55 protein-coding genes and 2 tRNA genes (1 of these 57 only partly in view) are annotated in these 57,371 nt (G+C 60.8%); 41 read left to right on the forward strand and 16 right to left on the reverse strand.

Going from position 1 to position 57,371, the window contains the following annotated elements; all coding sequences use genetic code 11:
* The first annotated feature begins 8 nt into the window (after positions 1-8).
* Together greA and G4G28_RS09620 are read left to right on the forward strand one after the other, a co-directional pair.
* Entirely contained in the window at positions 9-488 is a 480-nt protein-coding gene (greA, locus tag G4G28_RS09615) for a transcription elongation factor GreA (RefSeq protein ID WP_182988096.1), read from the forward strand.
* A 69-nt stretch (positions 489-557) separates the two neighbouring features.
* Positions 558-944 carry a DUF4149 domain-containing protein gene (locus tag G4G28_RS09620; RefSeq protein ID WP_229507987.1) on the forward strand — a complete coding sequence of 129 codons (387 nt, stop codon included), beginning with the start codon at positions 558-560 and terminating at the stop codon, positions 942-944.
* A gap of 186 nt (positions 945-1,130) precedes the next feature.
* Here G4G28_RS09620 and yhbY read toward each other — a convergent pair whose 3' ends face one another.
* The gene (gene yhbY, locus G4G28_RS09625) at positions 1,131-1,601 is read right to left on the reverse strand and encodes a ribosome assembly RNA-binding protein YhbY (protein WP_182988098.1); all 471 of its coding nucleotides are present in this window, start codon (positions 1,599-1,601) and stop codon (positions 1,131-1,133) included.
* A gap of 41 nt (positions 1,602-1,642) precedes the next feature.
* On the opposite strand from yhbY, the gene G4G28_RS09630 reads away from it, so the two are divergent.
* From G4G28_RS09630 to G4G28_RS09685, 12 genes are all read left to right on the forward strand, one after another.
* Positions 1,643-2,329 carry an RlmE family RNA methyltransferase gene (locus G4G28_RS09630; RefSeq protein WP_182988099.1) on the forward strand — a complete coding sequence of 229 codons (687 nt, stop codon included), beginning with the start codon at positions 1,643-1,645 and terminating at the stop codon, positions 2,327-2,329.
* A gap of 316 nt (positions 2,330-2,645) precedes the next feature.
* The gene (ftsH, locus tag G4G28_RS09635) at positions 2,646-4,532 is read left to right on the forward strand and encodes an ATP-dependent zinc metalloprotease FtsH (RefSeq protein ID WP_182988100.1); all 1,887 of its coding nucleotides are present in this window, start codon (positions 2,646-2,648) and stop codon (positions 4,530-4,532) included.
* Positions 4,533-4,606: 74 nt separating this feature from the next.
* A complete protein-coding gene (gene folP / locus G4G28_RS09640; protein WP_182988101.1) occupies positions 4,607-5,440 on the forward strand; it encodes a dihydropteroate synthase in 834 nt (277 codons plus the stop codon).
* Between the two features lie 22 nt (positions 5,441-5,462).
* Positions 5,463-6,800, forward strand: coding sequence for a phosphoglucosamine mutase (gene glmM, locus G4G28_RS09645; RefSeq protein WP_182988102.1), 1,338 nt, complete (start codon positions 5,463-5,465; stop codon positions 6,798-6,800).
* A 258-nt stretch (positions 6,801-7,058) separates the two neighbouring features.
* Positions 7,059-7,135, forward strand: a tRNA-Pro gene (locus G4G28_RS09650).
* A 67-nt stretch (positions 7,136-7,202) separates the two neighbouring features.
* A tRNA-Arg gene (locus G4G28_RS09655) sits at positions 7,203-7,279 on the forward strand.
* A 434-nt stretch (positions 7,280-7,713) separates the two neighbouring features.
* Positions 7,714-8,625, forward strand: a complete 912-nt coding sequence (locus G4G28_RS09660; protein WP_182988103.1) for a hypothetical protein — start codon at positions 7,714-7,716, stop codon at positions 8,623-8,625.
* A gap of 135 nt (positions 8,626-8,760) precedes the next feature.
* On the forward strand, positions 8,761-8,973 hold the full coding sequence (locus G4G28_RS09665; RefSeq protein ID WP_182988104.1) for a DNA-binding protein: 213 nt from the start codon (positions 8,761-8,763) through the stop codon (positions 8,971-8,973).
* Positions 8,970-9,437 (forward strand): hypothetical protein, encoded by a 468-nt coding sequence (locus tag G4G28_RS09670; protein ID WP_182988105.1) that lies wholly within the window; start codon positions 8,970-8,972, stop codon positions 9,435-9,437. The genes G4G28_RS09665 and G4G28_RS09670 overlap by 4 nt, the downstream gene beginning before the upstream one ends.
* Before the next feature lie 6 nt (positions 9,438-9,443).
* Complete coding sequence (locus tag G4G28_RS09675) at positions 9,444-12,155, forward strand: hypothetical protein (RefSeq protein ID WP_182988106.1); 2,712 nt, start codon at positions 9,444-9,446, stop codon at positions 12,153-12,155.
* Positions 12,156-12,366: 211 nt separating this feature from the next.
* Positions 12,367-12,759: a hypothetical protein gene (locus G4G28_RS09680; RefSeq protein ID WP_182988107.1), complete on the forward strand. Its 393-nt coding sequence runs from the start codon at positions 12,367-12,369 to the stop codon at positions 12,757-12,759.
* A 71-nt stretch (positions 12,760-12,830) separates the two neighbouring features.
* Positions 12,831-13,367, forward strand: coding sequence for a hypothetical protein (locus G4G28_RS09685; protein ID WP_182988108.1), 537 nt, complete (start codon positions 12,831-12,833; stop codon positions 13,365-13,367).
* A gap of 86 nt (positions 13,368-13,453) precedes the next feature.
* On the opposite strand, the gene G4G28_RS09690 is transcribed toward G4G28_RS09685, so the two are convergent.
* The 3 genes from G4G28_RS09690 to G4G28_RS09700 are packed head-to-tail and all read right to left on the reverse strand — an operon-like array spanning position 13,454 to position 15,948.
* Complete coding sequence (locus tag G4G28_RS09690; RefSeq protein WP_202033617.1) at positions 13,454-14,482, reverse strand: GIY-YIG nuclease family protein; 1,029 nt, start codon at positions 14,480-14,482, stop codon at positions 13,454-13,456.
* Positions 14,424-15,530: a protein kinase gene (locus G4G28_RS09695; RefSeq protein ID WP_182988109.1), complete on the reverse strand. Its 1,107-nt coding sequence runs from the start codon at positions 15,528-15,530 to the stop codon at positions 14,424-14,426. Before G4G28_RS09695 ends, G4G28_RS09690 begins: the two co-directional genes overlap by 59 nt.
* Position 15,531: 1 nt before the next feature.
* Positions 15,532-15,948: a DUF3010 family protein gene (locus G4G28_RS09700; RefSeq protein ID WP_182988110.1), complete on the reverse strand. Its 417-nt coding sequence runs from the start codon at positions 15,946-15,948 to the stop codon at positions 15,532-15,534.
* A gap of 200 nt (positions 15,949-16,148) precedes the next feature.
* Between G4G28_RS09700 and G4G28_RS09705 the strand changes: the two genes are divergently transcribed.
* Positions 16,149-16,745, forward strand: a complete 597-nt coding sequence (locus G4G28_RS09705) for a recombinase family protein (RefSeq protein ID WP_182988111.1) — start codon at positions 16,149-16,151, stop codon at positions 16,743-16,745.
* Positions 16,746-18,092: 1,347 nt separating this feature from the next.
* Here the strand turns inward: G4G28_RS09705 and G4G28_RS09710 are convergent.
* The 5 genes from G4G28_RS09710 to G4G28_RS09730 all read right to left on the reverse strand — a co-directional run bounded on the left by G4G28_RS09710 (position 18,093) and on the right by G4G28_RS09730 (position 20,895).
* The gene (locus G4G28_RS09710) at positions 18,093-18,794 is read right to left on the reverse strand and encodes an MBL fold metallo-hydrolase (protein WP_275944338.1); all 702 of its coding nucleotides are present in this window, start codon (positions 18,792-18,794) and stop codon (positions 18,093-18,095) included.
* Between the two features lie 32 nt (positions 18,795-18,826).
* Positions 18,827-19,618, reverse strand: a complete 792-nt coding sequence (locus G4G28_RS09715; protein WP_182988112.1) for a sulfite exporter TauE/SafE family protein — start codon at positions 19,616-19,618, stop codon at positions 18,827-18,829.
* Positions 19,619-19,685: 67 nt separating this feature from the next.
* Complete coding sequence (locus tag G4G28_RS09720; protein ID WP_182988113.1) at positions 19,686-20,123, reverse strand: DUF6691 family protein; 438 nt, start codon at positions 20,121-20,123, stop codon at positions 19,686-19,688.
* 11 nt (positions 20,124-20,134) lie between these two features.
* Complete coding sequence (locus tag G4G28_RS09725) at positions 20,135-20,566, reverse strand: YeeE/YedE family protein (RefSeq protein ID WP_182988114.1); 432 nt, start codon at positions 20,564-20,566, stop codon at positions 20,135-20,137.
* Positions 20,563-20,895, reverse strand: coding sequence for a helix-turn-helix transcriptional regulator (locus G4G28_RS09730; protein WP_182988115.1), 333 nt, complete (start codon positions 20,893-20,895; stop codon positions 20,563-20,565). Before G4G28_RS09730 ends, G4G28_RS09725 begins: the two co-directional genes overlap by 4 nt.
* 101 nt (positions 20,896-20,996) lie before the next feature.
* Here G4G28_RS09730 and G4G28_RS09735 point away from each other — a divergent pair, with 101 nt between their 5' ends.
* The 3 genes from G4G28_RS09735 to G4G28_RS09745 all read left to right on the forward strand — a co-directional run bounded on the left by G4G28_RS09735 (position 20,997) and on the right by G4G28_RS09745 (position 22,596).
* The gene (locus G4G28_RS09735; RefSeq protein ID WP_182988116.1) at positions 20,997-21,365 is read left to right on the forward strand and encodes a TIGR01244 family sulfur transferase; all 369 of its coding nucleotides are present in this window, start codon (positions 20,997-20,999) and stop codon (positions 21,363-21,365) included.
* Positions 21,366-21,719: 354 nt separating this feature from the next.
* Positions 21,720-22,136 carry a hypothetical protein gene (locus G4G28_RS09740; protein ID WP_182988117.1) on the forward strand — a complete coding sequence of 139 codons (417 nt, stop codon included), beginning with the start codon at positions 21,720-21,722 and terminating at the stop codon, positions 22,134-22,136.
* Positions 22,137-22,146: 10 nt separating this feature from the next.
* A complete protein-coding gene (locus tag G4G28_RS09745) occupies positions 22,147-22,596 on the forward strand; it encodes a hypothetical protein (RefSeq protein WP_182988118.1) in 450 nt (149 codons plus the stop codon).
* 168 nt (positions 22,597-22,764) lie between these two features.
* Here G4G28_RS09745 and G4G28_RS09750 read toward each other — a convergent pair whose 3' ends face one another.
* The gene (locus G4G28_RS09750; RefSeq protein WP_229424953.1) at positions 22,765-23,691 is read right to left on the reverse strand and encodes an OBAP family protein; all 927 of its coding nucleotides are present in this window, start codon (positions 23,689-23,691) and stop codon (positions 22,765-22,767) included.
* 35 nt (positions 23,692-23,726) lie between these two features.
* Entirely contained in the window at positions 23,727-24,194 is a 468-nt protein-coding gene (locus G4G28_RS09755; protein ID WP_182988119.1) for an isoprenylcysteine carboxylmethyltransferase family protein, read from the reverse strand.
* Between the two features lie 805 nt (positions 24,195-24,999).
* Here G4G28_RS09755 and G4G28_RS09765 point away from each other — a divergent pair.
* The 3 genes from G4G28_RS09765 to G4G28_RS09775 all read left to right on the forward strand — a co-directional run bounded on the left by G4G28_RS09765 (position 25,000) and on the right by G4G28_RS09775 (position 26,433).
* Entirely contained in the window at positions 25,000-25,560 is a 561-nt protein-coding gene (locus G4G28_RS09765; protein ID WP_182988120.1) for a cation-translocating P-type ATPase, read from the forward strand.
* Between the two features lie 127 nt (positions 25,561-25,687).
* Complete coding sequence (locus G4G28_RS28970) at positions 25,688-26,248, forward strand: HAD-IC family P-type ATPase (RefSeq protein ID WP_182988121.1); 561 nt, start codon at positions 25,688-25,690, stop codon at positions 26,246-26,248.
* The gene (locus G4G28_RS09775) at positions 26,134-26,433 is read left to right on the forward strand and encodes a hypothetical protein (protein ID WP_182991916.1); all 300 of its coding nucleotides are present in this window, start codon (positions 26,134-26,136) and stop codon (positions 26,431-26,433) included. Before G4G28_RS28970 ends, G4G28_RS09775 begins: the two co-directional genes overlap by 115 nt.
* Before the next feature lie 214 nt (positions 26,434-26,647).
* On the opposite strand, the gene G4G28_RS09780 is transcribed toward G4G28_RS09775, so the two are convergent.
* The 3 genes from G4G28_RS09780 to G4G28_RS09790 form a co-directional block, all read right to left on the reverse strand.
* Entirely contained in the window at positions 26,648-28,129 is a 1,482-nt protein-coding gene (locus G4G28_RS09780) for a SulP family inorganic anion transporter (RefSeq protein WP_182988122.1), read from the reverse strand.
* A 416-nt stretch (positions 28,130-28,545) separates the two neighbouring features.
* Positions 28,546-29,862, reverse strand: coding sequence for an ATP-binding protein (locus G4G28_RS09785; protein WP_182988123.1), 1,317 nt, complete (start codon positions 29,860-29,862; stop codon positions 28,546-28,548).
* The gene (locus tag G4G28_RS09790; RefSeq protein ID WP_182991785.1) at positions 29,859-30,524 is read right to left on the reverse strand and encodes a response regulator; all 666 of its coding nucleotides are present in this window, start codon (positions 30,522-30,524) and stop codon (positions 29,859-29,861) included. The genes G4G28_RS09785 and G4G28_RS09790 overlap by 4 nt, the downstream gene beginning before the upstream one ends.
* Before the next feature lie 267 nt (positions 30,525-30,791).
* On the opposite strand from G4G28_RS09790, the gene G4G28_RS09795 reads away from it, so the two are divergent.
* The 4 genes from G4G28_RS09795 to G4G28_RS09810 all read left to right on the forward strand — a co-directional run bounded on the left by G4G28_RS09795 (position 30,792) and on the right by G4G28_RS09810 (position 35,119).
* Positions 30,792-31,616: a TlpA disulfide reductase family protein gene (locus G4G28_RS09795; RefSeq protein ID WP_182988124.1), complete on the forward strand. Its 825-nt coding sequence runs from the start codon at positions 30,792-30,794 to the stop codon at positions 31,614-31,616.
* 2 nt (positions 31,617-31,618) lie between these two features.
* Positions 31,619-33,373: a protein-disulfide reductase DsbD gene (gene dsbD, locus G4G28_RS09800; RefSeq protein WP_182991786.1), complete on the forward strand. Its 1,755-nt coding sequence runs from the start codon at positions 31,619-31,621 to the stop codon at positions 33,371-33,373.
* Positions 33,374-33,430: 57 nt separating this feature from the next.
* On the forward strand, positions 33,431-34,219 hold the full coding sequence (gene dsbG, locus G4G28_RS09805; RefSeq protein ID WP_182988125.1) for a thiol:disulfide interchange protein DsbG: 789 nt from the start codon (positions 33,431-33,433) through the stop codon (positions 34,217-34,219).
* Positions 34,220-34,369: 150 nt separating this feature from the next.
* Positions 34,370-35,119, forward strand: coding sequence for an MBL fold metallo-hydrolase (locus G4G28_RS09810; protein ID WP_182988126.1), 750 nt, complete (start codon positions 34,370-34,372; stop codon positions 35,117-35,119).
* Between the two features lie 68 nt (positions 35,120-35,187).
* Here the strand turns inward: G4G28_RS09810 and G4G28_RS09815 are convergent, their stop codons facing one another.
* Positions 35,188-35,631, reverse strand: coding sequence for a hypothetical protein (locus G4G28_RS09815; protein ID WP_182988127.1), 444 nt, complete (start codon positions 35,629-35,631; stop codon positions 35,188-35,190).
* Between the two features lie 152 nt (positions 35,632-35,783).
* Here G4G28_RS09815 and G4G28_RS09820 point away from each other — a divergent pair, with 152 nt between their 5' ends.
* Positions 35,784-36,098: a helix-turn-helix domain-containing protein gene (locus G4G28_RS09820; protein ID WP_182988128.1), complete on the forward strand. Its 315-nt coding sequence runs from the start codon at positions 35,784-35,786 to the stop codon at positions 36,096-36,098.
* Here G4G28_RS09820 and G4G28_RS09825 read toward each other — a convergent pair.
* Positions 36,067-37,398, reverse strand: coding sequence for an integrase family protein (locus tag G4G28_RS09825; RefSeq protein WP_182988129.1), 1,332 nt, complete (start codon positions 37,396-37,398; stop codon positions 36,067-36,069). The genes G4G28_RS09820 and G4G28_RS09825 overlap by 32 nt on opposite strands.
* A gap of 1,278 nt (positions 37,399-38,676) precedes the next feature.
* Here G4G28_RS09825 and G4G28_RS09830 point away from each other — a divergent pair.
* The 15 genes from G4G28_RS09830 to G4G28_RS09900 all read left to right on the forward strand — a co-directional run.
* A complete protein-coding gene (locus G4G28_RS09830) occupies positions 38,677-38,964 on the forward strand; it encodes a pilus assembly protein (protein ID WP_182988130.1) in 288 nt (95 codons plus the stop codon).
* Positions 38,965-39,063: 99 nt separating this feature from the next.
* Positions 39,064-40,431, forward strand: coding sequence for a Tad domain-containing protein (locus G4G28_RS09835; RefSeq protein WP_182988131.1), 1,368 nt, complete (start codon positions 39,064-39,066; stop codon positions 40,429-40,431).
* A gap of 92 nt (positions 40,432-40,523) precedes the next feature.
* Positions 40,524-41,330, forward strand: a complete 807-nt coding sequence (locus G4G28_RS09840) for a hypothetical protein (protein ID WP_182988132.1) — start codon at positions 40,524-40,526, stop codon at positions 41,328-41,330.
* Positions 41,327-42,157 (forward strand): hypothetical protein, encoded by an 831-nt coding sequence (locus G4G28_RS09845; protein ID WP_182988133.1) that lies wholly within the window; start codon positions 41,327-41,329, stop codon positions 42,155-42,157. The genes G4G28_RS09840 and G4G28_RS09845 overlap by 4 nt, the downstream gene beginning before the upstream one ends.
* A gap of 68 nt (positions 42,158-42,225) precedes the next feature.
* Entirely contained in the window at positions 42,226-42,939 is a 714-nt protein-coding gene (locus G4G28_RS09850; protein WP_182988134.1) for a hypothetical protein, read from the forward strand.
* The gene (locus G4G28_RS09855; protein ID WP_182988135.1) at positions 42,936-43,136 is read left to right on the forward strand and encodes a hypothetical protein; all 201 of its coding nucleotides are present in this window, start codon (positions 42,936-42,938) and stop codon (positions 43,134-43,136) included. Before G4G28_RS09850 ends, G4G28_RS09855 begins: the two co-directional genes overlap by 4 nt.
* 68 nt (positions 43,137-43,204) lie before the next feature.
* Positions 43,205-44,071 (forward strand): Flp pilus assembly protein CpaB, encoded by an 867-nt coding sequence (gene cpaB / locus G4G28_RS09860; protein WP_229424954.1) that lies wholly within the window; start codon positions 43,205-43,207, stop codon positions 44,069-44,071.
* Between the two features lie 378 nt (positions 44,072-44,449).
* A complete protein-coding gene (locus G4G28_RS09865) occupies positions 44,450-46,489 on the forward strand; it encodes a type II and III secretion system protein family protein (RefSeq protein WP_183108290.1) in 2,040 nt (679 codons plus the stop codon).
* A 10-nt stretch (positions 46,490-46,499) separates the two neighbouring features.
* Entirely contained in the window at positions 46,500-48,341 is a 1,842-nt protein-coding gene (locus G4G28_RS09870) for an ATPase, T2SS/T4P/T4SS family (protein WP_182988138.1), read from the forward strand.
* Complete coding sequence (locus G4G28_RS09875) at positions 48,338-49,204, forward strand: type II secretion system F family protein (protein WP_183108291.1); 867 nt, start codon at positions 48,338-48,340, stop codon at positions 49,202-49,204. The genes G4G28_RS09870 and G4G28_RS09875 overlap by 4 nt, the downstream gene beginning before the upstream one ends.
* Positions 49,205-49,211: 7 nt before the next feature.
* The gene (locus tag G4G28_RS09880; RefSeq protein ID WP_182988140.1) at positions 49,212-50,144 is read left to right on the forward strand and encodes a type II secretion system F family protein; all 933 of its coding nucleotides are present in this window, start codon (positions 49,212-49,214) and stop codon (positions 50,142-50,144) included.
* Position 50,145: 1 nt separating this feature from the next.
* Entirely contained in the window at positions 50,146-50,526 is a 381-nt protein-coding gene (locus G4G28_RS09885) for a DUF192 domain-containing protein (RefSeq protein WP_183108292.1), read from the forward strand.
* A 4-nt stretch (positions 50,527-50,530) separates the two neighbouring features.
* The gene (locus tag G4G28_RS09890; RefSeq protein ID WP_183108293.1) at positions 50,531-51,415 is read left to right on the forward strand and encodes a TadE/TadG family type IV pilus assembly protein; all 885 of its coding nucleotides are present in this window, start codon (positions 50,531-50,533) and stop codon (positions 51,413-51,415) included.
* A gap of 100 nt (positions 51,416-51,515) precedes the next feature.
* Positions 51,516-56,789, forward strand: coding sequence for a DUF6765 family protein (locus G4G28_RS09895; RefSeq protein WP_183108294.1), 5,274 nt, complete (start codon positions 51,516-51,518; stop codon positions 56,787-56,789).
* Positions 56,734-57,371: the 5' portion of a right-handed parallel beta-helix repeat-containing protein gene (locus G4G28_RS09900; protein ID WP_182988143.1), read on the forward strand. 421 nt of this gene lie beyond the right edge of the window; the window shows 638 of its 1,059 coding nt (coding positions 1-638); the start codon lies at positions 56,734-56,736; the stop codon falls past the right edge of the window. Before G4G28_RS09895 ends, G4G28_RS09900 begins: the two co-directional genes overlap by 56 nt.

Consider the following 57,371-nt stretch of genomic DNA (forward strand, 5'->3'; position numbering starts at 1 on the left):
GAAAGACCATGAACACTACCGTCCCACTGACCAAATACGGCGCCGAACTGCTGAAGGAAGAGCTGCACCAGCTCAAGACGAAAGAGCGCCGCAGCGTCATCGATGCGATCGCCGAAGCACGTTCGCATGGTGACCTGTCGGAGAACGCGGAATACGACGCGGCCAAGGAGCGCCAGGCCTTCGTCGAAGGCCGCATCGCCGAACTCGAAGGCAAGTTGAGTGCCGCCCAGATCATCGACCCGGCCACGCTCGACGCCGAAGGCCGCGTGGTCTTCGCCTCCACCGTCGACCTCGAGGACCTGGAATCGGGCCAGAAGGTCAGCTACCAGATCGTCGGCCTGGACGAAGCCGACCTCAAACTGAACAAGGTGTCGGTCACCTCGCCAATCGCGCGTGCCCTGATCGGCAAGTACGCCGGCGACGTGGTGGAAGTGCAGGCGCCGTCCGGCCCGCGCGAATACGAAATCCTCGAAGTGCGCTACGTCTGATGGCGCAAACGGCCGGCCGCATCGCCGCCGCGCGCCTGCTGGTGGCCGCACTCTGGGCGGGCGCCCTGGGTGCTCGGCTATGTGGCCGCGCCGGCCGTGTTCTCGCTTGCCGGCGGCGCGCTGGCCGGTGACCTCGTCGGCGCTTTCCTGCGCCGCCTGGCCTGGATCTCGATGGCTTGTGCGGTGCTGATGCTGATCCTGGTACGGTTTTCGCCTGACCTGGATGGTGCGCGCAGGCGTTCCCTGAAGCTGCTGGTGCTGGCCATGCTGGCCTGTGCGCTGGTGATGTTCGTCGGCCTGCAGCCCGCGATGGCGTTCATGCGCGATGCGGCCGGGCCTGCGGGCATCCGCGCGTCGCCCATGTGGACACGTTTCGCGGTCATGCATGGCGTCTCGCAGCTGTTCCACCTGATCGAAAGCGTACTGGCGGCGATGCTGCTGCTGAAAAGCCGATAACGGTGGCGGTGGCAGGGTGGAGTCCTGACCCCACGCGGTGCGGCGGCTGAGCAGTATCGTAGGGTGGGCACTCGTGCCCACGCGGTGTCACCGCTGGAAACGCGATACAGCGTCCGAAGACACTGACCGCCGACAGGCCGGACGAAAAAAACCGGAGACACGCTCCGGCTTCTTGTGGAAGGGCGCTTATTTATTCAGCGCATTCTTCTTGGTGCTGGCCTGGCGCGGCTTGGCGCGCTTGATGTTGCCGCCGGCGGTCACGCGCTCGTTCCCCTTGATCATGACCTTGGTGACGCTCGGCTTCTTGGTGCCGCTGGCGCTGGCCTTGACGATGGTGACTTCGCGCATGCCCTTGCCGGCCTTGCTGCTGCGTTCCTTGACCACTTCCTTCTTCGGACGGTAGAGCACGAGCAGCTTGCCGATGTGCTGGACCGGCGCGGCGTCGAGTTCCGTGGAAATCTGTTCATACATGGCAACACGTGCCTCGCGGTCGTCGCCGAACACGCGCACCTTGATCAGGCCATGGGCGTCGAGGCTGGCCGCGATTTCCTTCATGACGGACTCGGTCAGGCCGGCTTCGCCGATCATGACGACAGGATTGAGCCCATGGGCTTCGGCGCGCAGCGCGCTGCGCTCGGCCGGAGTAAGTTTAAGCATAATAATTTTTGGATTACCTTTAAAAGCAGTATTCTACGCGAATGGCCAAGAACAAATTAAACAAAAACTGGTTGCACGACCATATTAACGACCCCTACGTCAAGCTGGCGCAGAAAGAAGGCTTCCGTGCACGGGCCGCCTTCAAGCTCAAAGAGATCGACGAAAGCGAAAAACTCATCAAGCCAGGCCAGGTCATCGTCGACCTCGGCTGCACCCCGGGCTCCTGGGCGCAATACACCCGGCGCAAGCTGTCGGGCAAGGAAGGCGGCGGCATCAGCGGCACGATCATCGGCCTCGACCTACTGCCGATGGAACCGATTGCCGACGTTCACTACATCCAGGGCGACTTCCGCGAAGACGCCGTGCTCGACCAGCTCGCTGTTGTTTTAGAGGGACGAAAAGCCGATCTCGTGCTGTCGGACATGGCCCCGAATCTGTCCGGTATTCCCACCGCGGACGCGGCGCGGATGGAACATTTGATCGATCTCGCCATTGAGTTTTCTCAAATGCATCTCAAGCTGCCCGGCGCATTGTTGGTCAAGTGCTTCAAGGATATGGGTTTTACGCAGATCGTTGAGAAGTTCCGCACTGAGTTCAAGACCGTCAAGCAAATCAAGCCCAAGGCAAGCCGGGACAAATCCTCGGAAATTTTCCTTCTCGGGCGTGGTCTGAAGAATCCAGTGGAATACAAATCCGGATCCGACCGGGATGCCGCCCTTGATATTTGAGATCGCAGCCACACATGCATCGGCGTAAGCCTCCCGCGGCGCGCGTCCACTGTCTTGTGGCGCGCCGAAATCTGTGGAAATAGTGGCAATATGGCATTATGACGGGCTGTGCGCTGCACAGCCGGCATGTTGCGAGTAAAATCGCGGTTAGAATCGCGAGAAAGAGCGCCTGGCAAAACCGTCAGCTCAGCGCATGCCCCGAAAACAGCACGAGGGCAGGGCTGGACGGCGTAACGCGGCAATGAAGGTTTTGCCAGGCGCTCCACATCGGCAATCTCAAATTGGTATTGGTGCGGATCGCATCGGAGGAGTTTTCGTGAATAATATGTTTTCCAAATCCGCCATCTGGGTGGTGGTCGCACTGCTGTTGTTCATGCTGTTCAAGCAGTTCGACCATAGCAGCCCAGCCGGCGGCAGCAAGACCATCGCTTATTCCGAGCTGCTCGACGATGTGAAGGCCCGCCGCATCAAGGACGTCGTGATCGAAGGCCTGAACATCACCGCGACCCGCACCGACGACACCAAGGTGCGCGCCACCTCGACCGTGCTCGACCGCGGCCTGGTGGGCGACCTGCGCGACGCCGGCATACGCTTCGACGTGAAGCCGCCGGAAGAGCCTGGTTTCCTGCAGCAAGTCTTCATTTCCTGGTTCCCGATGCTGCTCCTGATCGGCGTCTGGGTGTTCTTCATGCGCCAGATGCAGGGTGGCGGCAAGGGCGGCGCGTTCTCCTTCGGCAAGTCGAAGGCGCGCATGCTCGACGAAACCAACAACAGCGTCACCTTTGCCGACGTCGCCGGTTGCGACGAGGCGAAGGAAGAAGTCGGCGAGATCGTCGACTTCCTGAAAGACCCGACCAAGTTCCAGAAGCTCGGCGGCCGCATCCCGCGCGGCGTGCTGATGGTGGGTCCTCCGGGTACCGGTAAAACCCTGCTGGCGCGTGCCATTGCCGGCGAAGCGAAAGTGCCGTTCTTCTCGATCTCCGGTTCCGACTTCGTCGAGATGTTCGTCGGTGTCGGCGCATCCCGCGTGCGCGACATGTTCGAGAACGCGAAAAAGCACTCGCCCTGCATCATCTTCATCGACGAGATCGACGCGGTCGGCCGTCACCGTGGCGCCGGCATGGGCGGCGGCAACGACGAACGCGAACAGACGCTGAACCAGTTGCTGGTCGAGATGGATGGCTTCGAGGCCACCTCGGGCGTGATCGTCATCGCCGCCACCAACCGCGCCGACGTGCTCGACAAAGCGCTGCTGCGTCCGGGCCGTTTCGACCGCCAGGTGATGGTGGGCCTGCCGGACATCCGCGGCCGCGAGCAGATCCTGAACGTGCACATGCGCAAGGTGCCGATCGGCGCCGACGTCAAGGCCGACATCATCGCCCGCGGCACGCCTGGCTTCTCGGGCGCCGACCTGGCCAACCTGGTCAACGAGGCAGCCCTGTTCGCCGCGCGCCGCAACAAGCGCCTGGTCGAAATGAACGATTTCGAGGACGCCAAGGACAAGATCTACATGGGTCCGGAGCGCAAGTCCATGGTCATGCGCGAAGAAGAGCGCCGCAACACGGCTTATCATGAGTCGGGCCACGCCGTCATCGCCAAGCTGCTGCCGAAGGCCGATCCCGTGCACAAGGTCACGATCATGCCGCGCGGCTATGCCCTCGGCCTTACCTGGCAGCTGCCCGAGCACGATGCACTGTCCGGCTACAAGGACAAGATGCTGGAAGAAATTTCGATCCTGTTCGGTGGCCGCATCGCCGAAGAGATTTTCGTCGGCCAGATGTCGACCGGCGCATCGAACGACTTCGCCCGCGCCACCAAGCTGGCCCGCTCGATGGTGACCCGCTTCGGCATGTCCGAGAGCATGGGCGTGATGGTCTACGAGGACAGCGAGAACGAAGGTTTCTTCGGCGGCGCCACCAAGACCATCTCGGAAGCGACGCAGCAGAAGGTCGATGCGGAGATCCGCGCCATCCTCGACACGCAGTACGCGCTGGCGCGCCGCCTGCTGGAAGAGAACCGCGACAAGGTTGAAATGATGACCAAGGCGCTGCTCGACTGGGAAACCATCGATTCCGAGCAGATCAACGACATCATGGCCGGCCGCGAGCCGCGTCCGCCGAAGACGGGCCTGCTGACCAAGCGCACGCCTCCTGGCGACAATGGTTCCGGCGGCGTTGCCACCAACGCGACGGCACCGGCTTGATCGACTGAGCAGCATCCCCGCAAAAGGCATCCCCAAGATGCCTTTTGCGCGTTAACGACCCACATTTCTCCCCTATGCGTCAATTCTTCCAATGCGGCCGCTTCCGCTACGAGCTGGGGCAGCGCTCCCTCGTCATGGGCATCCTCAACGTCACACCTGATTCGTTTTCCGACGGCGGCCGCTACCACTCGCTCGAGTTCGCCATCTCGCGCGCCGAGGACATGGTGGCCGATGGCGTCGACCTGATCGACATCGGCGGCGAGTCCACCCGTCCGGGCTCGCCAAGCGTGCCGGTCGAGGAGGAGCTGGCGCGCGTCATGCCGGCCCTGTATGCGCTGCAGGAAGCAGGCAAGGCGCTGTCGGTCGATACCTGCAAGCCGCGGGTGATGCGCGAGGCCATCATTGCCGGTGCCGACATGATCAACGACATCAACGGTTTCCGCGCGCCCGGGGCGATCGAGGCCGTCGTCGACAGCGATTGCGGGCTGTGCGTGATGCACATGCAGGGCACGCCCCAGGACATGCAGGCCCAGCCGCATTACGAGGACGTGGTGCGCGAAGTCATCGGCTTCCTGCGCGAACGCGTCGATGCCTTGCTGGCTGCCGGCGTCGACCGCGAACGCATCTGCGTCGATCCCGGCCTGGGCTTCGGCAAGACGGTCGAACACAACTATGCCTTGCTGCGGAGCACAGGTCGCATCGCGGAGGAGCTCGGCTTGCCGGTGTTGATTGGCCTGTCGCGCAAATCGATGATCGGGGCCGTCACCGGACGCCCCGTCGAGCAGCGCTTGCCAGGAAGCATTGCAGGCGCGTTGGCTGCTTTCGCACATGGCGCTAAAATTGTACGAGTGCATGACGTTGCAGAGACGGTCGACGCGCTGAAGGTCTGGCGCGCGGCCACTGATTAATCCCCACAATAAGAGAAGAAGCATGGCACGCAAATATTTTGGTACGGATGGTGTTCGCGGCGAAGTCGGCGTTGCGCCGATCACGCCCGACTTCGTGATGCGCCTCGGCTACGCAGCCGGCAAGGTGCTGGCGAAGGACAACCCGACCGGTAGCCATCCGGTCGTCCTGATCGGCAAGGACACCCGTATTTCCGGCTACATGCTGGAAGCGGCCCTGGAAGCGGGCTTCTCCGCTGCCGGTGTCGACGTGATGCTGGCCGGCCCGATGCCGACCCCGGCGATCGCCTACCTGACCCGCGCACTGCGCCTGCAGGCCGGCGTGGTCATTTCGGCTTCGCACAATCCTTTCCAGGACAATGGCATCAAGTTCTTTTCCGAGCATGGCACCAAGCTGCCCGACAGCGTCGAGCTCTCCATCGAGGAAGCGATCGACCAGCCGATGGAATGCGTGTCGTCGGAAAAGCTCGGCCGTGCAACGCGCCTGCGCGACGCCCAGGGCCGCTACATCGAATTCTGCAAGGGCACCTTCCCGAACGAACTGGACCTGCGCGGCCTGAAGATGGTCGTCGACAGCGCCCACGGCGCCGCCTACAACATCGCGCCGCACGTGTTCCATGAACTCGGTGCCGAGGTCGTCTCGATCGGCGCCAGCCCGGACGGCTTCAATATCAACGCCGGCTTTGGCGCAACCGCGCCGAAAGCGCTGTCCGCTGCCGTGCTGGAAAACAAGGCCGACCTCGGCATCGCCCTCGACGGCGACGCCGACCGCCTGATCATGGTCGACGCCAAGGGCCGCGTCTACAACGGCGACGAGCTGCTCTACATCATGGTGCGCGACCGCATGACCACCGGTCCGGTTGCCGGCGCCGTCGGCACCCTGATGACCAACATGGCGCTCGAGGTGGCGTTCAAGGAGCTGGGCGTCGGCTTTGCCCGTGCCAAGGTCGGCGACCGCTACGTGCTCGAAGTCATGAAGGAGCGCGGCTGGATCTTCGGCGGCGAGGGCTCCGGCCACCTGTTGGCACTGGACAAGCACACCACCGGCGACGGCATCGTCTCGGCCCTGCAGGTGCTGTCGGCACTCAAGCGCAGCGGCAAGTCGCTGGAAGCCTGCTGCAGCGAACTGACGCTGTATCCGCAGACGCTGATCAACAAGCGCGTCGCCCCTGGCTTCGACTGGACGAAAGATGCCGCGATGGTGGCGGAGAAGGAAGCGGTCGAGCGCGAACTGGGCGACAACGGTCGCGTGCTGATCCGTGCCTCGGGCACCGAGCCCCTGATCCGCGTGATGGTGGAAGCCAAGCAGGCCGAAGTGGCCGAAAGCATGGCGCGCCGCATCGCGGACAAGCTGGGCGCCTGAACCGCGCCAGGCTGGGGGGGGCTGCGGCTGCGCTTGTGGCCCGGCTGCGCAGTTTCCGTGCCCGAGCGCGCTCCAGGGCGCTTGACGGCCCCAGCCCGCGGCTGTGACTGGGCTGCGGCCGTTCCCGCCCTCCGGATGCCTGATGCGACTCTGGAGCGACGATTGCGCCAGGGCCGGATGCCGACATGAGGGGGCACGGCGAATCCATTCCTATCCGGTTTGACGCGCCGCCCGCGAACGGGTATGATCAACACCATTCGGAGTGTAGCGCAGCCCGGTAGCGCACCTGGTTTGGGACCAGGGGGTCCAAGGTTCGAATCCTTGTACTCCGACCATCGCATTCAAACGGGCCGTCGACGACGGTCCGTTTTCATTTCGTCCATCGCTTTTGCCGGACTCTTCCTGCCCATAGCTCAGTTGGATAGAGCATCAGCCTTCTAAGCTGAGGGTCGCTGGTTCGAACCCAGCTGGGCAGGCCAATAAAATCAAGCACTTAGAAATGTCTGCTAGTGTTAATGGGCGTCCATTTGCTTGATTTTAAGTGCCGTGTACCCCATGTGTACTCCAGCGCTGCCATAGCTTAGTCTGACGTTATGAGGCATGGATGTGATGCAGTCGCCTGACTGTTCGACCATCGCTGAAAGGCGCGCAGCTTCACGATTTGATCTAGTGCGCTTCCCGCCGGCAGTCCGGCCTGTTACTCGGAATATAGCCTCTCTGTGCAGTCCTACCGTCGGCTGCTGCCAACGCTGGGCGGGCGTCGCTCTCGGCGCAAAACCGCCATGACCTGTCGAAAAGCCACGTACTGCGTATCCTTGGCAGTAATTGGCGAACAGGGGCGGTCCCCACTTGATGAAGTTGACGATGCCAGTCTTCACTGCTAGGGTGCTGGGCCAAAACGAGCGAGGTCGAGATGCATATTGGTGAAGTTTGTTCAATCGTTGAAGCAGTTCTAGTCCTGAGCACCCTGACCAAGCGCGCCTGGACCGAGGTCGAATTTACCCGTGCGGTAATTCGCCTTCGCCTTCCGATCTACGCGGTCGCACCATACAACGCGTCGATCGTGTCCAAGCGATATGTTGACGGTCATTTGGTCATTACTGCCGAACCTTCGATGACTGCCCGATACGTGACCCTGCTACAAGCTGAGATTGAGGAACTGGCCTATAGCCCTGGACCTCAGGTTGTCACGGATCGACCGGCTTGGCTCTGGGAAGACCAGCCGTACCAATCTTGGGATGACATCGTCGCGTTCCGCCAAGGCGATCATCGTGTGCTCGGTCATTGGGAAACCGATCAGGGGGAATGGATGGGGCAGTCGGAGGAATATTTCTTCTCCAAGCCGGTACAGGTCACCGCGAAGTCCACGTTGGTCGTGCCACGCCATACGATTGCGGAGTTGGTGCGGAACGAAGCGGTCGCTGACTTGCAAACGGCTACCGTGGACAGCGCCGACCCGCTTACTTCGCTTGTACTGGCGGAAAGCGGACAGGGAGCGATGCAAGGGATTCTAGCCAAGAATCCTGCGTCGTCGGTCATTCCCTTGGCGATCGTGGCTGAAGCCACGTCGCCCCTTGCCTCGCCAACAAATGGCGAAGCCACCTCGCCACCGCAGGCAAAGAAAACGAACACCTGGGATCAACATGATCTTCGCCGCTTGCTTGAAGAGAGCCTGATTGAAGGGAATACACATGCGGTCCTAGCAGAAAAATATGGCGTTTCGCGCCAGTTCATCGGCAAGCAGATCGCCACGGCAAAGGGCCTCTTTGGCGCGCGCAAACCATCCCCATTTGACGCCCTTGGGTCGAGGAGCCGCAAGAAATAGGTTGCATTGCCCAGTTGCACAAAACGGCCTGTAACCCGCATGGTTGCTAGGTTTGTTGGTTGCCGCAACCAGCCTGACTGGTTGCCATGCGTAGCTTTCGTTGTCGCAGTATCCGATCAACATTTAGGAACGACAATGAACGCCGATGCAAAAATCATCGCACTCGCCGAAGAGATGCGTAGCGCAATTAACACCAACGAAGCAGCCTTCCATCTGGGCCGCAGCCCACAAACCCTCCGCAAATGGGCGTGCTACGAAGACGGTCCGCTCCGTCCGATCCGCATCCACGGCCGCCTCGCATGGCCCGTCGCGCAGATCAAGGAATTGCTCAAAGGTGGCCGCGTATGATCGCGCTCAACTATACGGGCAGCAATGGCGCGGAAACGCCGGTCGTCCTGTGCGAAAAAAATCCGCGAACCGCTGCTAAGCACGCCGCTGCCTGCGGGAATGCGCACAAGGCATATCTGCGGACCGTTTACGGCTTTCAGCCGGAAGACGACGAGTACGGGGTGGTCCTCTCTGCAAGTGCACACGGCAGTATTATTGCTATCGAAATCCGGTTCTTCACGGGTTCGACGAAGACCTACAAGGGTATGTTCGAGCTGCCGCTCCATGTATTCAAAATCGACGGGATGCCAGTTACCTCGACCGCTGCGATCGAAAATTTCGTTGACCATGTGGTGTTCGTGACCGTCACCGGCCGCTACCAGTTCAACGGTATCAAACTGTCGAACGTGTTCGAAATTAACCTCGACCACAACATCGCCCCCGCGGAACCGAAGCGCTTGTCGCCAGCCAAAGCCGCGAAGTGAGACGACATGTTGACTAACAATGAAACCTCTGCGGTGATGGGGCGCATGTCGAGCGCACAGGATCAAGTACAGGCCGCCGTCGCCTGCAGCGCAGCGGTCACTGTGCTAACCAATGCCAACGGCAACCTGACGAAGACGTTTTTCCTCGATGAAAGCGGAACGATTCGCAAACAGGCCGCTGCCAAGCTCGTCTACGGCAGCTACCAGGTTCACGACGTAACCAACCTAGCAGAGCTGGATGCCATCCTCGACATGTTGGCGCCCACCCAAGCTGCGACGTACGGTCGCCCGGTGCTTGACCAAGGCGACGTCGTTGCCCAAAGCGTAACGAATCCGGCAGCGGGCGCAATCACGCGCACTCGCCAAAACTTCCAGTTCGGAGACAACGCTGGCATTCTCATGCTTGACTACGACCCGCCGAAAGGTGCGCCGGCGCTCTCGCAGGGGGAACTGCTGCAAATCGTCCGCAGTTGCTGTACACCCCTCTCGGGTGTGGCAATGCTGTGGCGCGCAAGCGCCTCGTCTGGCATCAATGGCGCGGGCGTCACCGGGCAGCGTATCTACCTGATCGTTAGCAAGGCCAGCGAAATCCCACGTATTGGTAAGCTGATCTTTGAACGCCTCTGGCTCGCCGGTTCCGGCTACTTCGCAGTCAGCAAATCGGGCCAGCTGTTGGAGCGCGGTCCCGTTGACGCATCGGTGTGGAAGCCAGAAGGTCTCGACTTCGCAGCACAGCCGGTGCTCGACAATGGCATCGTGCGTACTTGCTATGAGGGGACGATCACGGGTGCTGGCATCCTGGATGTGGCTGAGGTACACGAGTTGACTGAGGCCGAAGTCAACGACCTGAAGGAAATCAAGTCGACGGCTCGCGCCGCGATGGCGCCCCAGGTACAGGCCGCGAAGGCGCAATACATCACGGAAGTCGCGCCAGTGATTGGGGAGCGGCTGAGGAACCTGAGCTTGGATACTGACCAGGCTGCCATCAGCCTCATGCTCGAACGTGCGACGATGCAGCGCACCCTGATGGGTGACTTCCCGTTGATCACGGCCGAGGGCAAGCCAGTCACCGTGGGCGCCGTGATGGACAACCCGGAAAAGTGGCACGGTGCGCGGTTTGCGGACCCGCTGGAACCCGAGGTCGACGGCCGTGTTGCGTGGCTCAACCTGCGCAGCGGTGGCAATCCTTACCTGTACTCGCACCTCCATCATGGAACCTACTACCGCCTGGACCGCGCACCGGCCTTGATCGAAGTGTCTGCAGGCGAGTTGCCGCGCATGGTGGATTCGATGGCGCTGCTGCTGAAAAAGTCGGGTCAAATGTACGAACGCGCAGGCGTCATGGTGTATGTCAGCGACGAAGGCAAAATCGTGCAAGCTGTGGCGACCTGGATGAAAGTCTTCGTACATCGCCTGTGCCGCTTCGAGCAATACAACGTCAAAAAGCAGGAGATGGTCGTTGCTGAATGCCCGCAAGGCGTAGTCCAAGGCTTGCTGGCGAATGCAGCGCATACCCGTATGCCACGCCTAACTGCTGTGCGCGATGTCCCGACCATGGACGCGAATGGTCGTCTGATCGCAATGCCCGGTTACGACGAGCCATCTGGTCTGCTGCTCAGAAACGAGAAATTCGTTACCTGGCCGGCCGTCCGCTTGGCACCCTCGCAGAGCGATCTAAAAAATGCACTGCAAACCTTGTGGAAGCCGTTCGAGCAGTTTCCGTACGTCTCGGCTGCCGATAGATCCGTCGCCTTGGCAGCAGCGCTGACTGCTGCAGTTCGCTGCTGCTTGCGCACTGCTCCGGGATTCGGATTCAGCGCAACTGCGCCCGGCACCGGGAAGACGTTGCTGGCCCAGTGTATCGGCGTCCTGTATGACGGCACGGCGCCGGCGGTAAGCGCACCGATCACGCATGAAGAAGAGTGGGCTAAGAGTCTGTTCAGCTCGGCGTTGGCTGGCGCCGGTACCCTGCTGTTCGACAATGCGGAGCACGCGATCGAATCGGCAAGCCTGTGCGCTGTCACCACTGCTCCAGCAATCAAGGGCCGCGTCCTCGGCGAGTCGCGCGAAGCCGAAGCTGAGCACCGCTTATTGGTGCTGGCGACCGGGAATGGCCTGCAGCTGGTCGGCGACCTGAATCGTCGCTTCTTGACGTGCCGCCTGGATGCACAGGTCGAGGCGTCCAAGGTCGCTGGACGTCAGTTCGACCTGGAACCACTCGGCTACTGCCTCAAAAACCGTTTGCTGATGATCACGGCTGCGCTGACGCTGATCCAGGGCTATGTCGCCGCTGGCTTCCCGAAGGTGTGCGACGGACTCGCCTCGATGGACGACTGGAACAAGTTGGTTCGCTCGACCATTGTCTGGCTGAGCGAGCAGGGCCTCGCTGCAGGTTTCGTCGATCCCAAGGCTGCCTTATTGCGCGACAGCGCAAATGACCCTGAGGCTGCGGCGTTGGCCGTCGTGCTCGAGATGGCGAAAATGACGTTCGGACCAAACGCAAAGTTCACTGTCGCCGAGCTGGTCAAGCGCACAAGCACGACTGAGGGGTGGGGCGACCTGCTGAAAGACATTGCCGGTGATTACGGTGGTGTCGATGCGCGACGCCTCGGGAAGTGGTTGCTGAAGCGCGAGGGACGCATCATCAACTGCATGAGCCTCAAGCGTGCCGGCTTGAACCGTACGAAGACGGCGCTGTGGAGCATCAGCGAAGCCTAAGCAGTCACAGGTGCAGGGAGTGCAGGGAGCAGCAGGGTTGTTTTGACCTGAAGTGAAATCAGGTTGACTTAATTATCTGCGACCACAGGGCGGTGATCAGACTCAGCGCTCCCTGCAACACCTGCACCCCTGCGGAAAAAACGACGACTCGAATAAATCGCTTGGCGCCACAATAACTTTACATCAACTCAAATTTTCAGTTCCCATCAACATGAACACTATTAAATCTCCAGTCCACAATATGGCGCTCTTGCAGGAGCCGCGTCACCGCTGGCCGCTCAAGGCGGACTACCTGGACGTGCCGCGTGAAAAAGCGGTGGCTATTGTCGAGAGTTTCGTCACCCACTTCGGTTTCGGCTACTTGCGCGAGCGCGGCGCGTTCCGCTTCATGGCGCCAATCCTGCCCGCCCGGCTCGACGTGTTCGACCTGTACGAAGCGCTCAAAGCCGTGTTTGACACGGTCAACGGCTACAACTGGGGCGATACCGAATCACGTGCATTTAAAGAGAGACTGGAGGATGAGTTCGGCCCGTTGACCGGGCACATCGCCATCCGCCTCCAAGGCCGTTGCTTCGTAATCGCGGCCGAGAAGCCAAAGCATTAATCTGGTCGGTTTGCTGTACACGCGAATCCGGCATGCATGTGCCCGGTTCGCTTTTCTTTTAGGTGCCTCGAATGAAAACAACCAAAGCGCCCAGAGTGCCAGTCCTCGAAAATGCCTTCGAGGTCAACCTGCCGAAGTTGATGCGGGCGGCGAAGGCCACAGGGTCGTCTAGGCTCGTTCTTGACGATGGGGACGTGCGGACCGTCGCAGTGCTTACTGAGACGCGCCTGGCGGTCTTCCTAGGCGGTCGGCAGTGGGTGGTGAACATCGTGCCAGTTCAGTGCCTTCGAGACCGTGTGCGCCGTCTCATGACCTGCCCTCGCGCACACGAGGGGAATTTCCAGTCGCTTTACTTCCTAGGCAGCGAACTGGCCTGCCGGCACTGCCACGCACTGCGATACCGAACGAACATCGCCGCCAATGGGACCGACCGGGCACGGATCGCGCGATCAAAATTGCTGCTCAAGATGGGAGCAGAGCCGGGCGAGCTAGTTGCAGCACGTAAGCCTTTTAAGTGGCGCAAAAAACATCTCTTTTTGGTCTCGTGTGTTGAGCGCCTGACGTTTGTCCATTATCGAAACGTACGGGAATGGCTGAGGCGTACCTGACAGCCTGCACGGTTTTCTGCAGGCACAACGTGGGTAGCTTTTCTAAACTGTGCACGCCTTTTTCTTATTAATGTCGTGTCACGGCGTTATTTGGCTGCGAGGTCTTCAAGTTGCAGCTTTGATTGCTGTGTCTCGAATTGGGCGTAGGTCGTCCCATCCTCAAGTTTCCAGTATTCCCGCCCGTTGATCGAGTAGCCTGCCAGCACACCCGCAGCTTGTGACGGGCTTTTGAAAAGATGGTCTTGCGTCAGTCGCAATTTTGATTCTGACGGTGCCAGCGTGCCAGACTCGATCAAACTTTGACGCAGGACCGCCATACTGCCAGTCAGGCTTTTATAGGTCGTCGCGGTTGCGTCAGAACCCTCTAGAACAACCATGCCTTCGTCGGTGCGTACGCTGCGCGCGTGAATGCCAGCGACGCGCAAATGGAAGACAGCCGGGCTGTGAGGCTGCTGCTCTTGGACTACCGGTCCAATCTTCGCATCGCCTAGAGACTCGATAGTCGCGGGTGCATCGGGCAAATTTAATTGTTTTGGCTGCGAGACGAGATGTTCTAGAACCTTATGACCCAAGGCCCCGAGCAACATTTTCGCAGCCCCGAGAAACTCCTCCATAGCGTCGCGGTCGGACCTTGGAAGCGACGGTAGCTGAGGAGAGGCGAAATTTGTAATCTGATACCGACCGGCCTGCTTGGCCATTCCAACCAAGCGGGATTCCAAGTATCGGACATGCGCTTTTGTCAGGTTCTCATCTTTACTGGTGAACGCAACGACTTCAGTCCAGAAGTCTTTACCGAGCATGTGAGAGGACAGCCGATCAATGACAACCTCGGCCTCACCGATGTACACGGCATCGCTACCATCTTCGTCATCCACACCGAAGAGAAAGTAGACCCCAGGGCGATGAACCTCCGGCCAATCGCGTAGGTCCTGAAACCGCGAGCGGGGGCAAGCTAGAGCTTGGCCGCTCCAGTTGGCGATCTCCGCATGCCGGATACCTGCGACGCTTTCGTTCTGGAGGTAAATCTTAATTGTTTTGCCCATGTTGACCGGATTTCTATTTCCCTGTGACAAATGACGAGACTGCAGTAACAAGCTGATCCAATGTGTCTTCACCGAATGAATTATCAGATCTCCAGTCACCTTGCTTTCGCTTCTGGATACCATATTGACCGCCCTTGTCAACAATTCGATAACTTGTCGGCCCAGTCAATACAGGGTCGCCGTCTTCGACGCGCCAGTCGAGGACGCTTGGCCTAAGCTCGCGAAGTTTTGCAAGGAATGCCGCAGTTGTTTGAAACCGTTTGTTAGGATTCAAATGACAAGCTTTTTTTATTAATTTTTTTAATTCCCCTGAAACCCATGGAGGCATTTTATTATAGTCGAGGATTCTTCCTGCGCAGATGAGTTCGCCTATGCATTTATCCACAAAAAAACATTGGTCGGCCGGATCTTTTACCGCTTTTAAATCAGCTCGCTGTTTCACGGTCAAATATGCTAGGTCTTCATATGGCAAATATCCACCAAGGAGCTGAAACATAATCATCCCAGCTTGATATATATCACCCGTAATCCCATACGCTTTATCTACACCGAACGCTTCCGGAGGGCGGTAAAGAAGCGAGTGACCGCATGCAGGAACAGACGTCGCGCCGTCTGGAATTTTTTGTACAGAACCAAAATCTCCAATGACTGCATTGTGGTCATCACCAACATAAATGTTCGCAGGCTTTAGATCACGGTGGACATAATTTTGCGCATGTAGATGGCTCAACCCAGTCAGTATCTGAGCGGTAAAATCCATAGCCGCCACATTTCCTATGGATATTCGCTCAAGAACATCGTCTAGATCGCCATGCGGGCACGTAGGGGTTTGAAAGTAGGCCCACTCGTCATCTAATAGGCCAGCATCAAGAATCTCTAAAACGTTTGGCGCACGGATAGTCGATAGCTGCATTGGTTCAGCATGATAGTCTTTTACCCCTCCCCAATAATAGAATTTTACAGCGATCTCTCGGCCTAAAACTTTGTTAACGCCAAAGAAGACCATACCGTTACCGGCCTTAACATCTTCACGCGTAAATTCGATATTTTTAGACATCAAAATAAGTTGGTCTCGGATTTCTGCCGGCGCATTCACACCTTGAAGGTATAAGCCAGCCATCTCAACCTTTCAATAATGCCACGCGTGCAGTGCGATATGCATCAAGTTGGTACTTGTTTAATCCGACTGGAGTATCTTGGCCATTCTTTTTCTCAAATGCGGAGATTGTGGTGGGAGCTATGAGTACGACGTCCGCCTCATCGACCATCTGAAACAATCCTTCTATTTTGAAGCTGACTGGACCACTTGCAAAACCGCCGGCTTTCATACGCTTCTTTATTGCTATTCTATCAATCTTATTTTCGCGTACGAGTGCAAGAATCACCTGGTAGAAAGATCGCACCTGCTCATTTATTTCGTCGTCCTTCAATGAAATCCGCTTGGTTTCAAGTTCGCAGACGATCACACCGTCGGCACCACCTTCGACTACAACTAGCCGCGCTTCACTCCCGCTGATATCAACACCACATACCTTCATTAGTTGCCCTTTCCGCAAAACAATGCTCGAATTCTACCTTACCCTTGTGTGCGTTAGGAAACGACCGTATGTGAACACCCATCAAACCTGACCGGCTCATGTGTTCAAAAATTACATTTTTGACTTTTGCTCATGTTCAAATGTAATATCATCCTTATTGAACACCCCTGAGCATTCTTTAAAATCAAAAAGGACGAGTAATGGCAATTTTCGGATACGGTCGGGTCAGCACAAAGGAACAGACAACAGAGAACCAGCGACGCGAGATTGAAGCGGCTGGTTATGCGATCGACTACTGGCATGCTGATGAGGGGGTCTCAGGGAAGGTCGCCGCATCGCAGCGCCCACAGTTCGCTAAGATGCTTGGCCAGATCCGTGATGGCGAAACTCTGGTGGTGACGAAACTGGATCGCCTCGGCCGTGACGCCCAGGACGTCGGCTCCACCATCAAAGCACTGGCAGCCCGCCGCATTGAAGTTATCGTCCTGCAGCTCGGCAAACTCGACCTGGCAAGTGCCGCCGGCAAGCTGATGCTGACTATGCTGGCAGCTGTCGCCGAGATGGAGCGCGACCTGCTTGTCGAGCGCACCCAGTCCGGCCTAGCGCGAGCGAGGGCGGAGGGGAAAACCTTGGGACGCCCGACCAGTACAACCGAGGAACAGCGGGCGGCTATGGTGAGCCGGTTCCGTGGAGGGAAGGGGGAATCGATCAGCGCCCTAGCGCGAAACTTCGGTATCTCCAGGGCCAGCATCATGCGAATTGTGAAGCCCGCTGATGCTGCCGACCTTTCTACCTGAGGCTTTTATGGGGGCGTGCCCGCGCTCTCTTAACTGAGCGTTCCCATCGGATCGGAGAAGTCGTCGACATCAACGTTTTTGTGCTCGATCCGCTGGATTAGCTCCGCAGTTCAAGTGGCGTCCGCTGGCAGGCTCATGCTGACCACGTTGGGTGCTGTGGCTGAGATGGAGCCTGACCTGATTGTAGAGCGCACCCAGACGGTAAGACGCTGGGCCGATCCTCTTAAACGACGCCAGCGCAACGGCAGGCGATCGTCAGAGGGGTATTCGCACAAACAGGGCGTTAGCGCCTTGGCGAGGCTATACGGCGTTTCCAGAGCCGCAGTTTTGGCGATCGTGAAAGCACCTGCTTGACGATCTTCTGAGCGCCGGCCAGTAGAGTGGTCTCCAATGCCTTAGTTATCAGTCGACATCTCCTTTCGCGGCCTGCGAAGGGGCGTTGCCGGTTGCGGCGGAATGACTCTCATGGCTGAATCTCCCGCCTCGGCCCATTGCCACTGCAAGCGCGCTTTCACCTGCTGATCAGGTGGTGCCAAGGGAATCAAGTCAAGCGCTTCTTGGAAGCGACCTAGCTGACGACACAGTTCCACTCGCTCCAGGATTCTTGCAGTCGACGGCAGTAGGCCAAGCAAACGTTCCATGTTGGCTCGTGCAGCGTGTTCCTCCAAGGCTGGACCACCGCTTTCCCTACGAAGGTGGTCATTTGAGGCCCACCATAGCTTCCTGCGTAAGTATTCTTCTCGGTCAGGCAGCAAAGGAGCGAGCTGCGCCAGAGAATCGACGTAATCCTGGGCGGTACTGAGGCTGTCAAGACGTTCGGCCTCTCGCATCTCGCGCGGCAACGATGCCCATTCCCGCTCAATCCGAAGCCTGCCGCTCCGATCCCCCGTCAGCAGGTGCCATAGCCTTGACAACCAGCTTATGACGTGCGGCTCCTGATGCTCATCCATCAACGCAATATCGTCGTCCACCCAAACGACGGTACGACACGTCGGGCAGCGCCCAGCAGGGGCACCGAGTCCAGCCCACCACTGTTCATTCTTCCCATCAGACCATTGAGGCACTTCGCCATAGTAGTGCAGCGACGTGAGAGCCGAGCGGGTGAAATATCCAGCACACGCCGGACAGGCATATAACGTAGGTGAGGAAAGTCGAGTCATGAACATATGGTAGCGTTTCTACCCTCAATTGACGCCTCCAATTTGCTCTCGCCCCCTCCCCCCGGGGGGGAGGCAAAGTCGGCCCCCCCTGTCCACATATCTGACCGACCAATCCCGCAAAAATTTTTTAGCGGATAGCGGAAACGGTTTTCTTCGCACGCCTTCGAAGATGTGGATCATTCTTCTTCTAGCTACCGTGCGGCAGTCCCAGATTCTGGTTTGCGGGCACCGCCACGTCGATCATCTTCGGTTTGGGCAAATCAAGTTCGCTCATCAGCTTGCGGAAATCCTCGCGGCTGCGATCGGCCAGCCGGGCATTATGTCGTTTTTCCCAACCGATCGTCGATACGACCTGCCCCTTGTAATCGTGACCTGGCCACATGCGTGTCTCGTCCGATAACGTGAACAGCTTCTTGGTCACGCTGTCATACAGCGCGTCGCTGCTGCCACTCTGGAAGTCTGTGCGTCCGCAACCGTCGATCAGCAGGGTATCGCCGGTGAACACGTTGTTGCGCCAGACGTAGCTCATGCTGCCAGCCGTATGGCCTGGAGTATGCAGGATCTTGATTTCTTCAGCGTCGCCAAAGCGGATGATGTCGCCGTCGTCCAGTTGGACCTCTGCCGGCGAAATGCCGCAGCCGCCTGGAACCGCCGCCTGCGCACCCGTCAATTCGCGTAGCTTGCCAGCCGAAGTGATGTGGTCGGCATGCGCATGCGTTTCCAGCACATAGACAAGTTTTAAGCCAAGACGCTCAAGGTGTCGCAGGTCGCGTTCCCAATGGTGGTCGACAGGGTCGATGATGACAGCGTCATTCGAGCCGGGCGCCGTCAGAATGTATGTGAAGGTCGACGATTCGGTATCGAACAACTGGATGGGATTCAGGTTCATATTGATCTCCTCGATAAATAAACACGGATTAGTTACGACAGCGACTTCGCGATCATCGCGACGGCGACGAGTGCGGAAACGATTGCAAAACCTTTCTGTAGCTGAGGTCCGGCAAGCCGGGCAGCCAGCGAGCGCCCGCCCAGCATTCCCGCCAGCGCACCGGCCGAAAAGGGGAGGGCAATTGACCAATTCATGTGGCCGCTCATGGCAGTTGTACCGACGCCCATCAGTGAGATCAGCGCGATTACAGCGAGGGAAGTTGCAACCGCCGATTTCATGGGCAGGTCGGTATAGCGCTGCAGCGCCGGCACCATGACGAATCCGCCACCCACTCCCAGTAGCCCCGATAGCAGACCGGCAAGGCTTCCCGACAAAGCGAGTGCCTGGGCGCATGGCCTTGTCCAGATGAAGCGGCCGGTGCCGTCGCTGCGCAAGCAGACCGTGTTTCCGGTAGCGGCCGTTGCGACCTTTGTGGATGCCTGCTTGAACGTCTTGATGGCAACGTAAAACAGCACCAGCGCAAACAGAACGGCGAGCCAGTCTGCATCGACCTGCCGCGCTGCCCACAGGCCGGCAGGCGATAGCAGCATGCCGGTTACAGCGATCAGAACGGCGGCGCGATAGCGAACGGTGCCAGCGCGCAGACCCAGCACAGCTCCTAGCGCTGCAGCCATGCCGACTGCCATCAGGCCGATTGGACCTGCTTCGGCAACCGTCACCCCGACGCCAAACATCAGCAGCGGGACGGCCAGGATGCCGCCACCCGCGCCGGTCAAGGCGAGGATCAGCCCGACCACCAGACCGAGAACGAACGACGTCAGCATCTCGACCTCGGGCTTACAGTGAAACGGGCATCATCTTGCCGGCCAAGCGACAAAAAGGGATGCATGTTCAGGCTCCAGCCCGGACACGCGAGCTAGCTACCCGGTCGAGTACCTCGAACAAGGCCATACCGGCCAGCATCGCAAGCGTAAAGATCAACGGTTTCATGCCGCCCGAAGCGAGAGACGCCAATGCCGGGCCGGGGCAATACCCGGCCAATCCCCATCCTGCGCCGAAGGCGAGCGAACCCAGCACCAAGCGACGATCGACCTGCGTGGCCGTCGGCAGGCGCATAGTCGCCCCCAGAAGCGAGCGTTCGCGCTTCCCAGCGAAGGCGAAAGCGATCGTGCCAACCAGAATCGCCCCACCCATGACGAAGGCCAGCGATGGATCCCAGTTGCCAGCGAGGTCGAGGAACCCGACCACCTTGGACGGGTCGGTCATGCCCGAGACAATCAGTCCAAGTCCGAAGACAAGGCCAACCAACAATGCGGCTACGATTTGCATGTCGTTTCCTTTCAAGTAAGTAGATGACGCACGACGTAGACGGTAACGAAGCCAGCAAGCATGAATGCTGCCGTCGCCGCGAGCGAACGAGGTGACCTGCGCGAGATGCCGCAGACACCGTGGCCGCTGGTACAGCCCGAGCCGTAGCGGGTGCCCACGCCGACCAGCAGGCCCGCCGCTATCAAGGTTCCAGTGCTCGCATCGACCGTCACCTCAGGCAACGCAGCGAACAATCCATACAAGACGGGGGCGGCAACCAAGCCTGCCAGGAAGGCACCGCGCCACGCGAGGTCGCCGCGAACTGGTCGTAAGAGGCCGCCGAGGATTCCGCTAATGCCAGCGATCCTGCCGTTCAAAAGGACAAAGGCCGCCGCGGCGAGTCCAATGAGGAGCCCGCCCGCCAGTGCTGTCCAAGGCGTGAAATTCATCCAGTCGATTGTCATTGCGGTACTCCTTTTTCAGGTTGGCAGAACAACTCATATAGAACTCGCATGATCTCCATGGCTTCGCGGCTTTCGATCTTGTAATAGATCTGCTTGCCTTCACGCCGGGTGCTAACGAGCCCTTCCTCGCGCAGCACCCCCAGTTGTTGGGACAAGGTGGGTTGCTGGATCTGCAGCAGCGCCTCGAGTTCGCTGACGCAGAATTCACCCTGCGTTAGCTGGCAGAGCAGGAGGAGGCGGTCGGGATTGCCAAGCACTTTCAGCATGCCGCAGGCACGTGTCGCGGACGCTTGCATCGCTTGCAGATCAAGTTTTTGGTTGTCGCTCATCGTCGATTCCTTATTGCGTTTCGGTATGTCTGGGGATATTATATGACTTTACGATCTATATTTCAATAGATTGTTGTTGGATGACTTTAACAGGAGAGCATATGAACATCCGTTACCTCGACAAAGAGTTCGCGATTGCGCCCCAAGTTGCGCCAGGAGCATTGCCCAACCTGCGTGATGCGGGCATCGCCACCATTATTTGCAACCGTCCCGACGGAGAAGGCAACGATCAGCCCTCGTTTGCCGAGGTGGCAGAGGAGGCCCGGCGGCATGGCGTGGTTGCACACTATCTACCTGTGGTGCCAGGCAAGATTACGCCGCGCGACGTGGAGGCTTTCGCGGCGATCATCGCCGATGCGCCGAAGCCGGTACTCGCTTATTGCCGGACCGGGTTGCGAGCTGAAACTTTGTGGCAGCTGTCCGATGGTCTGCGACAGCGCGGGCAGAGCATGGCGAAGGGCAAGGCCTGACCGATGCCGTTGCTGACCATGCGGGTCATCGATGCCTTGCAGCGCTACCTCATGGATCGGTCGGCGAAATCAGAGATTTTGTCGATTTCCTGCAATCGAAAGAGGGCAGGCGGATCTTTGCGAAGTGGGGTTGGAAAACCTGACCTCCTGCGGCGAAGCATAGTCGCCGGGTCGATTGCGCCCAGTGCCCACAAGGGTCGGCGCTAACTTGCAACAAAGAACGGTGCATTCCGTTCTCATGGATGCGTCTAAGATAACGTTTGGAAGCGATGCCGTTCTCGTGTCCATTGAAGGCCTTTGCGTATGCAAAGGGGGATGTCCCCATTCAGCATTCACTTTCGACAGGAGGTTTCAATGTTTCCGGCAACAACAGAAAAAGCCGAGCGCAATACGTCGGCAGCCGCAATGCAACGATTCGACCAGCAGCTGCGAGAAAACATCGCAAACATCAGAAGTGCGGACAGGGAGGCGATAGAGCGGCGCTTGAACGAACTCGACCGTGAGTGGAATGTCGAGAGGGCAATCGAGCTCGAAGCGCCGAGCATGATTCTCCTTGGCCTGGCCTTGGGTAGCCTGAGCAACCGTAAATGGTTCGCGGTCTCGGCGATGGCAGCGAGCATGGTCATCCTGCACAACCTGCAGGGCTGGTATCCGCTCTTGCCCGTTTTCCGAGCCGCAGGACTGCGTACCGCCGAGGAGATCGAGCAGGAACGCATGGCATTGAAGGCATTGCTGGGTGAAAGATCCAGCCTGACACATTCAATTCATTAAGGAGACGACGATGTTCGCAGCCACCGCCACACAAGTGTCGGGCCATACCTCGGCGCATCTGAACGATCAAATTCGACATGAAACGCAGGAACGGATCGCCGAATATGAACGCAACGACAGGAATGCCTTAATTACCCGCCGCCTCAAGGACTTAGAGCACGAGTGGGATGTCGAGCGTACCCTGCAGACCAATTTCGCTACGCTTTCGCTCGTCGGACTGGCACTTGCTCTCAAGAGCAACAAGCGTTGGCTGGTGCTGGCTGCCGGTGTGCCGGCCTTCATGGTGCAGCACGCGCTGCAAGGCTGGTGTCCACCGCTTCCCGTGTTGCGCAGGCTTGGCGTGCGTACCGCAAGAGAAATCGCCGACGAGCGCTTTGCATTGAAATCGCTGCGCGGCGACTTCGACGAGGTGACGTCCTCGAAGGATCCAGACGCGATCGTCCGTGCGGTCCGCGCATAGGTCCTGACCGGGCCGGGCGGTACTGTTCCACCCGGTATCGATACCATGGAGCGCGGTCTCGACGCGATCGCGCAACTGGTATCAAGCTTCCCGGATGGCCGCTATGCATAGTCCCGAAGAGGGCGTTCCACTGCCGCCGCGGCAGACGCCCTGACATCCCTTGATAGATTAATTGCTCGCCCTTGGCCCAGAGGCTTTCTGGTCAACGACACCTGGAATGTCTTTAGTCGGTCTTGGAAATTTGCCTTTCAGATCGTCCACGCCGGACTGGGGCTTGGCAAGCGCACGCAGATCCGAGCGCCTTTCACGTTTTTCGACCGTGCTGACCTTCAACTGCTTGTCACGGGCCTCACCCAAGCCTGGCATGATTTCACCCTCCCTGTTGAATGACCAGGCAAGCATGGCTTCGCCGAGCGGCATTTTGTCGCCTGGCTCGCCTTGGTGCCCCGTATGCCAAACGTGCCAGGTTTTGCCATAGCTGTTCATTTTCTTCTTCATCAGTGCATGTTCGGCAGCGGCTGGCAGTCCTGGCGCAACCAGCTGGCCGGACAGGATTTCGCCATTATGCGGATGCCAGTATTTCCGTTCCTCCTGGGGCAGGCTATTGAATAGCTTCTCGGAAATAATATATTCAACCCCATTCATGTTGGCGCTTTTTGTATTGCTATCGAAGAGCACGCATTGCGCGAAGTCCTCGTTCATCTGATGGCAGTAATGGTGTGCCTCCATCTGGATTTCCGGTTTAGCTTTCATTGGATGAAATCCATTCAGATACACATCGAATCCTTTGAGGGGAGAATTGCTCTGCAAGATCTTCGCGCCTGCCTCGAGCATCCTGGTGTCGCCATATTTTGCCTCGCCTGCCGGATTGGTCTTGGGCGGCGATCCGGACTGCGCCGCCGCTACGCCTCCGCTCCCGAGTCCGACTGCATACACTGCATACACTGCCGCAGCCACATACGCATTTAATTTCATGTCGAGCTCCTCTGGTTTACATTCATCTTCCGTACATTTCCAAGGAATAGCAGCGCAGGCGGCAACCGCGGTGTCGCTGAAACATTGATGATTTTCGCTGTGCGGCGCTGGGGCCAGCATGGGCGCTGCCTGGGAAATATTAAGTTAACATAAACTTAATAAAAGTAAGGGACCAGTTTCCTGACCTTTGCCTGATATGCGGGATAGCCGGGATAACGCTCGAGCAGCCACCTTTCCTCGCGAGTTGCTTTGCGATCGAAAAATACGCCCAGCAGCAAGGTCAATACGAGACGCAACGGACTCAGGGTAGATAAAGCAATCCCGAGCGCAACCAGCAGCAGGCCAAAGTAGATAGGATGCCGGACAAGGCGGTAAGCGCCGCTCGTGACCAGTTCCGCCCCGGGCAAGGGCCGGGGGAAGGGCGTGAGCGATTTCCCGAGAGAGACCGCGCTACTCCCAAGGACGGCAATTCCGGCCAGCGCAACAATCGTTCCAAGGAAGCGGAACACCGTCGGCGCCGGCCAGGCTGGTCCGACCCTGGGCGCCAGCAGGAACACTGCAAACAGCAATGCCTGGATCAGTACCCAGGCCTCGCCACGGCTGCCGAAGCGGTTCCCATTCATGTGATCTCCAGTTTTCACCGAGCGGCGCGCCGTCCCGCCTTCAGGCTTGTGATGTCGAGGCCGCGCCACCATCGACAATGACTAATGCTGACAAGTGCATCCCGTTCTATTTTTTTCAAGGCGCGGTGCAAGTGTGTCCAGATCGTACCCGGCCTGAGAGGCCGCCTCGAGCAGTCTGGCGGGGGACTCATTGCCTGCGCGGGAAAGCGCCCACATCAACGTCGACCGCCGGCCGGTGCGGCAAGAGCCGAGTAGCGGCTTGGGTAACTCGGCCATCAGCAGCTTGAACGCGGCCGCATGGGTATCAGTGACATTGTCGGGCGTCGACGGGAGGTACCGTGTTTCGATCCCAAATCCGAGACCGCGAGATCGGGGCTGCGTTGCTTGAATTTCATGTGCTCTCCTGGGTGGTCAATTTGCAGGCAGATCAACTGTTCCAGCGGGCTTAAGCCCCAGGGGGAAAACGCCGCAGCTCCGGTCATACGAAACGCGGCACCCTTCAGTTATTGCGCTTGGCTGCCCGTGCGCAGCGAGTCAGGGTTCGTTCAACAGCATACGCCTGGCACCGGGTCTTTCGCGTGCATGGCACGCCGGCCACCAGCGCCAGTAACAAGGCGCATCGGCGCCAGTGGACAGCTGGTCGACATCCGCGCACCCGAAGTGCAACCGGGCGACTGGTAGTGGTCCATGTCGGCGGGTGCGTCATCGTCGACGGCATGGTGGAGGAGGGCGAAAGCGAGCTCGATACAGCCATCGTGAACGGCGAGTCTGCGCCCTTGTTCGTCGGTCCGGATATCGCGCGTCCTTGCTGGCGCAATCAACCTGTCATGCCGCATTGTCATCCGCGTCGAGCAGCCGTATGGACGGCGCTTCGTCGACCGTATCGGGGTCCGCATGCTTGAACTGTTCGGCGCGAGGAATGCCGCCGCCTCGCAGGCAGAACGCTTTTGCACGCTGGCTGATTCCAGCCGCGCTCGCGTTGGTTGTCGCCAGCTTTGCTGCAGGCTTCCTGGCGCACGGCGACGCCACCTCAGCAGCCCTGCGTGCATTGTCGGTGCTGGTGGCCGCATGCCCGTGCGCCGTCGGCCTGGTTCTGCCGCTAGCCTGTTCGACGTCGGCAGGCAGCGCTGCTCGCAACGGCATCCTGTTCCGCGATCCGGCCTCGCTCGAAGCACTGGCAAATGCACGCGAAATCCTGTTCTACAAGACCCGCACGCTGACCGAAGGTCGCCTTGCGCTGTCCGAGACGATCACCTCGCCGGGCCTGTCTGAATCAGAGGTACTGTACCGGGCGGCGCAGGCCGAGCGTGGGATTGCCCATCCGGTTGCCGTGCGATCCTGGATGCAGCCGCCAACCTGCCGGTAAACAAAACCACTACCGGCACCGCCCAGCGCTACAGGCAGGGCAGCCGCTGGCAGAGCGTCGATGGCGAGTGGGTGGGCCGGCCGGAAACGCAGACTTTGTCGCCAGTTATGGAGTAGCGCTGCCGCACATGCAAGGGACAACAGGCGATACCCGGATTGAGGTTGCTCGCAATGCCATCTGGATCGGGGCCTTGCTACTGCAGGATACTGTTCGCCCAGATGCCAGCGACGCGCTCGCTGCCTTTGCCGAGAAAAAGCTCACCCTACGTATGGTTACCGGTGACTCGTTTGACGCAGCCTGCCGCGTTTCCTCAGCCGTCGGCCTGCCGCGGGCACAAGTTTTGGCTGCCTGCTCGCCGGAGCACAAAGTCGATATTCTGGAAGCGGCTGGTCGGCCGGCTGTTTTCGTTGGGGATGGCATCAACGACTCCCTTGCACTGGCCGGGGCCGACTGCGGTATCTCGCTGCAGGGAGCGACCCCGGCGGCGGTGGCAGCTGCCGGGGTCGTGATTGCCAGCGGCGGCTGTATCAGGTGCTTGCCGCCTGGCGCCATGCGCACCGCACGGTCCGCATCGTGCGCCAGAACCTGGTGTTTCCGATGGCCTACAACGTGCTCGTGCTGGGGTTGTCGACCACAGGCACGGTGCCGCCTGTGGCAGCGGCATTCGCCATGCTTGGCAGCAGCCTGAGCGTCATCCTGAGTACGACGCGTCTGGCGCGTTTCGCCGGAAAACAAGCGGCTGCCGGCGACGCCGCAGACACGCCGGTCCGCACGCCTACGCCGGTTGAAGCAGCGATCACCGTCGCCGGGCTCTTGGCGCGCCGGATAGCACCTATGGATCTGCCTCTATCAGATGAGAGCGCAGGCAACTGAAGGAAGGCTGGTAGAAGTCGACTCGTTGCTCCTGCTTCATTGCACTTGCACGTTTGGTACTTGGGCTTTTGAAGGCGGTACACGCATGGACCGCCGTCGAAACATTGCTGGTGGCGCTCCGCTGCGACGAGGCAGCCATGTGATACTGATGCGGTAGGGGGGGGGCTCACCCAGCAGGAACTTTGAAGGTGGACTTTCGGAGACGGGTGCCGAACTAATGTCCTATAAGCACATCGTGGCCGTCGTGTTTGTCGTGGACCCCAAATTTGTCGACCAAGGTGGCACTGGCTTCGTTAAGACCTTGTACCTCAACTTGCGCACCGAGCCTGCGGAACTTAAACACGACCTTATCCAACGCACTGATGGCGGTGATGTCCCAAAAATGTGCATGGGTGAGATCGATGTGTACTGTGTCCAAGGCCTCCGTGTAATCGAACGAATGGACAAGCTGGTCCGAGGAAGCAAAGAAGACCTGTCCCGTCACGCGGTAGCGCCGAGAGCGACCGGCGTCGTCAATCTGCGAACTGACGTCCAAAAGCCGGCTCACCTTCTGGGCAAAGAAAATACCGGATAGTAAAACTCCGGTCAGCACGCCTTTTGCCAGGTCATGGGTTGCCACGGTGACGACGACAGTTGCGATCATCACGATGTTCGAACTGGTTGGGTGTTCGCGCAAATGCCTGATCGAACTCCAGTTGAAGGTGCCGATAGACACCATGATCATGACCGCGACAAGCGCCGCCATCGGAATCTGCCTTACCCATTCACCCAAGAAGACCACCAGGATCAGCAGAACGATACCGGCCGTCAAGGTCGAAAGCCGACCGCGTCCACCGGATTTCACGTTAATGACGGACTGGCCGATCATCGCGCAACCTGCCATGCCGCCAATGAAACCGGTTGCGATGTTGGCGACACCTTGGCCCACGCATTCGCGGTTCTTGTCGCTTTTGGTGTCGGTCAGGTCGTCGACGATGGTGGCAGTCATCAGCGACTCGAGCAGTCCCACCACCATCAAGGTTGCCGAGTAGGGGAGGATGATCTGGAGGGTCTCGAGGTTGACCGGCACGTTCGGGATCAAGAAGGACGGCAGGCTGTCCGGCAACTGACCCATGTCGCCCACGGTGCGGATGTCCAAGCCCATTGCGATCGACACACCTGTGAGCAAGACGATTGCAACCAGCGGGGACGGGATCGCCCGCGTCACATACGGCAGGCCGTAGATGATGGCTAGGCCTGCAGCCGTGACAGCGTACACGTGCCACGTCACGTTCGTCAGCTCAGGCAACTGTGCGAGGAAGATCAGGATGGCCAGCGCGTTGACGAAGCCGGTCACGACAGAGCGTGAGACGAAGCGCATGAGCCGGCCAAGCTTGATCCACCCCGCGGCAATTTGGAACGCACCTGCAAGGATGGTCGCGGCAAGCAGGTAGTCCAGGCCGTGGGTTTTTACCAAGGTCACCATGACGAGGGCCATCGCTCCGGTTGCAGCAGAGATCATCCCTGGCCGTCCCCCGAAGAAAGCGATCAGGGTCGCGATGGAGAATGACGCATACAGGCCGACCTTCGGGTCGACGCCGGCAATGATGGAAAAGGCGATCGCCTCGGGGATGAGTGCGAGTGCGACCACGAGACCTGCGAGGAGGTCGTTACGGACGTTGGAAAACCAGTCCTGGCGAATGGCTTGTAAAGACATGAATTACCTTCTCAGGCGAGTAGCGCCGAGTAAAGATGAATGAACACCCTGCGCGAACAGATGCGCAGCGGATTGGAAGCGGGAATAGCAGATGCGATGTCGCAGCAGGCGACATCGATTTATCTGCCGATGAGAAGGTGTCTTACGGGGGAGTAACGGAGCAAAAATAGCCGCGCGGCAAACCTACTCCTGGGTAGGAAGGTTCATTCCGACCGAGACATAACCCGGCGCACTCAGCGGCGTGCAGCACGTGAGAGAGCGTTTCGGATGTACGGAAGGGATTGGGCATAGTCCTCTATTTTGCACCGCAGCAAAGACGTGGTCAAGGCGCGCTTGACTGTCAGCGAAAGGGGCGGAGGCCGTGCCTGGAAGGCTGAGTGTACGAGGTTGCGCAAGTAACAGGTTCTCAAGCGTTCTCAATTCGCCGGAAGCGTAAGCCTGGCAATCATTCCGCCGCCGCTTCCACGCGTCAGTTCCCATGAACCCTGGTAGCGCGAAACGATCGCGCGCACGATCGACAGCCCGAGGCCGCTGCCCTGTCCACCGCCCTTGCGCCAGAACCGGTTGCCGGCTCGGGCGATATCGGCGTCGCTCAGTCCATCGCCCTGGTCCTCCACCGAAAAAGCGACACCCTGGCCGGCCGAGTGGATGCGCAGCACCACTGGCGCGTCCGCTGGGCCGTAGCGCAGCGCGTTGTCGAGCAGGTTGCGCAGCGCCGTCATCGCAAGCGAAGCCGGGATGCGCAAGGTGCGGTCGGCGCCGCCCTCGTCGATGATGCGGATCATCTGTGCGCTCGCCGCGGGCAGCTGGGTAATCACATGCTCGACCACGGTGCGTGCGTCCAGCTGGTCGTCTTCCTCGAACGATACCGAGCCTTCGACCCGGGCCAGCATCAGGAGCTGCTCGATCATGCTCTGCAGGCGCAGCACGCCCTGTTCGGCACGGTCGAGGGCGACGCGGCCGTCCGGGCCCGGCCCGCTCAAGCGCGCGACTTGCAGGTGGGTCTTGACCGCGGTCAGCGGCGTGCGTAGTTCGTGGGCTGCGTCGCCGGTGAAGCGCCGCTCGCGTTCAATCGTGCGTTCGATCTGCGCGAGCAGTGTATTGACGGTCGAGACCAGCGGAGCCAGCTCGCCGGGAAGGCTTTCGACGGAAAGAGGCTGAAGGGCGTCCGGCGCGCGGGCGGCAAGCGCGCTGCGGATGCGTTCCAGCGGCCTAAGGCAGCGCCGGATCGCAAACCACAACGCAATCAGGGTCGCAGCCATCGCGATCAGGAAGGGGACGAAAGTTGCAAAAGCGATGTTGTGGAAGAGTTGTGCCCGGCGCTCGGTCCGGTCGGCGGTCGTGATGCGCACCCCGTTCTGTTCGATGGTGTAGCTACGCCAGATTACGCCATCGATGGTCCGGGTACGAAAGCCCGGGGCGGTCATGCCGAGAAGGTCCGGACTGTTGCGAGTACGGCCGAGAATGCCACCGCGCAGGAGCCTGATCTCGCATGCGACGCCGTCGGTACGGATGAACGAGGGGGCAAGGCGCTGCGCAACTGGGCGTGACGTCAGCGCGGGCGTGTCGACGACGAGCGCCGCCACCATGCGCGCCGAGGCGGCCAGGCGTTCGTCGAGCGCGTCGCGGAACTCCGAGCGCAGGTCGACCAGGGTCCAGATCGACGACAGTGTCCAGAACAGGGCAAAGGAGGCACCGATGGCGAACAGGAGGCGCAGGCGCAGCGTTTTCATTTTCCGGCCTCGCCGAGCCGATAGCCGAGTCCGCGCACGGTCTCGACAATGTTTTGCCCGAGCTTGCGGCGCAGGTGATGGATGTGCACATTCAGGGCATTACTCTCGACACATTCGCCAAGTCCATAAAGGCTGTCCTTGACCTGGTCCGTGCTGAGGATCCTAGAACCCGAGTTGAGCAGCGTCTCTAGCAGGGCCAGCTCGCGGCGCGACAGCTCGACCGGCTTGCCATGCAACCTGACTTCACAAGTGGCCGGGTCGAAAGAGAGCGCACCATGTTCGATCTTATCGACACTGCGGCCTGCGCTGCGGCGTTGCAGCGCATGCAGGCGCGCGGTCAGTTCCTCCAGGTCGAATGGCTTGACGAGGTAGTCGTCCGCACCCGCGCGCAGTCCGCCTACCTTGTCTTGGATGCCGTCACGCGCGGTCAACACCAGTACAGGCCAGTCCTTTCCATTCGCGCGCCAGCGCCTGAGCAGGGCCACACCATCGCTATCGGGCAGCCCCAAATCCAGGATGATGACGTCGAACCGTCCCGTCTGGACCGCGGCATCGGCCAGCGAGGCATTGATGACATGGTCCGCATCGATTCCCGACAGCCGCAGCCCGGCGACGATCCCGCTGGCGACGAGCTGGTCGTCCTCCACCACTAGCACACGCATGAATACACCCACTTCAAAAAGCGCCATCTTAACCGCCTGCGATTAGCCGGCGGTTAACTAGGTCGTGCATGCCTGACGGGCGCTGCGGCCTGTAGGTAATTTATTTCTTCACCTTAACGCTCTGGTAATCGGCGCTTCATATCATCGTCTCCCGTCACTCCCGGTCGTCTACGAGCCCGGAGGGCGCTAGAAGATCGAAGCGGGCCGCCGGCCCTTCAATGGAGGCTAGGAATGGGAATGACGGAGATAGCAATAGGACCGCTGGTATTGCCGACGGCACTGGTGGTGACGTTCGGGGCCATCATGCTGGGGTCTGCGCTCGGCAATCGTATCGCCAAGGCCGAAGGAGTACAGGTCGAACGCCTGCTCTGGCTAGTGATTGGCATTGCCGTGGTCGCGGCACGTGCCGCGTTTGCAAGCCAGTACTGGAGTCAGTATGCAGCCGAGCCGTGGCGCCTGATCGATGTGCGCGACGGCGGGTTCCGGCCAGCGGCCGGAGTCGCGGCAGCGCTCATCGCCAGCGCTTGGCTAGTCGGGCGCCGGCCGCTCCAGCGCAAGGCGCTGCTTTCCGGTGTCTTTGCCGGGGCGCTCCTGTGGGTCGCCGGGACCGTCACCTTCACCCTTTATCCCTCTTCAGGAAGGCTCCCTGTGCTGACCCTGACCGACCTCACGGGGAAGGCGGTGCCACTCACTACATTCGCTGGCAAACCGGTCGTGGTCAACCTGTGGGCCAGCTGGTGTCCACCATGCCGGCGCGAAATGCCGGTGCTGGAAAGGGCGCAGCGCACCACCCCTGGCGTTGCGTTTGTATTTGCCAACCAGGGCGAGACCGCGGAAACGGTCAATGCCTATCTCAAGGCGGAATCCCTAGTGCTAAAGAACATGCTGCTTGACCCCGCCGGCAGTGTCGCCGCGGCGGCGAATGCGCCGGGCTTGCCGACTACGCTCTTCTTCGACGCGACAGGCCAGCTGGTGGACCGGCGGATGGGCGAACTGTCCCCAGCAACGCTTGCCGAGCGTCTCGAACGCCTGCTCGCCGCCCCGGGGGCGCCGGCATCCGGAATGAACTCCATGACAAAGGAAATTCAATGAATATGCCGATTTTTTTATTGCTGCACGCTGCCGTGCTGCGCGTCCTTGGACTTGCCGGGCTGGCGCTGCTGTTCCTGTCCGCCTCGCCTGTCCTGGCAGAAGAAGCTTTCTTGCCACCTGAACAGGCCTTCAAATTTTCCGCACGCATGGCAGGCGAGGAAATCGAGGTGCGGTACGGGATCGCGCCAGGCTACTACATGTACCGGGAGCGCTTCGCGTTCACGGCGCGCGGTGCCACGCTCGGCACGCCGAAGCTGCCGCTCGGAGCCGTCGTCTACGACGAAACATTCCAGAAGAACGTCGAATCCTACCGTGGGAACCTGACGATCCGGGTGCCTGTATCGGCGAGCGAGGCGTTTACGCTTGTGGCGACCTCCCAGGGCTGTTCGGACAACGGCCTCTGCTATTCGCCGATGACTTCCACGGCAGCGCTTAACGTTGGCGGCGCGGCCGGAAGTGTGGCGGTGCCTCCTGGTGACGGGGCAGGCGCCTCCGCCGGCCGCATCGAGAAAGCCCTGTCCAGCCGTGACCTAGCGCTGATCCTGCCCATGTTTCTTCTGCTGGGCCTGGGGCTGGCGTTTACCCCTTGCGTGCTGCCGATGCTGCCCATCCTGTCGTCCATCATCGTCGGTAGCGGCGCCCAGGGCTTGCGCATGCGCGGGTTTGCATTGTCTGCTTCCTACTCGCTGGGCATGGCGCTTGTCTACACCCTCATGGGGATAGCAGCCGGCCTCGCTGGCCAAGGTCTTGCCGCTGCGTTGCAGACGCCGTGGGTGCTGGGCGGCTTCGCTCTCCTGATGGCGCTGCTGTCGCTGTCGATGTTCGGCGTGTACGAGCTGCAGATGCCTGCCGCCATCCAGACGCGCCTGATGGGGAAGTCGAACAATCAGGGCGCGGGTACCCACGCCGGTGTGTTTGTCATGGGCGCACTGTCCGCGCTGATTGTCGGGCCCTGCGTCGCCGCGCCGCTGGCGGGGGCCCTGGTCTATATCAGCCAGACCAGGGATGCGTTCATCGGCGGCAGCGCTCTGTTTTCGATGGCGGCCGGCATGAGCATCCCCCTGCTGTTACTCGGTGCATCGGCGGGGGCGCTGCTGCCAAGGGCAGGCGCCTGGATGGACGGCATCAAGAAATTCTTTGGCGTTCTCATGCTTGGAACGGCGCTCTGGATCGCGTCCCCGTTCATACCGCCACGCTACCAGATGCTCGGCTGGGCACTGCTCGGACTTGGCTATGCAGTGTGGCTGCTGTCGAAGCACCGCCATCCGGTCAATGTCGCCGTCGGCGTGCTGGCGGGGGCGCTTGGAGCGGTGCAGCTGGCAGGCCTGGCATACGGCGGCGCCGATCCGCTGTCGCCTTTTACGCAAGCGGCGCAGGCCCATGGCGCGCAAACCGCCTTCCAGCGCGTGCGCACCGTCGAGGAGCTCGATGCGGCGCTCGCCGCGGCCGGCGGCGCCCCGGTCATGCTCGATTTTTACGCCGACTGGTGCGTGTCCTGCAAGGAAATGGAGCGCTTCACGTTTTCCGATGCACGTGTGCGCAGCCAGTTCGACAAGCTGATTCTCTTGCAGGTCGACGTTACCGCCAATAGCGCCGCCGACCAGGCGCTCCTCAAACGTTTTGGGCTGTTCGGCCCGCCGGGAATCATTTTCTTCGGCACCGCAGGCCGTGAAATTGCCGGCACACGGGTGATCGGCTACCAGGATGCGGATGCGTTCCTGCACTCGCTGGCCGTCGTGACCGGCCCGGCTACCTGAATCAATTTTCTAGAAACTGGAGAACATATGCATCACCTTAGGACTACCCGCGTCGCGATGGCGATCGCTGCCGTCACTTTCGCGTCCTTCGTCCACGCCGCGCAGCCGGTGCCGGCGGTACTGAACGGTGCGGTCAGCGCTGGCGTGAAGGTCGTCAAACAGTTTCCCGCCCCGTCGGGCCTGACGGGCTGGGTACTGGCGCAGGGCGGGAAGCATTCCATCGTCTACACGACGGCCGATAAAAAGACGCTGATCGCGGGCGTACTAATCGACGAACGCGGCCAGAATCTGTCGTCAGTCCACGAAGCGGCCCAGGTGCCGCAAACCGACCTCTCCGCAGCCTTCGCCAAGTTGGAGAAGTCCGCCTTTGTGGCCGAGGGCACGGCGCGCAATCCGAAGAGCGTCATCTATGCCTTTGTGGATGCGAATTGCCCCTTCTGCCATTACCTCTGGCAGGCGGTCCAGCCATACGAAGCAGCGGGCTTACAGGTGCGCTGGATCCCGGTGGCGACGCTGGGCCCGACGAGCATGCCCAAGGCGATTTCCGTGCTTGCCGCCAAGGACAAGGTGGCAGCGTTTCGGCAAATGGAAGAAAACCATGGCAAGCCGTGGACGGCGCCGGCCGGCGTGAGCGAATCCTCGCACCCCGCGATCGCAACCTCGATTCAAGCGAATGGCGAGGCAATGGCAGCATTCGGCATCGGCGGGACACCGGGCATCGTATGGCGGGACAAGCAGGGGAAAATCAGGGTCAAGAGTGGTATGCCCCGCCTTTCAGAGATCCCTTCAATGACCGGTTTGCCCGCGCAGAGAAACACAAATCCAGCCTTGGAGAAGTTTATGTAGCCAGAACCGGTGATTAACGGCAGTTGCTCGAAGAACCAGGCGAATGCACCCCGGTGCCGCGCGCCGATGGTAAGAATGGTTCACTATACTGCCTGTACGAGTTACCGCTAGAACGAGTCAGGTCATCCGTATTTTTCAGGAGAAAGCCTTATGATTTTCCGCCAGCTATTTGAACCTTTATCCAGCACCTATACGTATCTCATCGGCTGCCAGGAAACAGGCCAAGCAGTCCTGATCGATCCCGTAATCGTCACGATCGATCGCGATCTGGAAGAAGTGCGGCGTCTGGGGCTTACGCTCGCCTATAGCGTCGATACGCATGTCCATGCTGATCACATTACCGCGGCGCTCGAACTGAAGAAGATGGTCGGCAGCAAAATAGCGGCTCCTGCTGCAGAGCGGGTTTCCTGTGCTGATATAAACCTGGAGGAGGGAAAACCATTCAGGGTTGGCAGTATGGAATTCCAGCCTCTTCACACGCCAGGCCATACATCCGGCCATTTCAGCTATGTGCTCGGTGATCGTGCATTCACGGGCGACGCGCTGCTGATCGAAGGCTGCGGGCGAACCGATTTTCAGCAGGGTGATTCGGATGTGCTTTTTCAAAGCGTGCGTGGAAAATTGTTTGCATTACCTGATGACACGCTCGTGTATCCGGCACACGACTACCAGGACCGATGGGTATCGACTGTCATGCAAGAAAAAAAGCGCAATCCACGGCTTGGTGGTGAGCGCACGATCGAGCAATTCCGGGAGATTATGGCTGGCCTCAATTTGCCATATCCGAAATTCATCGACTACGCGGTGCCAGGGAATAAAGAATGCGGAGTTTGTCCAACGGACTTGCCGACAAACCTTGATAAATATTGCCAACAGATGACGGAAAGCCCGCAGGGCTAGCCTGCGCAGCTCCAGGAATGCCTTTTGCGATTCTTAGTTGACGAATCGGTGCCGACTTTGATGGGCAGTCAGCATAGTCCTGCCGCCGCGCGTCGTTCGGCACTCGGCGTCATATCAAAGCCCAAGTCACGGATGTCAGTCGTCCCTTGAAGCCGGACATGAAACGAGTCGGGCCAGCCGGCCCGCCTGAACCCTTCTTCTAACAGATTGAGGACAGCTTCCCGTTCGTTCGCGCCATATGCCGTGATTCTGGATTTACGCCACGGGTGGTCAGCGCCATTCTTGAAGTAGACGTTCCATTCACGTCCGAACATGTCGGCAAGCTGATAAGCGGCTCCAGTATCCCGTCCCATGTCGTCTACGACTGCTCCCATCCGGGGTCTGACGTAGTAGTCGCGGCCATCGTGTGTCCAAACGAACTCCATCAACTGGCGCTTGTTCAGGTTGTGTGCGAGCACCTTTCTGGTGCCCGCTTCTTCCACAACATATTCGTCACGCTCGGTAATTGCCAAGAAATCATCCAGTCGGTCTTTCTGGGTCGCTGCCGGTGGGACTCGAGTGTGTGCCATTCATGAACCTCCTCTGTTAAGCCTATCGATCCTAAGGATTCCTTAGTGTGGAGTCAACAAAATACTAAGAATATCTTAGCCTTTTAGGGCTGCAGATGTCCGTCTTCGCTAAGCGAATGAAAGAAGCTCGACTCAGGGCTGGGTTGTCACAGGAAAAGCTCGGCGTCCTGGCAGGGATCGATGAAATGTCATCGAGCGCGCGTATGAATCAGTACGAACGGGGCAAGCATGAGCCAGACTTTTCGCTGGTCGAGCGGGTGGCGAAAGTTCTCGACGTTCCTGAATGCTATTTCTACTGCAAGGACGATGATGTCGCCTTGGTTCTGGTCCAGATGCACCAAGTCCCCGCAGGTCAGAAACAAGAAATGATCGGCGCAGTCAGGCGAGTGCTGGCTGACTGGTCTGCTTAGGTTCAACCACGAACTCTACTGCAGCCTGTTCCAACACCCATGCTTCGATCTGATCATGCCATTTCCTCAGTAGATCGAGAGGGCGCCGGCGGTAGTGTTTCTCTGCCAGGGCGCTCGGTTTGTGGCCCATGATCTGCGCCGAGATGCCGCTCGGCATTTCAACCCATTCGCACAAGGTGCCGAATGAACGACGGAGACCGTGCAACGAAACGTGAGGCAGGCCTGCCGCTGCCAAAGCCTTGGTGTGGGCAATACGCGGCTCAGCTAGCCTGCCGTCTTCCGCAGTCGGGCTGCTGAACACCCAGTCGTTACGGCGGGGTAGCGACGCGAGAAGCCACGAGACGAACGGCGTGAGGGGGATGGTGCGCTCGCCCTCGACCTTGTCCTTGATAGTCAGGCTCCGCCATTGGAAGTCAACGTCGCCCCAACGCAAGCCGGCGAGTTCTTCACGACGTGCGCCCGTCAACAGCAGCGCTTGAAGGTATGCGCTGATGACTGGATTTTTGATCTTTTGCACGGCGGCAAACCATGCCGTCAACTGCTCTCGCTGCAGGCTGTCGCCGTCCTTAGTCTGTGCTTTTGGAAGTGCATCCCGCACCGCACGCGCATTGTATGCATCGGGTGGCACAATGTCTCGGTATGCAGGGAAATCGGCAGCCCAGCGAATGAATGCTCGCAAGAGTCGATAGCTCTGCGCGGCATTGGTTGGCCGTGTTGCCGCCTCATGTTCAAGCCACGTCGAGATTTTTTGTCCAGTAAGCTGGGCCAGGGGCAGCTGCATTAAGGGGGCCATGGGTCCGGCGACAGTCACACCCTTGCCACGTTTCTTCGCCTCACCGCCGGGTGCGGTCAGCGTCATGTGGTTCTGCAAATGCCCCGCGCTCCATTTTGACTTGCGTGTATCGATATAAAGCGGCCATATTTCCCCGAGGGTTACGCTCTGCCTTATAACCTCAGCTCTTGCGGTCTCAACGGCCGATGCCTTGGCGACGCGTTTAGCGTGTTCCTCAGCCAGTTGGTCTGCTTTGACCTGACGAGGGTCTTGCCCGCCATCAACGATCACCTTGAGCCTGCGCGCTTCGTTCTGTGCAGCAAGCAGGGTCCAGGTCTTAGGATCGCCAATCGTAATGCGGATGACCTGGCCGTTCAATTTCGCCTGAAAGATGAACGCCTTTGCGCCGCCCGGTGAAGCGCGGAGACCCAATCCCGGCGCTGCTGCATCCCAAAGAAAGGCGGGAAGCTTCGCTGACTCACAGCGGAAATCCTCGATGCGCCCCGCCGTAAACTTGATTTTTGCCACTATTTACTCTCCGCAGGCTTCGTGTACCCTCTGTGTACCCCGGCGAGCAGTATATCAAGCAGTATGAATCAACACAACGTCGACTGGCATCGATCGTAAACCATTGAATTCAAACAAAATAACAATTCCGGTAGACCACAATCAACACGCCGGAATGCCGAGTTGTTCAGCCTTCTAAGCTGAGGGTCGCTGGTTCGAACCCAGCTGGGCAGGCCACAGCTTCCACCACGTCTCCCACTGACCTGCCTAGCCTTCTTGGCCGCTGCCATGCGTTGGATTGCGTGTGCTGCCCTCGAGGCACGCATCGGTGGCGGAGAAGGGCTCCGCCGTCCCCGAGGCGCAGTCTGCGCCTGTCGTTCCACCCATTCCCAGCATCATCCGCGACGATTCCCGCGCTTCCGGGCGATATTCCTCGATGCTGCTGCAGAAACGTGCCGATAAGGGGTGTAATGCACCCTGCAGCAACGCACACCGCATTACCCTCCCGCAGTGACCACCGGTACCTCGGGGTGCTTGCGCCTCATTCTGTAACAGCCACGCGTGCCCGCGCCTGTCATGCGAGGGTAGGGCGGGTATGGTCGACAGCGCAACCCGCCGGTCCGCGTGCCTGCCACCGCCATCGTTTCCCGCATGGCTGCGCCCGGGTCTGCCGGCGTCCCGCACGCATGTTCGTCCCTGCATTACCCATGCTGCATGGCGTAGCGCTGAGCACTCACCTGGCTATTGTCAAGACACCCTCCCCAGATTCGTAGCAAGCCTTGCGCAGTGTCATATTTGTCACGGCTGAGCCCTCGCAAACCGTTGTGAGCACGCGACGCCGTGCTCATGGAAGGTGGTGTAGCGGCGTCCAAAAATCAGCTCAACTGTTACCAAGCGTGAGTAAGTTGCGTCACAGAAATCGCGTTTTGGTTTCGATTTGTCCGAATTTGCCTACAAAACGGCGGCCATGCGAGCTCTAAATTTGGCGATATTATTGCATTCAAGATACGTTATTATCCACGGGGAATTTAACATTCCCTGTGCATACAGCTCAGCGCTAACATTTTCACGCTTTCGTCAAATAATCCGCCAAATTACTGATTTCTATGGGAGAAATGCGGATTTCCGCATTTGCGCATGCTGTGATTTTTGAGAGATTCTCATCTTTTTGCAACATTATTTCGACGCACGAATTAACATAAATATCAAACTTTTCTCTTGCTCATTTGTGTAAGCGCAAATATCATGACTTTCGGTTGTACTCTTGTTAAAAATGTAACCACACCTATTGGATGAGTCATGAAAAAATTTATCGCACGTAGCCGTCAACTTGGTCAGGGCATGACTGAGTACATCATCATCGTCGCGCTGATCGCCGTCGCCGCAATCGCAGTGACCCAGCTGTTCGGCACGACCGTTCGTTCGCAGATGGGCGCGATCGCCAAGGAAGTTGGCGGCGATAACGCCGGTTCGACCATCGCCGAAGCGAAAGCCGCTGGTGGCGCTGCTGCAACCGCTGCTGCGAAAAAACGTTCGCTGTCGACCTACGGCGACCAGGAGCAAACCGGTTCGGCTGGCACCAACTAATAGCCGTACCCGGATGCCTGCGACAACTGTGGCGGTAATGCAGTTGTCGCGGCATTCCAGCAGTCCTCCCCGATTCAAGTAGCCCCTACCACGTACTACATGACGCCCATCCATCGCCCGTTTCGTCAACTCGCACGCCAGCGCGGACAAGCATTGATCTACGGGATATTCATCCTGTTCGGCGCGCTCATCGCAACCTTCTTCCTGTTTAACACCGGCCAGATGTCCGCGGAAAAAACGCGACTGGTCAATACCGCCGACGCCGTGGCCTACAGCGCCGGGGTGATGCACGCACGTGCACTGAATTTCAACGCCTACACCAATCGCGCTATGCTCGCCAACGAGACGACGGTCGCGCAGATGGTGAGCGTGTCGTCCTGGTTGAGGTACTCCAATCAGCACATGAACCGCATCAATCCGATGCTGTGCCAATACTATTACGCCATTCCGCTCGTCACCGCGACACTCGAGTACGTGCCCCTGTGCTATGCCCTGACCTACAAGGTCGTGGCGCAACCGGTGCTGACTGCCGCGCAAAATGCCTTCAATGCCATCGGTCCTGCTACCGTTGCCGCCTCCGAGTTGGTGAAGAAAGCCCAGCAGGCCGCCCAGCTCGCCGCGTTCGTCGCCCTTCCCCTGTCACGCAAAGAAGTGATGGAAGACGTCGCCAACGCCAACTATAAAGACGACGGGACCATCTCCGTCGATACCCTTCCGCTGACGGATAACTGGACGCTGTTCGATGGCGGCTTCTTCATTAAACAACGCACCACCGCCGGCAACGAGCGCGCTCGTTTCCGCTCGCTCGAGCTGGCAATCGTCAACAGGGACACCTTCGTCGTCGATCGCTCCTGGACGTCGCAGTCCCCCTGGCCGTGTATTCTGCTGCCGGTAGGACGGGCCAACCACACGGGCTCCACGACCCTGAACGGCTACACCAGCTGGCGGGCAAACGACAATGCGACGTTCACGATCCGCACCTGGAAGTGGAGTCTGTTTAACTCCGGCTGCAAACAGACTTTCTCCTACACGCTCGGTACCGGCAGCCAGATTGCCGCTACGTCCAGCAGCGGCAACTACAAGTATTCCGGTGTGCCGAGCTACTTCGATTTGTCCGACAACGCGCTGAAGTACGGCCCCTCCAATCCGAGCGCCGCGAAGAAGGACGATCCGAAGCTGCAATTCGCCATCCGTCTCACCCGCGACAAGGCGCAACAGAAAACTTCGGAAGGCCGCTCGCAGATCAAGCCGTCGGGCCGCCTGGCTGTTTACAACAGCAACCAGGCCGGGAACGTCATGGCGGCGGTCTCCACTTCCGAAGTCTTCTTCGACCGGTCGCACGCGCCGCGGGCCGACGGTCGCCGTGAGCTTGCCAGCCTGTTCAATCCATACTGGCAGGTCCATCTCGTCCCGAACTCGGACGCCGTGACGGCGGCCGCCATCGCATTACAAGGAGCAGGACCTTGAAGTTCCGTAGCACAATGTTGTCACGAATGACGATTGCCGGCGCCGGCCTCTTGCTTGCCTGCGCTGGCGGGATGGCCAACGCGGGAACGGCCATGGAAAAGCAGATCATCCAGGCGCCGATGCCGCATAACGAGTTCGGCGGCGGCCCAAAGATCAAGGTGCACTACATGCGCTTGCACATGGGTGAAGAAAGCGATCGGATGCGCGAGCAGAGCCGAGGCATGGTCAAGTCGCTACAAAATATGGTCGACATGTGCGTCAAGATGCGCCGCCTCCAAAAGGCCTCTGTGAATCCGCCACGCCAGTTGCCGGACTACGCCGAGGGCTACATGCAGGACACCTACACCACGGCCAATCGCGAGATCACCTATACGCGCATTTATCGCGCCGAGCTGAATGACGATTGCAGCCTGAAGGAACGCGACGACTACACGGCCGTGCTGAGTTCGCAGGCGGGGAAGTGCGAGATCGACCTGACCGAGCGCAAGGCCGAAGGGGAGTGCGATGCGGCCGTACACGCGCGCTCACCCGTGGTTCCACGCGCCCCGGGCGCCGTGACGATACAGCAGCAGATCGCCGCGCTCAAAGCGAATCCTCGTACGGCGGCGGTGGCGGCGCAGGTGGAGCGAATGGCCGGTTCCTCCGGCCCGACCGGCAGGACCAAGGTTATCGCCGGCGTCAAGTGCGAGGAAGCGAACGGGGGTAAACCGGGCGACCTTACCTGCCGCGCGCTTGGCGGCTCCTTCCGTCCCTATACCGAGCTGTTTGTCGAAACGAACGAAGGCGGCTACCCGGTAGCGAAGGCCCGCGAGGCGCGCTTCGATGCCATGGTAGGAGCCGACGTGTTCGCGCCGCACCAGCGCGGCGGTTTCCGCATCAACCCGAGGAGCGACGAATGAACCGACTCACCGCATCGCGCCGGCTCGCCCAGCATGGCCAGGCCCTGACCGAATTCCTGCTGATCGCGCTGGTATTGATCCCGATTTTCCTGGTGCTGCCGCTGATCGCGAAGTACCAGGACATCGCCCACGCAACCGAAATGGCGGCGCGCTATGTCGCATTCGATGCCACCATCCGCAACGACCAGAACAGCACCTGGAAAACGCCCGAGGAGCTGTCGGGCGAAGTGCAGCGCCGTTTCTTCAGCAACCCCAACGCGCCCATCAAGACTGGCGACGTTCCAGGCGACTTCAAGGCCAACCAGAACCTGTTCTGGCGCGATCCTGAAGACAAATCGCTCATCCGTAATTTCGGCAGCGACATCCGGGTGAGTTTCGGCGAATCGCTCAACGCCGATCGTGCACATGCTTTCAAAGGAACCAAGGACGGCCAGCCTTTCCTCCTGTTCCAGGACCCGCTCAAGCTGAAGTCGAACGGCATGTACCGCGCCAACGTCACCGTCACCCTGGCCAACCTGTCCAATAACCTGGTCGGACCGACCAAAAGCTACGACAAGTTCAAGAACATCAGCCTGACCATGACGCGCCATACCGACCTCGTCATCGATCCATGGGGGGCGCGCGGTCCAGGCCAGGTGATCGACAAAGTGGGTGATCCACTTGCTTATCCCGCTAGTGCACTGGAACCTTTACGTGTAGCCGTGGATGCGCTCGTTGGCATCATGGAGAGCCCGCGTTACCTCCCAGGCGCGTGCTTCACATGCGGACCGAAAATCGGCAAGCTCGACTACTGGCGCGACGACGTGCCTGCCGATCGCTTGCCGTAGACGGGAAGGGCATGCTGAATTTTTCACTTCGCGCGGCACTGCCGCGCCGGCTCGTTTGTACTGGCTTGTTGCTGGCTTTATCCAGTGCGCCGCTTGCCGCCGCACCTGCGTGGCCGACTGTCAAGCTGCCACCTGCGGCCGAGACTTTTCCCATCGGCGAACAGATGATCGTCAACGGCATGCCGATGCGCATGCAGGGCTTCGTGCTGCACATGGAGCCGAAGGAGGCCCTCACGTGGTTCCGCCGCAACATGGGCAAGCCGCTGATGGAAGACCTTGTTGACGACAAGCTCGTCCTTGGCCGCGCCGAAGGAGACTTCTACATGACGGTGCAGCTCGAGCCGGCCGGTCCTGGCGGCAAGGGCGTGCGCGGCACGGTAGCGGTCACCGACCTGAAAGGGGCTCACGACCGCCGCGACGAGAACGCGGCCGCCAACGCGCGCATGCTGAACCGCCTGCCGGGCGGCACCAAGCTGCTCAACCAGATGAGCTCCAGCGACGGCGGCAAGTTCGCTGCCTACGTGGTGGCCGAGAACGGCCACAGCGAAACGCTCAATCGCAACAGCCTCGTCGACAACCTGCGCCGCGAGGGCTTCCATCTCGAACGCGACAACCCGCTCGACCAGCCCGCCACGAAAGGCCTGCCGGACCCGCTGCGCCGTGGCCGCACCTTGAGCTTCAAGGGCAAGGGCAAGGAAGCGACGGCCGTCATCCGCGCCAACGGCAACGGCCAGACCAGCATCGTCCTCAACACCGTCACCACCATGGAGCGTGTGAAGTGAAATCCCCACGTCGTTCCCAGCGCGGCCACATGATCACCGAATACGTGGTCGTCTGTGGCGTGCTGGCGTTCATCCTGTTCGTTCCCATCGCCGATGGGGCCAGTTCGGGCCAGTCGAGAACCACCGTCGAGATCATCATCGACGGCTTCACCAAGGCCTACAAGAAGTTCAGTTTTGCCCTCTCACTACCAACTTGATCATGAAGCTCAGCCAACAGCAAACCGTCTCAAAGATTCGTCAGTTCAAGCCCAACCGGACTTGGGCCGTGCTCATCGTCGCGCTCGTCATCGGCGGCGGGGCTGCGCTTGCAGCGCGCAGTTACCTGAACCGCCAGATGGCGTCGATCGAGGCCAAGGCCAAGGGCTCGACGGTCACGGCGATCGTTGCCAAGGGGGATATTCCCAAGGGCACGCGACTATCGGCCGAGAACATGGCGCTGCGCCCGATCCCGGTCGAATTCGCCCATTCGGTGGCGGTCACGCCGGACGACTTCGAGCGCATCGACGGCCAGGTGCTGGCCTATCCGGTCAAGAGCGGCGAGATGATCATGTGGGGCCTGCTCGAAACCCAGAAGGTGCCGACCTTCTCGGCACGCGTCGAAACGGGCCGTCGCGCCATGACGGTGCCGGTCGACGAGATCAACTCGATCTCCGGCATGCTCGAGCCGGGCGACACCATCGACCTGATGGTCTCGCTCGACCGCGAAGGCAAGAAGTTCACCTTCCCGCTGCTGCAAAGCGTGGACGTGATGGCGACCGGCCAGCGATCGGAGGACGACCCTAAGGGCGGCGAGCCGCGCCAGTACACGACGGTGACCGTGAACACCTCGCCGGCCGAGGCACGCCAGCTGATCGCCGCGCGCGAAATGGGCAAGCTGACGGCGCTGCTGCGCAATCCGCAGGACAAGGGACCATTCGACGAGAAGCGCTACGACGTTGCAGGCCTGCTGGGCCTGGATGGCCAGGCACCGCGCATCAAGGCTACCGGAGGCCGCGGGCCGCGCCGCGTGGCCGTGATCTACGGTGGTCCGAACGTGTCGAACCTGCCGCCGGAAGCGTTGCGCCTGGCGCGCGCGGCAAGCCCTGCGCCCGAGCCCGCGCCTGCCGCGGTGCCGCCCGCCACGGCCCCTTGATTTGCCTGTCTTGCACTGCGCCCCGCGCCCGAACCACCGACGTGAACTGAATTAATGAACAACTTCGCACCAAGCCTGACCACGCAGCCACGCCTGCCTTCCCTGAAACCAATGATCGCCAGCCTGGTGCTGGCACTGGCCAGCCCGGCATTGTGGGCGCAGACCACCCCGGCGGTGCAAGCGTCCCGGGCACCGCCGCCAAGCCGGGCACCACCTCCGCGCCGGCAGCGAAAACCAGCCCGGCGAGCACGCCCGTCGCAGCGCCGGCCAGCAAGCAGCCTACCGCGTCGGCTACCGCGCCGGCTACCGCGCCGGCCGCTGCCAAGCCGATGCCAGGTCCTTACGTGCCTGAGCCGGCCGCCAGAGGTCACGCCGGTCATGCGCACCGTGAGCACCGCCATGCCGCGCCAGGACGCGAAGCGCAAGGCGCCGCGCGACGCCGTCTACGCCCCGATCCAGAAACCCGACGACGACGGCCAGATCCCGGAAATCCAGATGTTCGTGGGCGAGTCGCGCGTGTTCCCGGCGCCGAATGTCGCCCGTATCGTGGTCGGCAACGGCCAGATCATGTCGGCCACCGCCCTCGACGGCAAGGAAGTCATCATCTTCGGCAACGCCGCCGGCACCACCACCCTGTTCGTGTGGAACGAGGATGGCCGCTACCAGCGCGTCAAGGTCAACATCATGCAGGGCGACATCAGCCGCGTCGCGCGTGAGGTGGCCGCCTTCATGGCCGCCATCCCCAACGCCAAGGTCTCGATCGTCGGCGACAAGGTCATCGTCGAGGGCGACGCCCTGTCCGACGAAGACCGCGACAAGGTCGGCGAGCTGGCCAAGCGTTATCCGCAAATCGTCAACTTCACCAGCGCGGTCGGCTGGGAAAAGATGGTCATGATGGACGTCAAGGTCGTCGAGTTCCCGAAAAGCGAGCTGCGTGAACTGGGCCTGAAATGGACCGCCAACGGCGGCGCCGCCATCGGTGGCGTGTGGGGACCGATCCGTCGCGGCACCGACGGACCCTACCAGATCGGTATTCCGACTGGCGACAACGGCTTGCCGATTACCGACATTCCACCGAACGGCGCTGCGAATCCGAACGGGGGAGGGGGCGTGACGATCCCGCAGTCGCTGAACGTGCTCGGCGCCCTGAATATGGGCCTGTCCGCCAAGCTCAACCTGCTGGCGCAGAACGGTACCGCCAGCGTGCTGGCCGAACCACAACTGTCCGCGCGCAGCGGCGTCAAGGCCAGCTTCCTGGCCGGCGGCGAGTTCCCCTATGCGGTCACGACCATCCAGGGCCCGTCGGTGATGTTCAAGCAGTACGGCATCAAGCTCGACGTCGAGCCGCGCATCGGCCGCGACGGCATCATCCGCGCTGTCATCGATTCCGAGGTCAGCTCGATCGACCAGTCGGTCACGACGGCCGCCGGTCCGGCCTTGCTCACGCGCCGCACCAAAACCGAGTTCAACGCACGCAGCGGCGAAACCATCGTCCTCTCCGGCCTCCTGCAGCGCAATATCAGCAGCGACATCGACAAGGTGCCGGGCCTGGGCAACATCCCGATCCTCGGTGCGCTGTTCCGCTCGAAGCGCTACCAGAACAAGGAAACCGAGCTGGTCGTGTTCGTGACGCCAACCATTGTCGATGCCCATAGCCCGGGCCTGGTGGACCGCGTCAACAAGACCACCGAGCGCCTGTCCGACCGTCTCGACAAGTCGCCTTACCTGAGCGACCCGCTGCAGCCTGGCAAGGATGCGCAGAAGTTCAACCAGGGCCCGGGCGCGGGCGCGACCGTGCCACGCAGCGACAGCAACATGCCGCCGGCTCCGGCCCAGGCACCGGTCGCCGGCGAACCGCCGGTCGCCATGCGCGCAACCGGCGCCGATACCCCGGGCGCCACCGCGCTGCTGGTCCTGCGCGACGGCCTGGTGCTGCGCGCCGAACCGTCCGATGCCAGCGCCGCGCTGCTGGAACTCGGCTACCACGCCGTGGTCGATGCCGGCACGCTGGAAGCGCCGGCGGGTCTGTCCGGCAAGTGGCGCCATGTCGCGGTCGGCCAGGTCAGGGGCTGGGTACGCGCCGACAGCGTGGCCGCCGCCGACCAGCAGGCGGCGCCGCGCGCGGCCGACAGCGGCGCTGTTGCGCGCAAGGCGGCAGGCGGCACGATGCTGGCGCAAGTCGCCAAGCCTGCCGTTGAGGACCGCGCCGCTGCCGACCGCCAGTACCGCGTCGTCCTCGACGGCCTGGCCGTCCACGTGAGCCCGGACATCAATTCGGTCGTCGTCGCCAAGCTCGGCGGCAACCAGCTGGTCAACGGCGCGGCTGCCGCGAAAGGCAGCTGGATGCCGATCGAATCCGGTGCGGTGCGTGGCTGGGTCTCGGCCCAGTGGCTGCAAAACGTCGCCATGGCAAACTAAGGGCAGCACGATGTTACAAGTAGAAATCACCAGCCCGGACGGCTCGCAGCAGCTGGTCCAGGTACCCGATGACAGCGTCATCGGCAAGGCCCGCGAGAACGAGATTCGCCTCAACAGCTGGCGCGTGGGCAAGGAGCATGCGCGCCTGTTCAAGACCCCGGGCGGCGTGCTGCTCGAGGACATGGGCGCCTTCGGCGGCGTCTTCGTCAACGAAAAGCGCATCGAGACCCAGCACGGTCCGCTGGCCGCCAACGACATTATCGGCGTCGGCCCTTATAAACTGCGCGTGATGGAGATCGGCGACGCCGGCGGCGTCGTCCAGGCGGCGTCGCCCACTTCGCGTTCGACCTCGGCCGCCTACCGCAACCAGAACGCCACCGAGGCCCTGCAGGCGGCGCGCGTGGCCACCGAGAAGGCCCAGCACGAGGCACAGTCGGCGCGCGCAGCGGTGCCTGCGCGCCCTGCAGCGGCCGACGCGCCGGCTGATTATCCAATGGTATTGGCCCCGGTCGAGGGCCTGAAGGCGCTCGAATTCGAATGGCGCAAGCGCATCCACACGCACCTGCTGGAAACGATGGACCTGCGCCGCCATGACGTCTCGCGCATGAGCGACACGCAGCTGCGCGCCGAGACCGGTGGGCTGGTACAGGAAATCATCGACCTGCACGACGAGGAAATCCCGCGCGAACTCGACCGCGCCCTGCTGAGCAAGCAGGTGCTCGACGAGGCCGTGGGCCTGGGCCCGCTGGAAGAACTGCTGGCCGACGACAGCATTTCCGAGATCATGGTCAACCGCTTCGACCAGATCTATGTCGAGCGCAAGGGCCGCCTGCAGCGCCACCCGCTGACCTTCACGGGGGACCGCGCGGTGCAGGGCGTGATCGAGCGCATCGTGGCGCCGCTGGGCCGCCGCATCGACGAATCCTCGCCGATGGTCGACGCGCGCCTGAAGGACGGTTCGCGCGTCAACGCCATCATCCCGCCGCTGGCGCTGAAGGGCCCGACGCTCACCATCCGTAAGTTCGCCAAGCGCAAGCTCACCGTGGAAGACCTGGTCGAATTCGACGCGCTCAGCCCGGAGATGGCCGAGTTCCTGCAGATCTGCGTGGAAGCGCGCAAGAACATCATCGTCTCGGGCGGTACCGGTTCCGGTAAAACCACGCTCCTGAACATCCTGTCGAACTTCATTCCGGCGGGCGAGCGCATCATCACCGTGGAAGACGCGGCGGAACTGCAGCTGCACCACGAGCACCTGATCAGCCTGGAGTCGCGCCCGGCCAACGTGGAAGGCAAGGGCGCCGTCCACATCCGCGACCTGGTCAAGAACACGCTGCGTATGCGTCCCGACCGCATCGTCGTCGGCGAGTGCCGCGGCGCCGAGGCGCTCGACATGCTGCAGGCCATGAACACCGGCCACGAGGGTTCGCTGACCACGCTGCACGCGAATACCCCGCGCGACGGCCTGGCACGACTGGAAACGATGGTGCTGATGGCGGGCATGGACCTGCCGCTCGGCGCCATTCGCGAGCAGATCACCTCGGCGGTGGACATGGTGGTGCAGCAGACCCGCTTTGCCTGCGGCTCGCGCAAGGTCACCAGCATCACCGAGCTGAGCGGCATGGAAAGCGGCAAGATCCAGATCCAGGAGCTGTTCAAGTTCGTCAACAAGGGCTATGGCGCGGGCGGCGACCACGGCGGCAACAAGGTGCAGGGTTACTTCACCGGCTGCGGCATGGTACCGACCTTCTACGAAGAGTTGCGCGCCGCCGGGGCCGACCTCGACATGCGCATTTTCGACCCCGTCGATGCCGAGCGCCCGGCTGGCACCCTGACCCAGGATGGACGCGCATGAGCTCGAACAGCAACGAAGTCCTGATCGCCTTTACGGTTGTCATCGCGGTCGCGGCGGCGCTGCTGGCCTGGTTCCTGATCGACATGGGCACCGTGACGCTGGCACGCTACCGCGCCAGCTTTACCGAGCGCGCGCGCTTCCAGGCCCAGGAGTTCTTCCTCTTCATCGACGCCCGCAAGCTGTTCGTGGCCAACCTGGCGATGATGGTGCTGGTGCCGGCCCTGGTCTGGATGATCTCCGGCAAGGCGCTGCTGGTCATCCCGGTCCTGCTGATGATGGGCTTTTTCCCGCGCTTCCTGTACGCCCGCATGCGCGCCAAGCGCATGGAGAAGTTCGAGCACCAGCTGCCGGACGCGCTGATGATGCTCTCGGGCGGCATGCGCGCGGGTGTCGGCCTGTCGGCCGCGATCGCCCAATTGGTGGCGGAAGCGCCGGCGCCCCTGGGGCAGGAGTTCTCCCTGCTGCTGCGCGAGCAGCGCCTTGGGGTGACGCTCGAGCAGAGCCTGAACAACCTGTCGCGCCGCGTGCCGACCCAGACCACGGTGCTGGTCGTCTCCGCCATGCGCATCGCCACCGAGACCGGCGGCGGCCTGGCCGAGACGCTCGAGCGCACCGCGCACACGATCCGTTCGCGCCTGCAAATGGAAGGCAAGATCGCGGCGCTGACGGCGCAGGGCAAGCTGCAGGCATGGGTGGTGGGCCTGCTGCCGGTCGGGCTGATGCTGGTATTGAACAAGATGGAACCCGAAGCGATGTCCTTCCTCTGGGACAGCAGGATCGGCTGGGCCACGCTGGCCGTGCTGACCGTGCTCGAGGCAATGGGCGTGTACGTAATCCGGAAGATCATCGCGATCGACGTGTAAGGAAATCATGGAAAGCATGCTTCTCAAGAATGCCGGCCTGGTCGTGGCCGGATTTGCCGTGGCGGTGGGCCTGTCGGTGGCGCTGGTCGCCTGGCTGGTCTCGCGCGTGCTGGCCGACGTGCCGAAGGAAGACCGTTCCTACAAGGACGAGCCGCCAATGGGTTTCAAGATGTTGTGGTATCCGGTGCACTGGATTTCCCACTTCCTGGGCCCGGTCATCGGCGGCAAGCGCTACCAGACCCTGCTGCTGCAGCTGCGCAAGGCGGGCCTGGAGTACACGATTTCGCCCGAACAGTTCGTGGCCGCGCGCCTCGTCGGCGCGCTGCTGTGCTTCCTGCTGTTCTGGTGGATCTTCGGCTCCTTCGACAAGGCCGACCTGGGCGAGGAGGGTTTCTCGCTGTCGAACTATTTCGAGGTCGGCGCCGTCGGCGCACTGCTGGGCTACCTGTACCCGGCCCTGTGGCTGCGCGACACGCTCGCGCGCCGCCGCAGCGAACTGCTGAAGTCCTTGCCGTTCTACCTCGACATCATCACGCTGTGCGTGGAGGCCGGCCTGAACATGCAGGGCGCCATGATCCAGTCGGTGGAGAAGGGCCCGCGCGGCGTGCTGCGCGATGAAATCCAGCGCGTGCTGCGCGACATCCGCGCCGGCAAGAACCGCGGCGACTCGCTGCGCGCCATGTCCGACCGCCTGAACGAGCCGAACGTCACGAGCTTCACCACCGCCGTGATCCAGGCCGAACTGATGGGCATGAACCTGGGCCCGGTGCTGCGCGCCCAGGCCGACCAGCGCCGTACCGAACGCTTCCTGCGCGCCGAAAAGCTGGCCATGGAAGCGCCGGTGAAGATGCTGTTCCCCCTGATCGCTTTCATTTTTCCGTGCACGTTTATCGTGCTTTTCTTTCCAATCGCCATGAAATTCATGCACGAGGGACTCTAGGATGACAGGTAATCGCGAACGTTCCAAAGAAGAGCCGTTCCGCCTGCAGACGGGCAGCGGAATCCATACGCTCGACATCGCCGTGGCCAACAATTTCTGGCGCCGCCTGCGCGGCCTGATGCTGGCACCGCAGCTGCCCGAAAACGGCGGCTTGCTGATCACGAAATGCGACAGCGTGCACTGCGCCTTCATGCGCCAGGCCATCGATGTCGTGTATCTGGACGGCGAGGGCAGGGTGCTCAAGTGCGTGCCGCACCTGAAGCCGTGGCGCGCCAGCGTCAGCTACAGCGGGCGCGACGAGAACGGCCAGTCGTACGCGCGCGCGCCATACGCTGGAGCTGGCTGCGGGCAGCATCGCGCGGCTGGGTGTGCGCACGGGTGACCGATTGCTGCATTCGAGCCTGGGCTCGGCCGAGGTGGTGCAGGCTGTGCCGGTGACCGCGCGGGCCAGCGCCCAGCGAGGCTCGGCCATGATCGAATTCGTGATCGTTGGGCCTATCCTGACGCTGATCGGCCTGGCGGTACTGCAATACAGCATGCTGTTCTTCGCGAAGAACCAGCTCAACCATGCAGCCTTCATGGCAGCCCGGGCAGGCAGCCTCGGCAATGCTTCGATCACAAAGGTGAAGACCGCCTATATCAAGGCGCTGGTACCCGTGTATGGTGGTGGCACCAACGCCGCCGAGCTGGCCGAATCCCTGGGCAAGGCCACGGCGGACGTGGCGGCTTTTTCCAAGGTCGAACTCATCAATCCGACCAAGGAAAGCTTCATGGACTGGGGCAATAACCCGGCATTGATGGCCAAATACCAGACCAACGGCAAGCGGGTGATCCCAAACAGCGGCCTGGCGTTCAAGGACCACAACGTGGGCGGCAACTCGGGCCAGACCGTCCAGGACGCAAACCTGATCAAGCTGCGCATCATGCACGGCTATGAAATGAAGATTCCGATCGTCAAGACCGTGTTCAAGGCTTGGCTGAAGGCGCGCGATCCGCATACCGATGCCCTGTACACGGCCATGGTGGCGCAGGACAGGATTCCCGTGGTGTCCAATGTGACGCTGCACATGCAGAGTGACGCCATCGAAGGCGATCCGATCAGCGCGCCCGGCGCCGGTAACGGCGGCACCCCGACCAACCCCGGCGACCCGCCGGAAGGCACCGACCCGCCGCCGAACTGCAGCGGCATCGGTTGCAACCCACCGCCGGAGCCGGTCGATCCAGGGACCCCATGCACCGGAGCAGACTGCCCGGTCTGCCCGGCTGGCTGAACCGACTACCCGCAAGATCTGACACGACAATTTGTATAGTGCGCCCGCAGGCCGGGAAGCCTGCGGTTGGCGCTCGCCTGCATTCTTATAAAAGTTATCCATGTCCAAGACGAACGTTTCGAAAGCCACGCGGAAGGCATTGCTGTCCGCTCTATTGCTCACTGGCGGTACGCAGCTCGTGAGTGCCGAGGGGATACCTGGCTTCGGCGATCCGCCTTCCGGCTGCGGCGTCACCATGAGCTGCCCCGGCACGCCAACTCCGCCGATCATCCCGCCTGGCACCACCCCACCGGGCACCCATCCGCCCGGCACCTGCGGTCCGGGCAATGGCGGCGCAACCTGCTCGGCGGCCGGTGCGGCCGTCAACCCCAGCGCCGGCAACGGCGAGATCAACGTCGGCGCCGGTAACCCGATCAACATTATCAACGGCAACAAGTACCAGCGCGAAGTCGACATGGCGCCGCTGCCGGGCGTGCTCGGGCTGGAGATCGTCCGCCACTACAACAGCTCGATGAGCGGGCAGGGTGCCTCCACCAACCTGGTCGGACGTGGCTGGAAGCTGTCCTACGAGACCGACCTGTACGTGGTCGGCCGTACTGTGCAGATCGTGCAGGCCGACGGCAGCCGCATCATCTTCAACCGCGATCCGCGCGACGCGTCGCTCTGCGCCAGCAACAACCCCGCCGACGGCAAGATCGTCACGCGCAAGACCAGCAAGGGCGAAGAGTACGTCTGGCGCTGGACCAATGGCCGCGAACTGAGTTTCGATTCCCGCGGCAAGCTGGTGCAGATCCTGGCGCCGGGCGGCCAGTTCGTCAGCCTGCAGCACGACGCGCGCGGCATGCTGGTGAGCGTGACGGACCCGCAGGGGCGGCGCCTGCAGCTGCAATACCTCGACAAGGCGCAAAGCGCAGACGGGATTTCCTTCCGCGGCGTGCAGAGCATCGTCAGCCCGGTCGGCACCTTCCGCTACCACTACGGCAGCCCGGTGCCGAAGGGCGCCGATGTACCGGCCAAAACGCTGCTGGCGAACCTGGTCAAGGTGGAGATGCCGACGGGTGCGCGCTACTACCACTACGAGAGCCGGGCATTCCCGACCTACCTGACAGGTATCAGCGAACTGGCCGCGAACGAGGCGGGCAAGGTCGCGTGGCAGCGCGTATCGACCTACGGCTACGACGACAACGGCAAGGGCAACCTGAGCGTGAAGGGCTACCCTGCACGTCTGGCGCGTGGTGCCGACGGCAAACCGGTGTCGCCTGCGCGCCTGGTCGAAGGCACCGGCGTGCAGCAGATCACGCTCGAGCACGGCGCCGGCATGACGACGCTCACGAACAGCCTTGGCCAGAAAACCGTCTATCGCCACGCTATCATCGGCGGCCAGTATCGCCTGCTCGAAGCGATCGGCGCCGGCTGCGTGACCTGTGGCGAGTCGAATGTGCGTTATGGCTATGATGCGGACGGGCGCCTGGTCGCGACCACGAAGCTCGACGTGAAGGGCGTTCCGCTGTCGACCGAAAGCACGCGCTACGACGCACAAGGGCGTCCAAGCATGGTGGTGAACTATGCTTACGCGAACGGCAAGGCGCTTGCCGGCAAATTGAAAATGCGCCTCGAGTACGCGGGCGACAGCGAGTCGCCGGCGCGCATCATCCGGCCTAGCGTGGTCCCGGGAAAAGAAGTCGTGACCGAGATCGCCTACGTGGAAGCGGGCGCTGCGCAGGGCATGCCCGCATCGATCAGTGAGCGCGGCTTCCTGCCGACCTATGAAGGCACGGGCGTTGCCGGCGTCATCGAACGCCGCATCGGCTATCGCTACGACGGCTACGGCCAGCGCGTCGAGGTCGACGGGCCCTTGCCGAACGCAGCCGGCAAGGCCGATCCCTCGAACAGCGACATCAGCCGCACCGTGTATGACGCCCGCACCAAGATGCCGCTGCGCACGGTCGCGCCAGGCAATGTCGTTACCGAGTTCCTGGAGCGCGACACTGCGCTGCGCCTGACCGCAACCCGCACCGTTGACGCGGCCGGCAGTCAGACCGTCTCCATCCGCCACAACTGGCGCGGCCAGCCCGAAGAGGTGCGCATCGACAGCGCGCTGGCCGACGGCAGCGGCGCACAGTCGCGCACCATCCGCTACAGCTACGGCCCGAACGGTCGCCTGCTCAGCGTGACCCAGCCGGGCAATCTCATCAGCCGGTTTATCTACGACGTTGCCGGCCGCATCACGCACCGCATCCTCCCCGACGGCAGCAAGCTGGTCGCCGCGGTGGACACCGAAGGCCGCCAGCAGGAAGCAGCCACCTACACTGCCCAGGACCAGCTAACTGGCCGGGCGCAATTCGACTTCAACGCAGGCAACCGCGTCGCCGCGACTGGCGACGGGCTGGGCGCCCAGGGAAGCGTTTCCTATACCGACGCCGGCCAGGTCGCTCGGCTGACCAATGCCCTCGGGATCGGTACACAATTCGACTACGACGCCTATGGCCAGCTGACCAGCGCGACCATCGCCGCGGGCACCGCCGACGCCAGCACCATCGGCTTTGCCTACGATGTGAACGGCAAGCAGATCAAGGTAACGGACGCCAAAGGCGTGACCACCCTGCGCCGGTATGACGACTTCGGCCGCAAGATGTTCGAGGTCAACGGCGACCGTGGCATCGACCTGTTTTACTACGACCCCGCAGGGCGCCTGATCGTGCGTTCGGACGGCCGCGGTACGACCACGCGTTTCACCTACGACCTGCAGGGACACATGCTGAGCGCCGGCTCGGACAAGATCGCCGGCCTGATGCAGTACCGCTACCTGGGCCGCAGGCTGATGGAAGTCCTGGCCACGCCCGACGGCAAGGCCGAGCATGCAACGGAGCGCACCCTGTTCCGCTATGACGCCGTCGGCCAGGTTCTCGAGGAGCGCCGCATCATGGCGCGTGTTGACGCAGCCCCGGGCCAGGCGCCGCTGGAGTTCGTCACCGCCAGCGAATACGACGAAGCGGGACGCCTGCTGCGCCAGACGCTGCCGGACGGCCACAGCCTGGCCTATCGCTATGCGACGAACGGCGGCCAGCTGGAAGCCGTGTTGTTCGACGACGAAGCACTCGTCACCGACATCCAGCAGAGCGTGGCCGGCGGCTTGACGGGTTACACGCATGCGAACGGCGTGCAGCAACGCATCGCACTCGACGCGCGTGGACGCATGACCGAACTTGCAGCCGTTGGCCGCGCCACGGGCGAAACCAGCTGGTGGACGCGCGTGATGGCCTGGTTCGGCAAGGAAGCAGCGGCGCCGCGGGTGCTGTACAGCCAGGCCAATCGCTATGATGCGGCGGACCGCCTTACGGCGATAATGCGCCAGCTCGGTGCGACCGGACCGCGTGCTGCGCAGACCCTTGCCGAGAACTACGGCTATGACGCACGCGACCAGTTGACCACCGTCGCAGACGGACACGGCGCCACCCTGAGGTACACCTATGACAAGGGCGGCAATCGCACTGCGGAGCAGGGCGGTCCGGTGCTGACCCAGGTGAACGCCGGCAAAGCTGGCCAGGCACCCGCCACACGTACCTACCTGTACGCGGAGGGCAGCAACCGCCTCCTGGGCACGGCACGCGCGGCGGACGGCGCGGGTGGCCAGGTCGCGGAAACCGGCCTGTTCTACCGCCCCGGCGGCGTACCGATGGCGCGGATCGGCTTCATGCCGACGCTGGGCCAGCCCGGCATCGTGCAGGGACGCAGCAACCGCATCGAATACAACGCTGCGCGCAGGCCGATCGCGGTCTATGGCCCTGATGGCAAACTGGTCGCCGCTTATCGCTACAACGCGAATGGCGAGCGGTCCGCAAAGACGGTGTACGCGGCCTCCGCGTCGGCACCCGGCTTTGTGCGCACTTCAGCCGTCGCAAGCCCAAAGGGCCTTACCACCTACAGTCTCTATCGCGACCAGCGCCTTGCCGCCGAAGCGGACAGCGAAGGCCACATCCGTACTCACTACATCTACTTGCACGGCAAGCCGCTCGCCAAGATCGAGATGTCGCCAGACGTCGGTTGGCTGCATAGTCTGCGCAAGTCGCTGTTCGGCGGCCAGGACAGTGTCGCCCATGTCTATGCCATTCATACCGACCACCTCGGCACGCCGCAGGCAGTCAGCAACAGTGCCCAGCAGATCGTCTGGCAGGCCAGCACCACGGCATTCGGCAAGGCGCAGATCCTGCACGCGGCTCTGTCGGCTGGCAGCGGCAATGTTTTCGAGATGAACCTGCGCATGCCGGGGCAGGTGTATGACGCGGAGACGGGGCTGTCGCAGAACTATCTCCGCGATTACGATCCGGAGCTGGGGCGATATACGACCCCTGATCCGCTGGGGCTCGAGGGTGGCATCAATCCGTACGTGTACGTTGGGTCAAATCCGCTTACCCGGATCGATCCGCTGGGCTTGTATCAGAGCGACATTCACTATTACATGACGATGTTTCTGGGGATTGCTGCAGGATTGACACCGGAGGAGGCGCGGATCGTGGCCCTGGCAGCGCAATTTGTCGACGATAATGAAGACACCGAGCCGATGAACCTCGACCATTTCCTGAGCGACGATCACCGTACCAGATTGCTGACCTATCACTTCACAGCAGTGGAATCGCATGTAGACCCCGCTACCGGGAAGCTCGATGGGCAATTGGGACATTACGGCGATCCGCCGGATAGCCCGGCGTATATCAATATTCCTCTTAACGCACAATTAAATCGTCTCGAAAATGCTGCGGAACTTAGTCAGTTCGACGAAAAAGTCGCGTGCAAACGCGGTGCTAGGTTGCAACTGATGGGAGAGTTTTTGCATTCTTTCGCCGATAGCTTTGCACACCGCGACTCAAACAATATGCCATTTCCGCTGGAAGTAGGGATTGGACACGGCGGGTACGGTAGTAATCCGGACTATACCTATGACCACTACTCACTTGGTGGGCCTGGAGGATTTAATTGGGACTCCAATGAGGCGCGCACTTTGCAAATGGAAAGAGAGATGTATGTCCGGATGAAGAACATCGGTGGTACAGGAGCCGCGAAGACATTGTTTGACGCGGATTTCGAGTCGTTTTTAAAAGAGTTTAACGACATTCATGAACATGAAGGTGCCTTTGGTAACGGTTATAACAAGTTAAATCCAGCCGAAAGCGATAAAATTCAGTTACTTCAGTCTAAGTTGAATGAATGGGGCGTTACAGAGGTGAATTGGACCAATCCTGGTGCGCCTTACAAAGGGGTATATTCAAAGACCGACGGCTTGGCTAATCGGAACAAGTATTTGTGCGACGCGAATGGGCATGCTTTGGATCAAAAATTGTACCAAGGCACGATCCTGCCGACTTGCAACCCTTGATGCTTTTGCACCGGTTAATACATTTTTGAGTGAGAAGATGAAGCCTACAGGGACGAATAAGTTGGGGAGGGCATTGCGAATGTTGTTTGTGTTGGCTTTTGCAAACCCCGAGGCAATTGCTGGAGCTTCTGATTGCGTATCCCTACCGATCTACAACGGGCATCCGCAAGAGGTGAGGGGATATGTCAAAGCGATTGGAGAATACTGTCTTCGGCAAGATATTAATGCGGTTAAGCGATTCGACGTGCACTCCGGAACGTTCAAGGCATTTGATGGCGAAGGATTGATCAGCATCTCGCAGTCGCCCGAAGGCAATATGGAGGCAACAGGTGGAGCTATCAATTATCGCATTGAATTAGGTGGGCATCGGCTAACTGCGGAAGCTGAGGAAATGGTCGGTATCGAAAATCGCTCGGGTAGGGTAGGCGTGGCGGTCCGGAACGGCTTCATTGCCGTTCCTGGCAATACCAAGGCTAATCGCGGTATTTCATTTCGCGCAGATAGCACGCCGCTTAATCTTGGAAAGCGTCAATGTCCCATTGGTATCATCAAGTGCGAAGATATACCATCGTCTCAGACGGT

Origin of the sequence: Massilia sp. Dwa41.01b, assembly GCF_014171775.1 — a bacterium.
Lineage (GTDB): Bacteria > Pseudomonadota > Gammaproteobacteria > Burkholderiales > Burkholderiaceae_D > Telluria.

Bases quoted from the DNA above. Each gene is read 5' to 3' on its own strand.
- G4G28_RS09875 (WP_183108291.1), top strand. From the start codon at position 48,338: ATGAGCTCGAACAGCAACGAAGTCCTGATCGCCTTTACGGTTGTCATC.
- G4G28_RS09790 (WP_182991785.1), bottom strand. From the start codon at position 30,524: ATGCGTGTGCTAGTGGTGGAGGACGACCAGCTCGTCGCCAGCGGGATC.
- G4G28_RS09725 (WP_182988114.1), bottom strand. From the start codon at position 20,566: ATGACAATCGACTGGATGAATTTCACGCCTTGGACAGCACTGGCGGGC.
- yhbY (WP_182988098.1), bottom strand. From the start codon at position 1,601: ATGCTTAAACTTACTCCGGCCGAGCGCAGCGCGCTGCGCGCCGAAGCC.
- G4G28_RS09710 (WP_275944338.1), bottom strand. From the start codon at position 18,794: ATGAACCTGAATCCCATCCAGTTGTTCGATACCGAATCGTCGACCTTC.
- G4G28_RS09735 (WP_182988116.1), top strand. From the start codon at position 20,997: ATGAACATCCGTTACCTCGACAAAGAGTTCGCGATTGCGCCCCAAGTT.
- G4G28_RS09835 (WP_182988131.1), top strand. From the start codon at position 39,064: ATGACGCCCATCCATCGCCCGTTTCGTCAACTCGCACGCCAGCGCGGA.
- G4G28_RS09705 (WP_182988111.1), top strand. From the start codon at position 16,149: ATGGCAATTTTCGGATACGGTCGGGTCAGCACAAAGGAACAGACAACA.
- G4G28_RS09865 (WP_183108290.1), top strand. From the start codon at position 44,450: ATGCGCACCGTGAGCACCGCCATGCCGCGCCAGGACGCGAAGCGCAAG.
- G4G28_RS09670 (WP_182988105.1), top strand. From the start codon at position 8,970: ATGATCGCGCTCAACTATACGGGCAGCAATGGCGCGGAAACGCCGGTC.
- G4G28_RS09665 (WP_182988104.1), top strand. From the start codon at position 8,761: ATGAACGCCGATGCAAAAATCATCGCACTCGCCGAAGAGATGCGTAGC.
- dsbD (WP_182991786.1), top strand. From the start codon at position 31,619: ATGCCGATTTTTTTATTGCTGCACGCTGCCGTGCTGCGCGTCCTTGGA.
- G4G28_RS09785 (WP_182988123.1), bottom strand. From the start codon at position 29,862: ATGAAAACGCTGCGCCTGCGCCTCCTGTTCGCCATCGGTGCCTCCTTT.
- G4G28_RS09840 (WP_182988132.1), top strand. From the start codon at position 40,524: ATGGAAAAGCAGATCATCCAGGCGCCGATGCCGCATAACGAGTTCGGC.
- G4G28_RS09660 (WP_182988103.1), top strand. From the start codon at position 7,714: ATGCATATTGGTGAAGTTTGTTCAATCGTTGAAGCAGTTCTAGTCCTG.
- G4G28_RS09750 (WP_229424953.1), bottom strand. From the start codon at position 23,691: ATGCTGGCCCCAGCGCCGCACAGCGAAAATCATCAATGTTTCAGCGAC.
- G4G28_RS09630 (WP_182988099.1), top strand. From the start codon at position 1,643: ATGGCCAAGAACAAATTAAACAAAAACTGGTTGCACGACCATATTAAC.
- glmM (WP_182988102.1), top strand. From the start codon at position 5,463: ATGGCACGCAAATATTTTGGTACGGATGGTGTTCGCGGCGAAGTCGGC.
- G4G28_RS09880 (WP_182988140.1), top strand. From the start codon at position 49,212: ATGGAAAGCATGCTTCTCAAGAATGCCGGCCTGGTCGTGGCCGGATTT.
- G4G28_RS09820 (WP_182988128.1), top strand. From the start codon at position 35,784: ATGTCCGTCTTCGCTAAGCGAATGAAAGAAGCTCGACTCAGGGCTGGG.
- G4G28_RS09830 (WP_182988130.1), top strand. From the start codon at position 38,677: ATGAAAAAATTTATCGCACGTAGCCGTCAACTTGGTCAGGGCATGACT.
- G4G28_RS09715 (WP_182988112.1), bottom strand. From the start codon at position 19,618: ATGCTGACGTCGTTCGTTCTCGGTCTGGTGGTCGGGCTGATCCTCGCC.
- folP (WP_182988101.1), top strand. From the start codon at position 4,607: ATGCGTCAATTCTTCCAATGCGGCCGCTTCCGCTACGAGCTGGGGCAG.
- G4G28_RS09680 (WP_182988107.1), top strand. From the start codon at position 12,367: ATGAACACTATTAAATCTCCAGTCCACAATATGGCGCTCTTGCAGGAG.
- G4G28_RS09730 (WP_182988115.1), bottom strand. From the start codon at position 20,895: ATGAGCGACAACCAAAAACTTGATCTGCAAGCGATGCAAGCGTCCGCG.
- G4G28_RS09780 (WP_182988122.1), bottom strand. From the start codon at position 28,129: ATGTCTTTACAAGCCATTCGCCAGGACTGGTTTTCCAACGTCCGTAAC.
- G4G28_RS09745 (WP_182988118.1), top strand. From the start codon at position 22,147: ATGTTCGCAGCCACCGCCACACAAGTGTCGGGCCATACCTCGGCGCAT.
- G4G28_RS09685 (WP_182988108.1), top strand. From the start codon at position 12,831: ATGAAAACAACCAAAGCGCCCAGAGTGCCAGTCCTCGAAAATGCCTTC.
- G4G28_RS28970 (WP_182988121.1), top strand. From the start codon at position 25,688: ATGCAAGGGACAACAGGCGATACCCGGATTGAGGTTGCTCGCAATGCC.
- G4G28_RS09700 (WP_182988110.1), bottom strand. From the start codon at position 15,948: ATGAAGGTATGTGGTGTTGATATCAGCGGGAGTGAAGCGCGGCTAGTT.
- G4G28_RS09885 (WP_183108292.1), top strand. From the start codon at position 50,146: ATGACAGGTAATCGCGAACGTTCCAAAGAAGAGCCGTTCCGCCTGCAG.
- G4G28_RS09810 (WP_182988126.1), top strand. From the start codon at position 34,370: ATGATTTTCCGCCAGCTATTTGAACCTTTATCCAGCACCTATACGTAT.
- G4G28_RS09675 (WP_182988106.1), top strand. From the start codon at position 9,444: ATGTTGACTAACAATGAAACCTCTGCGGTGATGGGGCGCATGTCGAGC.
- greA (WP_182988096.1), top strand. From the start codon at position 9: ATGAACACTACCGTCCCACTGACCAAATACGGCGCCGAACTGCTGAAG.
- G4G28_RS09895 (WP_183108294.1), top strand. From the start codon at position 51,516: ATGTCCAAGACGAACGTTTCGAAAGCCACGCGGAAGGCATTGCTGTCC.
- G4G28_RS09740 (WP_182988117.1), top strand. From the start codon at position 21,720: ATGTTTCCGGCAACAACAGAAAAAGCCGAGCGCAATACGTCGGCAGCC.
- G4G28_RS09695 (WP_182988109.1), bottom strand. From the start codon at position 15,530: ATGGCTGGCTTATACCTTCAAGGTGTGAATGCGCCGGCAGAAATCCGA.
- G4G28_RS09720 (WP_182988113.1), bottom strand. From the start codon at position 20,123: ATGCAAATCGTAGCCGCATTGTTGGTTGGCCTTGTCTTCGGACTTGGA.
- G4G28_RS09870 (WP_182988138.1), top strand. From the start codon at position 46,500: ATGTTACAAGTAGAAATCACCAGCCCGGACGGCTCGCAGCAGCTGGTC.
- G4G28_RS09845 (WP_182988133.1), top strand. From the start codon at position 41,327: ATGAACCGACTCACCGCATCGCGCCGGCTCGCCCAGCATGGCCAGGCC.
- G4G28_RS09755 (WP_182988119.1), bottom strand. From the start codon at position 24,194: ATGAATGGGAACCGCTTCGGCAGCCGTGGCGAGGCCTGGGTACTGATC.
- dsbG (WP_182988125.1), top strand. From the start codon at position 33,431: ATGGCGATCGCTGCCGTCACTTTCGCGTCCTTCGTCCACGCCGCGCAG.